Genomic DNA, 56737 nt, shown 5'->3' with positions numbered 1-56737 from the left:
CTTGTCCAGGCCGGCCCGCGCGATGTTGCGGGAGGCGACCTCGGCGTACTTGGCGCTGTACTCCAGCGAGATCAGGCGACCGTCGGCGGGCAGGGCGCGGGCCATCCAGATGGTGCTGTAGCCGCCGAGGGTGCCGATCTCCAGGATGTTGCGGGCGCCCTGGATCTGAGCGAGGAGGTGAAGCAGCTTGCCCTGTGTCGCGGTGACGCTGATGGCCGGCAGTCCGGCGGCCTCACTGTCACGCAGGGCCGCCCGGAGGATCTCGTCGTCGGGTGAGAGCTGGGCGGAGAAGTACTCGTCGACGTCGTCCCAGACCTGCGACTCGCTCATCGCCTTGCCTTTCGTATGGCCGGTTGGAAAGCACTGAGTGGCACTACCGACGATCTCTCCCCGGTGCGGAGTCCGGAATTCCAGGATGGTGGATTCAGCCGGTCGGCGCAGATGGCCGTGACACGTCGGGGAGGCGGGGCCGGGTGTGTCGTACGGCGAACACGGCCGCCGTCGCGAGCGCCGCGGCGAGGGCAGTGGTCACCGTCAGCGGCCACAGGGGGATGCCGGCCGGCGTGCGCCGCCGGTCCTCGTGGATCGCTTGCCGGACGCCGTCGGCCGCCGCCCGGCGCAGCACGTGGTCGCCGGAGATGCGCTCGGGGGACGGGAACTCCTGCCCGATCGCCGTCAGGAACGGCATACCCGCCGCCGGCTCCCTGGCGGCCCGGTCCGTGCCGTCACCCGTCCGGCGTACGTGACCCGGGGGCGTTCGCCGCCGATCCGGGCGGCCGGTTCCCTGCGGTGCCCGGCGAGCACGTACAGGCCCAGGGACCGCGGAGTGGCGGCCGGCCGCGACAGGCGCATCGGGGAGACCGGCTCGTCGGTGCGGAAGGCCAGGTGCAGCGGGTCCAGAGCGCCGGTGAGGGCCCTCCCGCCGGTCCGCGGGGCCGGCTTCACGGCGACGTACTCCCAGCGCCGGTCGACGTACGGCCGAAGGGCGCCGGCCAGGCGGGGCGGCAGGGCGAAGCCGTTGGTGTCGAGCCGGCCGTCCAGCGCGGCCGGGTCGGTGGCCGTCAGCCGGGCCACCTCGAAGGGGCCGAGCCGCTGCCGGCCCACCACGCCCACCGGCGGTCCGGCGCCGGGGGGTGGCGGGGCGCCCGCGGTGTCGTCGCCGGCCACCAGGGGCCAGTCGCCGTCCTGCGGCCAGAAGTGGTACCGCGTGCGGTGCACGGGGGCGGTGACGCCGTGCGGCTCGTCGAACAGCTCCGGGTCGCCGAGGCGGACCGTCGCCCGTCCCGGCACCGGCATGATCCACGCGACGCGCTCGGCGTCCCCGTCGACGGTCAGGCGCATCACGACCTGCTCCCGTGCCCCGTCCCAGCGGACCAAGGACTCCTCCCGGCCGCGACGGCCACCCGGCGAGCGTCGCCGGGCACCATGGCGCCGCAGCCGCAGCCGCAGCCGCAGCCGCAGCCGCAGCCGCAGCCGCACGCCCACGCGGGCGCCACGAGCCGGCCGAGCCGGCGGGCCGGCAGCGTCAGGACGACGGCCAGAGCCCGCCTTCGTGCCCCTCGCCGCAGTGATTCCGCCATCGCGTCCAGCCCCCTCGGTACCGGCCGGCCCCTGAAGCCCCGCCGGCGGCAGGGCTTCAGACGGTACGGCGGACGATCCGGCTGCGCGGCCGGGCCCGCCCGGTGTGAGCCACGCCGCGCCCAGCGGAGGCATCCGAATCCCGCTCCGACTATCGTCATCCGGACAAAAGGAGAGCGGACGTCAGGTGAATCGGGGGTTGCCTGCGTCTCTCCCCGGGGTGGTGCGAGCCCCACTGGGTTCGTAAGGATCTTGACGCATGGGACGCGTGGGACGAATCGGGGCGGGAGGCCGACGAGGCGTGGCGAATGCGGATCATGGTGGGCGACCGGAGGCCATCGGAGCGACGGCCGTCGGCGCGGTCCAGGCGCGCGTACGCGTGGCGCGGCTCGGCCTGTGGCTGATCGTCGCGATCCTCGCCGTACGGGAGGTCGCCGTCGTCCTCGGCACGCCGCGCGGGGAGCGGCTGACGGATCTGGAGACCTGGGTCGGACCGGACGGCGTCCTGCACGTGAAGGGTTCGCTCTACGACTCGACGCAGTTCACCGGTACCCCGTTCGGCGGACTTGTCCTGAAACCGCTCACCCGCGCCGCCGAGCAGGCCCTCGGCTGGGGCTGGACCTTCGGCACCCTGCTGCTCGTCGTCGCCCTCGGCCTGGTCGCCGCCCGCGCCCTGCCGCAGCCGGTCAGCCGGCGCACCTCCCTGCTCGCCGCGCCCGTCGCGATCAGCCTGCTGATGCTGTCGCTGCCGGTGCGCAACACGCTCTACCTCGGCCAGACCAGCATCATGCCGGTCCTGCTGGTCCTGCTCGGCTGCTTCGCCGTGCGCGGCGAGCGGGCCGGCGGCGTGCTCATCGGCGTCGCCGCCGCCCTCCAGCCGACCCTGCTGCTGTTCACCCCGCTGCTGTGGTTCACCGGCCGTCGCCGTGCCGCGCTCTCCGCGGGCGCCACGTTCGCCGCGTGCACGGCGATCGCCTGGGTGGCGCTGCCGAGCGACTCGTACACGTACTGGGTGCACCACATGGCGGGCGTGGGCCTCGGCGGCCGTGCCGACGACCTCGGCAACCAGTCCCTGCACGGCGCCCTGCTGCGGCTCGGGCCGGCCGGGCCCCTGGAGATCGTCCTCTTCCTGCTGCTGGGCGCCGCCGTCGCCGCCCTCGCGGTACGCCGTGCCGTGCGCTACGCCCGCGACGGGCAGCTCCTGCTCGCCGTGGCCGTCACCGGCTGCGCGGCGATCGTCGTGTCGCCCACCGCCTGGCAGCACCAGCTGCTGTGGGTGCTGCTGGCGGTCGTCGGCCAGGTCGGCAGACGGGCCTCCGACCGGTACGTCTGGCCGGTCGCCATCGTGCTGGTGATGACCCTGCCGGCGAAGATGATGGTGCCGGACAAGCTGATCCTGCATCCGCTGCGCGCCGACCTCGTGCTGCTCGCCGCCATCGCGACGGCGGCCGTCGTGCCGTTCCTGTCGCGCACCTCGCCGTACTGGCAGACCCCGATCCCGACCCGGTACGCGGACAAGGTCCCCTCCCGTTTCCGGCACATCCCGCTGGTGCCGTTCCTGCGCCGGGTGATCAGCCGCCCGAACCTGCTCTTCGAGCTGCTGCTGATCCGGGTCACCTACTACGCCTACGCCCAGATCCGGCTGGCCGCGGCCGGTGGCTCCAACGCGGCCGGCCGGGTCACCGCCGAGGAGCACGGCGAGGAGATCCACTCCGTCGAACGCGCCCTGGGCATCGACATCGAGCACTGGGCCAACCACGCGGTCGTGCAGGTCGACTGGCTGCGAAGCTTCTTCGACTTCTACTACGAGTCGTTCCACTTCGGCGTCCCGCTGGCGATCCTCGCCGTCCTGTACTGGCGCCGCCCCGTCGACTACCGCTGGGCCCGCACCGCGATCGGCTTCGCCACCGTCTTCGCCCTGATCGGCTTCTGGCTCTACCCGCTCGCCCCGCCGCGTCTGATGCCCGGCCTCGGCTTCATCGACACCGTCCACGGCCCGCAGGACTTCACCCAGCCCGACTACGGCACCCTGACCGAGCTCACCAACCAGTACGCGGCGATGCCCTCGCTGCACTTCGGCTGGTCCCTGTGGTGCGGCCTGGTCGTCCTGATCCTCGCCCCGCGCTGGTGGATGAAGGCCCTCGGCCTGCTGCACCCGCTGTTCACGGTCACCGCGATCGTCGTCACCGGCAACCACTGGGTGCTGGACGCGGTCGGCGGCGCGGCCGTGGTGGGCGCCGGCTTCGCGGTGACGTACCTGTTCCAGGGCCCGCGAGCCAAGGCGGTGACGGCGCGGGCCGAGCAGGTCAGCAGCGACTCCCGGGCTCCGGTGAAGGACCGTACTCCGAGCTGATCCGGTACGCGCCGGGCGCGGACACGGTGAGCCGGGTGAACTCGCCCTGCGGTTTCAGACACCCGCCGCCGTCGGTGCGCAGCCACTGCGAGTAGGCGATGCGCACGATGGCGCTGCCCGCCCGGGACATGCGGACGACGACGTCGGCGCTGGACGTCGACTCCACGGTCGCCGGCCCGCTCACCAGCGGCTGCGCGTCGCGCACCTTGAACACCTTCCAGTGGGCGTCCTGCCACACCGGCTCCAGCCACTCGGGCCGGTTCTCGCGCACGAGCTGTGCCTCGGCCTCGGCGTACCCGTCGGGCTTGCCCAGCGGCAGCACCACGAACCCGACGGCCCAGCGGTCCAGCCATGCCCGGTAGGTGGCGGCCGAGAAGGACCCGTCGTAGAACAGCCGGGCCCGCTCCATGTCCAGCTGGCGGTTCCAGCCGCGGGCCATGTTCACGTGCGGGGCGAGTCCGCTGGCCTCGCGGTGGTTGCGGGCGGGGACGACCTCGACGCGGGTGCGGTCGGCGCCGAGGCGGTCCAGGGCGCGGACCACGCCGTGGGTCTCGGCGGCCCAGGCCGGCACGGTGGTGGAGACGTACAGGTCGTCGGCGGTCTTCTTGCCCACCCAGGCGACGGACAGGACCAGGGCGGTGACCAGCAGGTTCCGGCGGACCTTCGCGAGCTGCGGCTGGGCGAGCAGGACGGCGAGGAGCGCGGCGGGCGCGAACAGCTCGGCGAAGCGCTCGACGTTGGTGCCTATGGGGGAGGCGATGAGATACGTCAGGACGGTCCCCGCCGCGTACACGGCACCGCTGATGCGGGCGACGCGCCAGGAGCGCGGGGCGAGGAAGGTGACGGCCAGGCCGAGGAGGAACGGCGGCCATATGCGTCCGGCGAACATCAGCTGCTCGCCCTTGAAGGGGAACAGCAGGGTGGTCAGGCCGACGGTGAGGGCGGGCGGCAGGAGCAGGGCGAGGGCGCGGGGCCAGTCGCGGGTGACGAGGAAGGCGGCGCCGACGACGACCAGGAACAGCCCGGCCACGGGGCTGGCCATGGTCGAGAGGGCGGCGTAGGCGGCGGCGAGGACGATCCGCCGGTCGTGGGTGAGCATCAGGCACGCGGCGAGCCCGAAGGCGACGCCGAGGGCGAAGGTGGTGCGGCCGGAGGCCACGTTGCACCACAGGGCGAACGACGCGAGCAGGGCCGGGCCCAGGGGTCTTCGCAGGCCCGCGCGCTCCATGAGGACGGCCGCGAGCCAGGTGGCTGCGATGCCGGAGACGACGGTGAGGGCCCGCACACCGAGGGCGGCCATCAAGTAGGGGGATATGAGACTGTAGTTGGCGGTGTGAGTGCCTCCGTACCAGAAAAGGTTGTAAGCGGAATCACCGTGCCGGGCCGCGAAGCCGGCCCAGGCGTACTGCGCCGCGAGGTCTCCGCCGCCGGTGGCGAGGAACGCCCACCAGAGCGCGTACAGGGGGAGCGCCGGGAGCGTGGCGAGCAACGGCACCCTGTGGCGGTGCCACAGGGTGCCCGGGAGCGACTGCCCGGCTTCGGACGCCGGGGGCGCGGGTCTGGTACGGGTGAGTTCGGCAGGGACCATGTGAGCCAAGACGCGGTTTCGGATCGGTTCGTTCATCGGCGCCATCGGCCGCGGATGACCAGAGGCGACAGGCGAGTACACAGATTCTTCATCTCAGGACACCCGAATCTCCGCCAACTGACGGCATTGACCAGGTATCTGACGAAGCGTCAGTCAACTCCGGTGATATGCTCCCTGCACTTGCCAGGCAGGCCACCGGCACCGGGGCGAAACGTCTCGGCGGCAAGGGCGGGCCCCTGTCGGCAAGCCCGTGTGTACTGCCGCCCCCCGGGCCGACCGGGCGGGTTTCCAGCAACGGGGCTTCTGTCGCTCGAAGAGAGTCTTATGACGCAATACGTGATGGATCCGGCGATCTGGGGGCTCGTTGTCGGCGCCCCTGCAGCGGCCACGATCATTGTTCGCCAGCAGAAGGCGATACGAAAGTTACGCAAGCGGAACGACGAGCTCAAGTCCTCGTACGTCGATCTCGAGGGCGGATACGACGCGATCGTCCGGCAGGCCGAGGAACGGGCCGGCGAAGAGACCAAAACCGTACTGAAGTCCGCGATGCGGACACTTCAGGGCCTTGCGGCCGAACAGCAGCTGGTCATCTCCAAGTTGCAGAGCAAATACGGAGATTCACCGATTCTCCGGGATCTGCTGGAGATCGACCACATGAACTCGCAGTTCGGCCGGCGGGCGCAGTCCATCGCCGTTCTGTGCCAGGGCTGGCTCGGCCGGCAGCGTGATCCCGCCTCGGTCTACGACGTGATCCGCAGCGCGCAGGGAAGGATCCGCCACTACCAGCGGGTCGAGATCCTGTCGCAGGTGGACTACGGCGTCACCAGCCGGGCGGTCGAATCGATCGCGCTCGCGGTCGCGGAGCTGCTCGACAACGCCACCAGCTACTCGGCGCCCGAGACCGTGGTCGAGATCAACGTCCGGTCCGTGCCCAAGGGCATCTGCATCGTGGTCGACGACGCGGGTGTCGGCATGAACGAGGAGGAGAAGGCCAGGGCGGCGGAGCTGCTGTCCGGGGAACGCGCGGCGAGCGTGTCCGACCTGGGCAACCCTCCGCAGTTCGGGTTCGCGGTGATCGGCGCGCTCTGCGAGCGCTACGGCTTCACTGTCTCCGTCGACTCCACCTCTCCCTACGGAGGTGTCCGTGCGGTCGTACTCGTTCCGGAGGAGCTGTTGACCAGCATGCCGGAGCCCAAGATTCCGAACGCGGCTGTCGACGCCGGGGCCCGGGCGGACGAAGTCGGCGGCGACGCCCCGGCGACGACCTCCGACGGGCTGCCCAAGCGCCGGCGCAAGCAGCGTCCGATGGCCGTCGTCCCGAGCAGTCCCGGCACCGCGCGATCACCGGGTCGCTCCACCGAGGAGACGGCGTCGATCATGAGCGCCTTTCAACGGGGGACCCAGACCGGCCGCGCCGCGCCCCTGGACGCGATGCGCGGGAGCCACGCTGACGGACGCAAGGGACCGGAGACCACCTCGTGAAGAACGACCTGTCTTGGATGCTGGACAGTGCCCTGGAGATTCCCGGGGCGCTGCACGCGGTCCTGGTCTCGGCCGACGGTCTGCTGATGGCCCGCACCAAGGACCTCGGGCGGGACTCGGCGGACACGGTGGCGGCCGCGATGAGCGGTGTGCAGTCGCTCAGCCGGTCCCTGGGCTTCTTCGCCGACGGCGAGCACATGCAGTGGCGCCAGACGCTGGTGGAGTTCGACGGCGGCTGGGTCTTCCTGATCTCCGCAGGCGAGGGCGCCTACCTCGCGGTCTCGGCCGCCCCCGACATCGACATGGCGGACATCACCTTCCGAATGCAGCAACTGGTCGGCCAGTTGGGCAAGGAACTGGCCACATCACCCCGTGAGGACATCGGCCACCGCTCATGACTGACAACACCCCCGAAGAGTCAGAAGCCGCAGAGTTAGTACGGCCGTACGTCATCACACGCGGGCGCGAGCTGCCCGCCGAGGACAAGTTCTCCCTGATCACCCTTGTGACGACGGTCAGCGACGAGCGGCAGCGTCCCACCCGGCTCTCCCCCGAGGAGCAGCACGTCCTGGACATGTGCTCCGGCGGCTACCTCTCGGTCGCCGAGCTCGCCGGGCACACCCAACTCCCCCTGGGTGTGCTCAAGATCCTGCTCAGCTCGCTGGCAGAGGGGGGATACCTGATCACCCGAGCGCCCGTGCCGCGGGCGCGTCTCGTCGACCAACAACTTCTCCAGGAGGTGCTGGATGGACTCCAGGCGCGTTTTGGATGAGGACGCCTACGTCCGGGGCGGCGAGGCTCAGACGGCGGTGAAGATCCTTGTCGTCGGGCACTTCGCCGTCGGCAAGACCACCTTCATCGGCACCATCTCCGAGATCCCCCCGCTGTCCACCGAGGAGGACATGACGCGGGTGGCGGAGGCGGTCGACGACCTCAAGGGCGTGCGGAGCAAGACCACCACCACGGTCGCCATGGACTTCGGGCGGCTGACGATCAGCGACCAGGTGGTGCTCTATCTGTTCGGCACGCCCGGTCAGCAGCGGTTCATCCAGATCTGGGAGGACATGGCCCGCGGCGCCCTCGGCGCCCTGGTCCTGGTGGACCCCGAACGGCTGGCGGACTCCTTCGCCGTGATCGACCTGATCGAGCAGTACGGCCTGTCCTACGCCATCGCCGTCAACCGTTTCGACCACACGCCCGAACGCACCGAAGCGGCCCTGCGGGAAGCGCTCGACCTGCTGCCGGACACCCCCGTCGTCGTAATGGACGCACGTGACGAGAACTCATCGGCGCAGGCGCTGATCACTCTCGTTCGCTACCTACAGGAACGCGCCGCTCTGGAGCACGCATGACCAGCGAAGACTTCCCCGCACCGCCGCCCGGCTGCCCGGCGCACGGCAGCGGGCAACGGATACCCATGTACACGGCGGAGTTCGCCGCCGACCCCCAGGCCTACTACGACTACATGCGCCACCACGGCCCGACGGCCCCCGTCGAGCTGGCCCCGGGCGTGCCGGCCACCCTCGTCACGGACTACGCGGCGGCGCTGGACCTGCTCCAGAACCCGGGGGACTTCCGCAAGGACCCCCGCCGCTGGCGCGACCTCAACGAGGGCCGCATCAGCCCGGACAGCCCGGTCCTTCCCCTGCTCGGCCCCCGGCCCACCTGCATGTTCACCGACGGTGCCGAGCACCTGCGGCTGCGTCAGGCCGTCACCGAGAGCTTCGCCCGGGTCGACAGCCACCGGCTGAGCGTGAACGTCGACCGGATCGCGCACTACCTCCTGGCCCAGTTCAGCACCCGCGGCTCCGCGGACCTGCTCAACGACTACGCCAAGCAGCTCCCGCTGTTCGTCTTCAACGAACTGTTCGGCTGCCCGGCGGAGATCGGCGACCGGGTCATGTTCGGCGTCTCCGGCATCTTCGACGGCATCAACGCCGAGCGTGCCAACGAGGTCCTCATCCAGGCGGTCGCCGAACTGGTCGCGCTGAAGCGGGCGCGCCCCGGTGACGACGTCACCTCCTGGCTGATGCAGCACCCGGCCAAGCTGGACGACGCGGAGATGATCCATCAGCTGGTGCTGCTGATCGGCGCCGGCGCGGAACCGCTGCGCAACCTCATCGCCAACACCGTGCACCTGCTGCTGACCGACGACCGGTTCGCACAGAACGGTCTGCTGGAGGAGGCGCTCGACGACACCCTGTGGCACAACCCGCCCATCTCCAACTACGCGCCCCACTACCCGGCCAGGGACATGGAGTTCGCCGGCGGCAAGCTCAGCACCGGCGATCTGGTGCTGGTCGGCTTCCAGGCCGCCAACGCCGCCTCGGCGCGCTCCGCCTCGGGGCAGTCCAGCAACCGGGCCCATCTCGCCTGGAGCGCGGGCCCGCACGCCTGTCCCTCCAAGGAGCCGGCCCGCCTCATCACCCTGGCGGCGATCGAGCACCTCTTCAACGAACTGCCCGACGTCGAACTCGCCGTCCCGGAGGAGAGCCTGACCTGGCGGCCCGGCCCGTTCAACCGCGCCCTGGCGCAGCTGCCGGCCCGCTTCACCCCGACCACCCCGCGACGCGCGGTGCAGCCCCAGCCGTCCCAGACGGCACAGGGATCGGCCGCCGACACGGACGCCAACAAGGAGCGTGGAGGGCTCTGGAGTTCCTTCCTGAAGTGGGTCAGGGCGTAACCCCTGGTTCCGGATCGTGACACAGGTAACAGGCAACTGCCCCTGGCAACTGCATGAACGTTAAAGCGCCGGGGTATGACTGCGCAGGGTATCTGAGTCGTCACATGATGAAGGAGGGGCTGTGGAGTTCAACCCCGCTGCCACTCGTGCCCTGCGCCCCGTCACCCGGTCCCACACGTTCATTCAGGAGAAGGACTTCCTCATAGGCCTCATAGGCGTCCAAGCAGAATGGCCCTACGGCCGGATACCCGCCTTCACCGGCGGGTATCTTTTTGCGCCGGCCGGGGAGGTCCGGTGAGTACGGCAAGCACGGCGCCGGTCACCGACGCACCGGTCACCTACGAGTACACCCCCACTCTCGCCGATCACGTCGTCGGCCAACTGCTGCGTCTGGGCTCGGTCGTGGGCTCCTCGGCAGCGGAGTCGGCGCTGTACGCGCACATCGTCCTGGAGTCCCTCGGGGACGCGTGCGGCCGCTCGCTCTCCGAGCCCCCGGCCACACCCAGTTTCATTTCCGACGATCACACACCGGTCGAGTTCTCCCTGGCCTTCCGCCCGGGCAAGGCCCCCGGCCTGCGCGTCCTGGTCGAACCCGGCTGCACGGCCGGCGACTTGGCGGACAACGGCCGCCAAGGGCTCGCCGCCATCCGGGAGATGGCCCGTCGCTGGGACTTCTCCACCGCCCAGCTCGACCGCCTCGAAGACCTGTTCCTGCCCTCGAACCCAGAAGGCCAACTGGCCCTCTGGTACGCGCTGGAATTACGTCCCGGCGGCGTACCCGGCGTCAAGGTCTACCTCAACCCCTCCGCCACCGGACCCGAACGGGCCACGGCCACCGTCCGGGAGGCACTGCACCGGCTCGGTCACCGGCAGGCTTTCGAGAACCTGCCCGACACGACCGGGTATCCCTTCGTCGCACTGGACCTCGGCACCTGGGACACCCCCCGGGTCAAGGTCTACACCGCGCATCCGAGCCTCGCGGCAACCGAGGCGTACGCACTGAACCGCGCGCAGCCCGGCCCGGCACGCGAGGACGTGGAAGCCTTCTTCCACCTCGCCGCCGAAGGGCGCCCGCCCACCGGGGCGGGAGGCGGGCCGGAGCCACGACTGGACCGGCGGCCCGCGCTGACCTGCCACTCCTTCACCGACACCGCGTCCGGCCGGCCCAGCGGGTTCACCCTGCACGTCCCGGTCCGTGACTACGTCAGGGACGACGAGGAGGCGCTCGCCCGCGCCACCGCCGTGCTGACCCACTTCGGCATGGACCCCTCGATGCTCCGCCGCGCCCTCGCCGCCCTCAGTACGCGGCAACTCTCCGACGGCGTCGGCCTGATCGCGTACCTGGCACTGGCGCACGAGCGCGACCGCAGCCCCCGCATCACCGCGTACGTCTCCTCGGAGGCCTATGCGGTGCGTCCCCCCGCGCAGTGATCCGCGCGTCGTAGAAGAGCCCGCGCAGCGTCACAAGGCCGCCCGCGCAGTATCGGAATGCCCCGAGCAACATCAGAAAGAAGGAGCCGTGGAGCCCTACCGGATCAAGGTCGTCGAGCCCATCCCCCTCACCACCCCACAGCAGCGTGAGGAAGCCCTGCGACGGGTCTCCTACAACCTGTTCGACCTGCGTGCCGACGAGGTCACCATCGACCTGCTGAGCGACTCCGGCACCGGCGCGATCTCCGCCGCCCAGCTCTCGGCCGGAATGAACGGCGACGAGTCGTACGCAGGCTCCCGGTCGTTCTACCGCTGGCACGAGACCGTCAGCGAACTCACCGGCTATCCGCATCTCCTGCCCGCCCACCAGGGACGCGCGGCCGAACGCATCCTGTTCACCTCGCTGCTCACCCCGGGCAGCACCGTGGTGTCCAACACGCACTTCGACACCACCCGCGCCAATGTGGAACTCGTCGGCTGCCAGGCCCGGGACATTCCCTGCCCCGAGGCCAAGGACCTGGACAGCCCGCACCGCTTCAAGGGCAACATCGACCTCAACGCGCTGGAGCAGATCCTCCAGAACCAGCAGGAGTCCCCGGTGGCCGCCGTGGTGATGACCATCACCAACAACGGCGGCGGCGGACAGCCGGTCTCCATGGACAACCTGCGCCGCACCGCCGACCTGTGCCGACGCCACAGCGTCCCCATGATCCTCGACGCCGCACGATTCGCCGAGAACGCCTGGCTGGTGACCCGTCACGAGCCCGGCTACCAGGACCGCACCCCGCGTCAGGTCGCCGAGGAGGCCTTCCGCCTCGCGGACGGCTGCATCATGAGCGCCAAGAAGGACGGCATCGTCCACATCGGCGGCTTCATCGGCCTGAAGGACCCCGAGCTCGCCCAGAAGTGCGAGCGCCTCCTCATCGCGACCGAGGGGTTCGCCACCTACGGCGGTCTCGCCGGGCGCGACCTGGACATGATGGCCCAGGGCCTGGTGGAGGTCACCGAGCCCTCCTACCTGGCCGAGCGCGCCGACATCGCCGCCCACCTCGCCCAGCGCATCCGGGACGCGGGCGTCGACATCGTCGAGCCGGCCGGCCTGCACGCCCTGTACCTCAACGCCGGGCGGCTGCTGCCGCACATCCCGCCCCACCAGTACCCCGGCCACTCGCTGGCCTGCCAGCTCTACCTGCGCGGCGGCATCCGCTCCGCCGAGCTGGGATCCCTCTACCTCGGCGAGGAGGACGAGCACGGCAACCCGGTCAAGTCGGCGCCCTACGAACTCGTACGGCTGGCCCTGCCCCGCCGGGTCTACACCCGCAGCCACTACGACCACGTCGCCCAGACCCTGGCCGACATAGCCAAGGACCCCAGCTCGGTGCACGGCTACCGCATCACCGAGCAGTCACCGATCCTCCGCCACTTCAGCATCAAGCTGGAGCCCGCCAAGGCCTGACGGCAAGCCGGTGACTCCCGACCGTGTGGTTCCGCACTCGAACCACACGGTCTTCCCTCCCCGTCGCCCGGCGGCGTCCACGCCCCACTTGTCGGCCACGGCGTCCAGCAGCACGAGCCCCCGCCCGTTCTCGGAGTCCAGGTCCAACTCCGCCGTGGTGGCCGGTAGTCGGGGGCACCCGTCCGACACCTCGATCCGCACACTGTCCCGCTGCCGCAGCACCAGTACCTCGCAGCGCCGGTCCGGAACATGCCGTACGACGTTGGCGACCAGCTCGGTCACGCCCAGTTCCACGGCGTCGGTCAGTTCACGCATCTCCCACTCGCCGAGCAGCGAGCGCACGATCGCGCGGATGTGCCGGGCCGAGTGGTCACCGGCGGTCAGGCGCATGCGGTACTGGTGGCGGAGGGGCGCCAGGTGGGTGGGGGGAATGTATCCGTTCACGGTACGAGCCTGACCTCGCACGACTACTTTGGGCTACGGAACGGATACAACGGGTCCCGGAGTGGGCCCAGTTGCGTGAGAGGGAGCTCTGCGTGACCCACATCAACACCCTCGACCCGGGCGCCTCGCCACTCGACTACTACGGCTTCGAACTGCGCCGGTACCGCGAGGAGGCCGGGCTGACGCAGAAGAAGCTGGGGGACATCGTCTACTGCACCGGCTCCCTGGTCGGCCAGATCGAAACGGCGAGAAAGTTGCCGACGCTGCCGTTCAGCGAGCGGGCGGACATCGCACTGGGCACGGGCGGACTGCTGTCCCGCCTGCACGAGCTGGTGATGCGCAGTCAACTTCCGGCCTGGTTTCAGCAGGTGGCGGAGCTGCAGGCGCGGGCCATCGAGATCTGCTCGTTCGAGACGCACATGGTGCACGGGCTGCTCCAGACCAGGGCGTACGCGAGCGCTGTGCTCGGGGTCTTCGACAAGGTCGACCTCGACGACCGCACGGCCGTGAGGCTCGCTCGTCAGCGCATCTTCGAGAAGGAGGAGCCCCCGGTCTTCTGGGCGATCCTCAGCGAGGCCGCGCTGTGCCAGGAGATGGGCGGTCGGGAAACCATGCGGGAGCAACTGGCCCATCTGCTGTCCCTCGAGGGTAACCCCCGGATCAACATCCAGGTGCTGCCGTTCTCGGCCGGTGCGCATGCGGGACTACAAGGCTCGTTCGACGTCTACCGCTTTGAGAGCGATCCGACCATCGTCTACACGGAGGGCTACGGCAGCGGGCATCCGACCGCCAACCCGGACACCGTCAAGGACTGCTCGCTCCGTTACGATCATCTGCAAGCCGCCGCCCTGTCCATCAAGGACTCGGCGGATCTGATTCGGCGCGTGATGGAGGAACGTTATGGGGAGCACCGAGATGCCGACGGCGATCCAGTGGCGTAAGTCCAGCTACAGCGGTGACCAGGGCGGCAATTGCGTCGAGATCGCCGAATCGACCGCGTCCGTCGCCGTTCGCGACTCCAAGAACCCGGCGGGGCCGATCCTCACCCTCGACCCCACCGCGTTCACCGCGTTCCTGGACTGGACTACAGCCGCTGAATGATCGTGCCGGTGGCCAGTCCGCCGCCCGCGCACATCGTGATCAGCGCGAACTCCTTGTCCGCGCGCTCCAGTTCGTGAAGTGCGGTCGTGATCAGCCGGGCCCCGGTGGCTCCCACCGGGTGCCCGAGGGCGATCGCGCCGCCGTTGACGTTGACCTTCTCCAGGTCCTGCTCGAAGACCTGCGCCCAGCTCAACACCACGGACGCGAAGGCCTCGTTGATCTCGACCAGGTCGATGTCCTTCAGGGACATCCCGGCCTTGCCCAGCACGGCCTTGGTCGCGTCGATCGGTCCGTCGAGGTGGAAGTGCGGGTCGGCACCCACGAGGGCCTGCGCCACGATGCGGGCCCTCGGCCGCAGCTTCAGCGCGCGGGCCATCCGCTTAGACGCCCACATGATCGCCGACGCGCCGTCGCTGATCTGTGAGGAGTTGCCCGCCGTGTGAACGGCCGTCGGCATCACGGACTTGAGGCCCGCCAGCGCCTCCATGGACGTGTCGCGCAGACCCTCGTCCCTGTCGACCAGGCGCCACATGCCCTGCCCGGCGCGCTGCTCCTCCTCGGTCGTCGGCACCTGGACGGCGAACGTCTCCCGCTTGAACCGCTCCTCCGCCCAGGCGGCGGCGGCCCGCTCCTGCGAGACGAGCCCGAGGGAGTCGACGTTCTCGCGGGTCAGCCCCCGGTGGCGGGCGATGCGCTCGGCGGCCTCGAACTGGTTGGGCAGGTCGACGTTCCACTCGTCGGGGAACGGCTTGCCGGGCCCGTGCTTGGAACCGGACCCCAGCGGCACCCGGGACATGGCCTCGACGCCGCAGCTGATGCCGACGTCGATGACGCCCGTGGCGATCATGTTGGCCGTCATGTGCGAGGCCTGCTGGGAGGAGCCGCACTGGCAGTCGACGGTCGTCGCCGCCGTCTCGTAGGGCAGGCCCATGGTCAGCCAGGCCGTGCGCGCGGGGTTCATGGACTGTTCGCCGGCGTGGGTCACCGTGCCGCCGACGATCTGCTCGACGCAGTCGGCGGGGATGCCCGTACGGCCCAGGAGTTCGCGGTAGGTCTCGCCCAGGAGATAGGCGGGGTGGAGGTTGGCGAGCGCGCCGCCGCGCTTGCCGATGGGGGTGCGCACTGCTTCGACGATCACGGGTTCGGCAGCCATGGGTGCGGGGTCCTCTCGGCTCTCCTCGGCTTTCCGCCAAGAACTAGTACGTGTTCTAGTTCCCCTTGCAGTCTGCTGACGTGATGTCGGTCACCGCAAGGGTCGTGCACGCTCCGGAGTCTTGATCTGCGGAGATCTGCACGAATTCCGCACCGGATTGGGGGTGTCGCGCCTCTTGCCACTTGTAGAACCCGTTACTACCTTCGCGGGAACCCTGTTCTGATGGACCGTCAGATGGCTGGAGCCGCCGATGTCCTGTCCAGCGCTTCCCGACGGGTTCGACTTCACCGACCCCGATGTGCTGCACCACCGCGTACCCCTCCCGGAGTTCGCCGAGCTGCGCCAGGCGGAACCGGTCCGCTGGATCCCGCAGGCGGCCAACGTGGCCGGATTCCAGGACGAGGGCTACTGGGCTGTGACCCGGCACGCGGACGTCAAGTACGTGTCGACGCACCCGGAGTTGTTCTCGTCGACCCTCAACACCGCGATCATCCGTTTCAACGAGCACATCGAGCGCGACGCCATCGACGCGCAACGCCTGATCCTGTTGAACATGGACCCGCCCGAGCACACCCGGGTCCGCCAGATCGTCCAGCGCGTGTTCACCCCGCGTGCCATCCGCGCCCTGGAGGAACGCCTGCGCACACGGGCGCTCGACATCGCCGCGAACGCCCGTGAGCACGCCGGACCCTTCGACTTCGTCACCGAGGTCGCCTGCGAACTGCCTCTGCAGGCGATCGCCGAGCTGATCGGCGTCCCGCAGGACGACCGGGCCAAGATCTTCGACTGGTCCAACAAGATGATCTCGTACGACGACCCCGAGTACGCCATCACCGAGGAGGTGGGCGCGGAGTCGGCCACCGAGCTGATCGCCTACGCGATGAACATGGCCGCCGACCGCAAGGCGTGCCCGGCGAAGGACATCGTCACCACGCTGGTGGCGGCCGAGGACGAAGGCAACCTGGGCTCGGACGAGTTCGGCTTCTTCGTGCTGATGCTGGCCGTGGCGGGCAACGAGACCACCCGCAACGCCATCACCCACGGCATGCACGCCTTCCTCACCCACCCCGAACAGTGGGAGCTGTACAAGAGGGAGCGCCCCGGGACGGCCGCGGAGGAGATCGTCCGCTGGGCGACGCCGGTGGTGTCCTTCCAGCGCACGGCGACCCAGGACACGGATCTGGGCGGGAAGCGCATAAGGAAGGGTGACCGGGTAGGAATCTTCTATGCCTCGGCGAACCACGACCCCGAGGTCTTCGAGAATCCGGACGCCTTCGACATCACCCGCGACCCCAACCCCCACCTCGGCTTCGGCGGCGGGGGCCCGCACTACTGCCTGGGCAAGTCCCTGGCGGTGCTGGAGATCGACCTGATCTTCAACGCCGTGGCCGACGCGATGCCCGACCTGCGCCTGGTCGGGGACCCCCGCCGCCTTCGCTCCGCGTGGATCAACGGAGTGAAGGAACTCCGGGTCAGCAGCGGCTGACCCGTCCCGAGGGAGGCAGGAGCACCCCTTGTCCCTACGCCCCGTTCCTGCCTCCCCCGCGACGGGGTCAGGCCGTGGGCGGACATGACGAAGGCGGCGACCCCGGGGATCGGGGGTCGCCGCCTTCGGTTCATGTCGGCCGGGCTGCTCAGTACCAGCCGTTGGACTGCCAGAAGCCCCAGGCGCCGCACGCGCTGCCGTAGCGGTCCTTCATGTAGTCCATGCCCCACTTGATCTGGGTGGCCGGGTTGGTCTTCCAGTCGGAGCCGGCGGAGGCCATCTTGTTGCCCGGCAGGGCCTGGACCAGGCCGTAGGCGCCGGACGAGGAGTTCGTGGCGTTGACGTTCCAGTCGCTCTCGTGGTCGACGATCTTGGAGAAGCACTGGTACTCGGTCGAGTCGCCGATCATCTTCTTCGCTATCGCCTGCGCCGAGGAGGACCCGTTCGTCGCGGCCTGCGAGGGCGCGGCGGCGAACAGCGTGCCGGCGGCGGCAGCGGCCAGCGTGACACCGGCGAGGGCCTTCTTCGGGGCGGAGGCGCGGCGGAGGAGAGAAACAGCGGACACGGGGGGCCTTTCTTCGGGGACAGGGCGTCGGGTGCGTGCCGGAGCCGGGCGATGCGATGCACGGCGGTGGCATGCGTCGGCGCCGCGGCCCTGAGGGCACGTCGGCGCCGTGCGACGTCATCCAGAGAAACAGGCCGGGAGTGTGTCCGCAATGAGCCCTTTTGCTAGTTGTGGTCGTATGCGGGGGTCGGGTGGCCTGTGTGACGTGGCTCTCTATGTGCAGGTCAGAGGTGTCGCGGGCGCGTACATGACATCCGATTTGTCCGACTAAGGCGGATCGTAGGTGACGTGGGTCATGTGGGGTGGTTCACCGCGTGTGTGACGGTCCGCACGGGGGCCCTCACCGTGCGGGTGCGTCGAACGTGACGGGGCTCTCGAAAGCGGCCCGCCGAGTGGCCCGGCGCAGGGCCCGGAGGATCACCGGCCCGAGGAGCAGGGTCAGTACGACGGTGGTGACGGCCCGGCCCAGGTCCCAGCCCAGGGAGGTGGCCAGGCAGTACGCGACGAAGCGGGCCAGGTTGAGGGACACGGAGGCGTCCGGGGAGAACGCGATGGACGAGGCCTGCCCCTTCATGAAGGTCCAGCCCGCCAGATTCGTGACGGTGCCATAGGCGAAGGCCGCCGGGAGGCCGTACGCGCACAGGAGCAGCAGTTCGCTCCGGCCGCGCAGCCGGTCGCGGTCCGGCAGCAGCCCGGCCCCCATGGTGAACCAGCCCATCGCGAGCATCTGGAACGGCATCCACGGGCCCACCCCGCCCGTGAGCAGCGCCGAGGCGAACATCGTGACCGAGCCCAGCACGAACCCGAAGCCGGGGCCGAGGACGCGGCCGCTCAGCACCATGAGGAAGAACATCGGCTCCAGACCGGCGGTGCCGGCGCCGATCGGCCGCAGCGCGGCTCCCGTCGCGGCCAGCACCCCGAGCATCGCGACCGCCTTCGGCCCGAGCCCCGACTCCGAGATCGTCGCCCCCACCACCGCGACGAGCAGCACGAGCAGGCAGGCGAAGAACCAGGGGGCGTCCTCGCTGTGCGCGATGACGGCCGACTCGGGCGGTGCGAGGAAGGGCCACATCAGGGCGGCGACACCCACCGCGCTGACGAGGGCGAGGGCGGCGACGGAGCGGGGGCCGAGGTGAACAGGGCGCGTCCGGCGCCGGGCGCTCTTCGTGTCGGTCATGCCAGGGCCTCCCGTACCTGTGTGACCGTGAGCCACTCCTGAGGGGCGAGGATCTTGGTGACCTGCGGTGCGAAGGAGGGGGAGGAGACGACGACGTCCGCGGTCGGGCCGTCGGCGATCACCTCGCCCTCGGCCAGCAGGACGACCCGGTCCGCGAGCTCGGCGGCGAGCTCCACGTCGTGGGTGGCCAGCACGATCGCGTGGCCCTGGTCGGCGAGGTCGCGCAGCAGGGACACCAGGCGGGCCTTCGCCGCGTAGTCCAGGCCGCGGGTCGGCTCGTCGAGGAGGAGCAGCGGAGGGCGGGCGGTCAGGACGACGGCCAGGGCGAGCGTCAGGCGCTGGCCCTCGGAGAGGTCGCGGGGGTGGGTGTCGTCTGTGATGCCCGGGAGGAGCTCCGAGACGAGGATGCGGCAGGTGCCGGGGCTGGCGCCGGCGTCGGCGTCGGCGGCCGCGCACTCGGCGGCGACCGTGTCGGCGTAGAGGAGGTCGCGGGGTTCCTGCGGGACGAGTCCGACGCGGCGGACCAGGTCTCGGGGTGGGGTGCGGTGGGGGACGGAGCCGCCTACGGAGACCGAGCCGGTGGTGGGTTCCACCAGGCCGACGAGGGTGTTGAGCAGGGTGGATTTACCGGCGCCGTTGCGGCCCATGAGGGCGACGGTCTCTCCGCGGGTGACGGTGAGGTCGACGTGGCGCAGGGCGCGGATCCGGTCGCGGGTCACGGCGAGTGCCTGTACCTCGGCGGCATGGGGAGATGGAGATGCCGGGGCGGTGGGGGTCTGTTTGCGGCGGAACCAGCGGTGGGGGGTGGGGGCGGCCGATGGGATGGGGGGTGCGGGTCGTCGGCGGCTGCGGGTCTGGTGTGGCTGGTCGCGCAGTTCCCCGCGCCCCTGAGCGGCGTTGGTGTGCCGTTCCTCGACCGGTTTCCGGCGGTCTTGAGCGGCGTTGGTGTGCCGTTCCTCGACCGGTTCCCAGCGGTCTTGAGCGGCGTTGGTGTGCCGTTGCTCGAGCTGTTGCCGTAGGTCTGCTGCCCTTCTGCGGGCGTCTCGGACCGTCAGGGGAAGCGGGCTCCAGCCGGCCAGGCGGCCCAGGGCGACGACCGGCGGGTAGACGGGGGAGACGGCCATGATCTCCGGCGGGGTGCCCAGAACCGGGGGCGTGCCGGGGGAGGGCAGGAGGGCGATCTGGTCGGCGTACTGCACGACGCGTTCCAGGCGGTGCTCGGCCATCAGGACCGTCGTGCCGAGGTCGTGGACCAGGCGTTGGAGGACTGCCAGGACCTCTTCCGCGGCGGCCGGGTCCAGGGCCGACGTCGGCTCGTCCAGGACCAGGACGCTCGGGTGCGGGGTGAGGACCGAGCCGATCGCCACGCGCTGCTGCTGGCCGCCGGAGAGGGTGGCGATGGAACGGTCGCGCAGATCGGCGAGGCCGAGCAGGTCCAGGGTCTCCTCGACGCGGCGGCGCATCACGGCCGGGGCCAGGCCGAGTGACTCCATGCCGTAGGCGAGCTCGTCCTCGACCGTGTCCGTGACGAAGTGGGACAGGGGATCCTGGCCCACCGTGCCGACCACGTCGGCGAGTTCACGCGGCTTGTGCGTACGGGTGTCGCGGCCGGCCACGGTCACGCGGCCGCGCAGGGTGCCGCCGGTGAAATGCGGCACGAGCCCGCTCACCGCGCCGAGCACGGTGGACTTGCCGACCCCGGACGGGCCGGCGAGCAGCACCAGTTCGCCCTCCGGGACCGCGAAGTCCACGCCACGGACGGTGGGTTCGGCGGCGCCGTCGTACGTCACGGAGACGTTCTCGAAGCGGATCACGACGGCTCCTTGGGGGCGGCGGGAGTGCGGGGCGTGGGGCTGACGAAGGCCGGGAGGAGGCCGAGGAGGACCGCTGCCGCGGGCCACAGGGGGAGGGCGGGGGCGACGAGGGGGATCACGCCGGGATTCAGGGCTTCCGGGGCACGGTGTGCGGCCAGGGTCAGCAGGGCGGCGACCGCCGCGCCGGAACCGGCGACCAGCCAGGCGTGGGTGTCCCAGCGGTCGGGGCGGTAACGGGTGCGCGGGGAACGCCGACTGCCCAGGCGCAGGCCCGCGAGGGCGGCGACGACTCCGGCGAGGAGGACCGGGAGGCCGTAGGTGCCGCCTTCGGCGGTGAGGAGCCCGTACGTCCCGGCGCAGACGCCCAGCAGGCCGCCGAGGGTGAGCGCGGTCGTCGTACGGCGGACGCGGGGCGGGACGTCGGCGGTACGGCCGTAGCCGCGCGCGTCCATCGCGGCGGCGAGCGCGACCGACCGCTCCAACGCCCCCTCCAGGACAGGCAGCGCCACCTGGAGGAGGCCCCGGACACCGCTGTCGGGCCGGCCGCGCAGCCGGCGGGCGGCGCGCAGCCGCTGGACGTCGGCGATGAGGTTGGGGGCGTAGGTGAGGGCGACGACGACCGCCACGCCGATCTCGTAGAGCGCGCCGGGCAGGGACTTGAGCAGGCGGGTGGGGTTGGCGAGGGAGTTCGCCGCGCCCACGCAGATGAGGAGCGTCGCCAGGCGCAGGCCGTCGTAGAGGGCGATGAGCACGGTCTCGACGGTGACCTTGCCGCCCAGGCGGATCCCCTGCGCCCAGTCGGGGAGGGGGATCTCGGGGAGGGCGACGATCACGTGGGTGCCGGGGAGCGGGGAGCCGAGGGCCACGGCGAAGACGAGGCGGATGAGGAGGACGGCCAGGGCCAGCTTGAAGAAGACGGAGTAGGAGCGGGCCCAGGGGGCGTTCGGGCGGCAGGTCGCCACGACGTAGGCGGAGGTCGCGATGAGGAGGGCGAGCAGGAGGGGGTTGGTGGTGCGGGTGGCGGCGGTACCGAGGGCGAGGGCCCAGAGCCACCAGGCGCCGGGGTGGAGAGGGGCGCGGTGGTTCGGGCGAAGGGCGGCGGCGGACGGCACCGGCCGGGCCGCCCGCCGCGTCTGCGCACCCCTGGGCGGCTCCGCACGGCTAGGCATCGCGAAGCTCCGCTCGGCTAGCCATCCCCGCGCCGCCGTGCCTGCCAGACCGCCGCCGCCCCCAGCACCACGACCACGGCGGCGCCCGCGACCAGGCCCAGCGAGAGCCCGCCGTCCGAGTCGTCCTCGGCCGCGGTGGCGGTCTGCCCGGCCGCGGTCGGCTTCCCGGTCTCCCGGCCGCCGCCCGACACCTGATCGCCGCAGCCCTTCCGCGGATACCCGGTGATCGCGCACAGCAGGGCGTTGGTGTCGTAGCGCAGGGGCTTGGCGACGGCCGCCAGGGCCTCGGCGGTCGTCGCGTCGGGAGCCACCCGGGCGCACGCGGTGCGGCGGGCAGGGGGCGTCTCGCCGGACGGGGCGTCGGCCGCCGTACCGAAGTCGATGATCAGGGCGACCCGCTTCCTGCCGTCCTCGGCGGGCGTCCTGGCGCAGATCACCGCGAACTCGGCCGCACCCCTGGGCTGCGTCGCGTCCTTCGAGTCCTCGCTCACGGCGAATCGGAAGCCCTGGACGTCACCGTCGGAGGGGCGGGCGAGGGAGGGGCCCTGGGTGGCGTAGATCCAGGTGTCGCCCTGGCGCTCCCAGAAGGACCAGTAGCGGTAGCCGGCCGCCTGCGCGCCCTGGGCCGCGCCGGTCAGCAGGACCAGCGCGGCCAGGAGCGGGGCGAGCAAGCGGCGGATCACGCCTGGGGGCCCTTCTTGCGGCCGCTCAGCAGGAAGCCGATGCCGACGCCGACGACGAGGAAGATGCCGACGTACCACCAGACACCGAAGGGACTGTCGCCCTTCTCGTCCTTCTCGGCGTCCTTGTCCGCGGCCTTTGTGGCGGCCTGCGGCGCGGGGCCCGTGGCGTTGAGCTGCTTCACCAGGTCGGCGCCGCCGAAGTCGCGGGGGTCGGTGCCGGTGGCGTGGGCGGCGAGGATCAGCTGGGCGTAGGCAGCCGGGCCGCTCTGCTTCGCCCACTTCGCGGAGTTCCGCTCCAGCCAGCGCAGCGGCTTCTCGGCGGCATCGGCACCGGAAAGGGCGGCCAGCGCCACGACCGCGTCGGCGGTGTTGCCGTAGTCGGGCTGGTCCTCGGCGCCCGGGAGGGCGGACGTGAGGTGGCCGTCCTTGGCGAGGGCGTCGGTGAGGTAGGCGGCGCCGTTGACGGCGGCCTGCTGCGAGGCCGGGAGACCGTCGCTCACGCATCGCGTGGCCGGCGCGTCCTTGCCGGGGCTCACGACGAGGCCCTTGCCGAGGGAGCCGAGGACGCCGGCCGCGGTGGCGTCGGCGTTGGCGAGCAGCTTGCCGTTCTTGTCGGGCTGGAAGGCGAAGGCGCCTGCGCCGTCGCCCTTGCACGGCAGGACGAGCTTGTCGAGCGCGTCGTAGGCCGTCTTCCCGTCCTTGCGGACGTCCGCCGGCTTCTCACCGGCGGCCGCGAGCGCGCCGATCACCACGGACGTCGAGTTGGTGTCGCTGGCCCCGCCCGGCAGGTAACCCCAGCCGCCGTCCTTGTTCTGGACGGACTTCAGCCAGGTCACGGCCTTGGAGGCGGCGGCGTCGTGCCCGCCGAGCGCGACGAGCGCCTGGACGGCGGCGGCCGTGTTGTTGGTGTCGACGAGGGTCTTGGCATCGCAGTCGGCGGCGGCGTCGGCACGGTAGGGCGCGAAGGCCCCGTTCGCGCACTGCTGCGTGAGCAGCCAGTCCACGGCCCCCTCGGCGGGCTGCACCCCGACGGTGTCCTGCGCGAGCATCGCGAGGGACTGCCGCCAGACGCCGTCGTAGGTGGGGTCGGTGGTGCCGTACAGCTCGGCGGGGTACGTCGGCTTCGCGGGCGCGGAGGGGGACGGCGAGCCGGCGGGGGACGGTGACGCGGACGGGGAGGAGTCGGCGGCTATGGCCGGCGCGGCCGCGCCGATCACGACGGCGGCGGCCAGGACCGCGGCGCTGCGACGGACGTACATGATCGGCGGGTGCCCTTCCCTAAGGGGAACCGGGCAGCGCAGGGGAGACCCCCGGCGGCTCGGCTCCGTATACCTCGACGGTGCCGCACTCCGGCGGACTGCCGGGGCGCGTGAGCCGGTCACTTCCCGTACGCGGCGATCCGGCTCACCGGCCTTCGACGACGACCGGTTCACGGTTGCGGGTCAGCGCCGGATTTGCACCGGCTTTCCCACGTACGGGTGTGATGACGACGGCGACACTCTACCCGGGGGTAGGCCGGGGCTGAGAGGGGGCTGTGGGCGGCGGAGGCGGGCCGGTGTCGAGGGAGGACGGGGGTGGCCGGTTCGGCTGGATTTCGCCCATGGATGTTGCAGGGGGTTGCCGAGCTTCGTGATGGGCGTGTGCATGATCCCGGCCGCGGCGTCGGCCCTTCCTCGCGGACAGTTCGGTATCGGCCGACGTCAGGATGCGAGACGGGTCGGGTGGCCCCATCATGTGGGTACTGCCCTCGGGTCGCGTGATCGCCGCCCTGGGGCGTTGCGATCACAGAAGTGTCAAACCAAACATGGATTTTGCGCCGAATGGCTATCGGTGTGGCTGGAATGACCTGCCGGAGGGTGGGAATCCTCTACCGTTTGGTCGGTGCGAGCGGCCCTTCGGGACGCGCAACCGTCACCCCGTGGCATTGCGTCTTACGGAAAACCCTTGGTCCGTCGCGAATGACGGCTGGTTTGTGTGTCGACTGGCGCTCTGACGGGCGGGATGCTGATTCTCCGGGTCCTGCTCCGGGCGGCCGCGGCGCTGGCGACGGGAGGCACACCTGGTGTTGGGAAGTGTCGAGAGCGGCGACGGCAAGAGGCTGCTCTTCTTCGAGACGTCGGGGGACCCGAAGGGCCACCCGGTGTTCTTGCTGCATGGCACTCCGGGCAGCAGGGTGGGGCCGCGTCCACGGACCAGCGTTCTCTACAAACTCGGCATCCGGCTCATCTCCTATGACCGGCCGGGGTACGGGGAGTCGCAGCGGTTAAAAGGCCGCGCCGTGCGTCACGCCGCCGCGGATGTGGCGGCCATCGCAGACCAGCTGAATCTTGGACCGTTCTCCGTGCTCGGCCGTTCCGGCGGCGGGCCGCATGCGTTGGCGTGTGCGGCGCTGCTTCCGGACAGGGTCGCCAGTGCTGCCGTTCTGGTCAGCATCGCTCCCCCCGATGCAGATGGGCTCGACTGGTTCGAGGGGATGGCCCCGTCCAACGTCATCGCCTACAAGGCCGCCCGGGCGGCTCTCCGCGATGGTTCCGAGGAGTGCTTGGAAAGGCTCAAGGCCAACCTGGCCAGCAATGCGGATGCCATTCGTGACAAGCCGGAATCACTGCTGGGGTTACTCACTCCGGAGATGCCCACGGCAGACAAGGCCGTGGTGGGACATGGTGGGATCCGAGGCCTACTCCTCGCCAACTACGAGACCAGTGTGGTGCGTTCCTCGTTCGGGTGGCTCGACGACGTGCTGTCCTTCCGGCTGGACTGGGGCTTCGAGCCAGGCAAGATCGTCGAAGTCCCGCTGCTGCTGTGGCACGGTGAGCACGACACCTTCTCGCCCGTCGGCCACTTCCGATGGCTTGCCGAACGCATTCCCTCAGCGACTGCCGTGCTGAAGCCGGGGGCGGCTCACTTCGCCGCGCTGCCGGCCGTACCGGAAATACTCGCTTGGCTACGTGACCGTGCTCGCGAGCGCTTCGGGGCCGCCGTGTAGCGGGTGCCGGCAGCCCGTCCGCGCCCGCGAAAGTGGTTCGTTGCGATGTGCTCGCCGACGTGGGCGAGCACATCGCAGATCAGATCGGGTGCGGGTCGAACTCCCAGCCCGACCGACTCCAATCGCGCAGGGCCAGAGCGCGGGGATGATCGGCCCCGAGTCGCGCAGTGATCGCGCCCAGCACTTCCTCACGCAGCCGGTCGGCCGCCTCGCTCTCTCCCAACTCGTTCAGGACCACCGCGAGGTTGGCCGCGCAGACCAGTGGGGCGGGGTGCTGGTCGTCGTTGAGGACATCGCGAAGCCGGTCCAGTACCTCCTCGTAGGTAGCGCGGGCCCGTCCACGCTGCCCCAGTGCGGCCTGGGCATTGGCCAGGTTCACCCGGCACATCAGGGTGAACGGGTGGTCGTCGTCGAAGATTGCCGCGAAAACCCTTGCGGCTTGCTCGGCGTGTGCCAGTGAGGAAGCCGCCTCGTTGGCCGTGTAGAGCAGCACGGCCAGGTTCGCGTAGCAGGCTGCTGTGTAGGGGTGTTGGTCTTGGAAGAACCGACGGCAGTCGTCCAGGACCCGGCGGGCCAGCTCGACGGCCTCTTCGGTACGACCCTGCGCGCCCAGGATCCCGGCCAGGCCCAGGTGGAGCAGCAACCGGTTGGGCGAGGCCGACCCTTCCTCGGAGGGAAGGTTGGACAGCACCGTGCGTGTCAGGTCTTCCGCTTCCTGGGCCCGGCCCATCTGGTGCAGGGCACCCGACAGCGCTTTGCCCGCGTTGATGGTGGTGGGAGCGGACGGGCCGAACTGCTGATGGGAGAGGCATTGGTCGTAGGTGCGCCGCAACGGAAGCTCGGATCCGGCGTAGTCGCCGCAGTCGAGCAGATCGCGGGCGTAACTGATGGTTGATGCCCGGGTGTAGGCATGTTCCGGGCCGAGGATCTTGTTGCGAGTCTCCATAGTCTTGCGGTCCAGCCGCAGAGCGTCCGTGTACTGCCCCAACACCCGTAGGCATACCGCGTAATTGTTGGCGGCCATGAGGCTGCGCGGATGGTCTTCGCCGAACAACTCCAGGAACTGCTCGTGGTTGAGCCGGTCGCGTTCCAGTGCCTCGCTGTAGCGGCCCAGACCGCGCAGGTCGGCAGCCACACCGCCGGACGTCATGAGGATGTGGAGGTCGTGCGGGCTGTCCAAGGCCGCTTCCTGGCGGTGCAGTACGTCCATGTCCAGCTCCAGGGCCTCTTGGTATCTGCCCTGGGCACGAAGGATGTTGGCGATCTGGAAGCCCATGTGCAGCACCCAGCGTTCGTCGGGTCCGCTGTGTTCGAGCCAGCCCTGATGCACGCGCGTGCTCAGGTCGTACGCCTGCTTCAGCTCGCCGCGGCGGCGCAACTGGCGAACTCGGTCCACGATCAGCTTCCGGATGCCGTAGTCGGGTGCTGTCAGGGCCCAAGAAGTTCCCAGGTGAGGCCAGATGATGCGGTAGCGCTCCCAGGTGTTGTGGTCCTCGGGGTCGTCCTGTTCGGGACGGGCGGCCACCAAGGTGCGGAAGACGACGTCCCGCGTGGCCTCCTGATCTTCCTCCGTCATGTTCAGGCGCACCGACATCTGCACCAGGCGGTGCACGCGGAGACTGCGTGACTTGCGGTCCACCGTCGCGAGCGAGAGTCGACTCAGCTCCTGGAACGCGCGCGCGATCATTTCCGTGCTGTCGAAGGCGCGCGGCCGGAACTCCTGATCGCGTGGGCTGTCCTGACCGGTGAGGGACTGTGCGATCTGCGTGCTCTGCAGCAGATCCATGGAGATCGGCTCGGGGCTGAACCAGGCGGCCAGTTTGAGGAGTTGAACCGCCGGCGGGAAGTTCTTGTTGAGCTGCCCGATGGCCACGCTCCAGGTCTTGGAGACGTCGAGGAGCCGGTCGTCAGGGCTCAGACCGGCCGTGTCGGCGGCGGGCTGGCGCTCGAGCAGTTTGACGTACTCCTGGGTCTGAAGGCCGCTCTCCTTGAGCACTGCGGCCGCGTGCTCGACGGCCAGCGGCAGATCGCCGAGGGCCGAAGCCACTTCGTCGGCCTCCTCGGTGCTGCACTCGGTGAGCCTGCGCTTGAGGTGCGCGACGCTCTCCTCGCGCTCGAACACACCGACATCGGCGATCTCCGCGTACCGTTCCCAGCCCTCGGAGCGCTGACTGGTGATCAGGACGTGGCCTGCCTTGCTGCTCACCAGCAGATCGGACAGATCGTTCACGTGCTCGACATTGTCGAGGATCAGTAGCCAGCGGCTGTAGGGCCGACCCAGACGCAGCGCATCCTTGACCGCGGCCGCCGTCGCCGTCGGGTTCTTGCGCTCGGAAACCTCCAGATGGCCTGCCAGCCCCGCGAACTGCTCCACTGCGAGGTTTCGCTGATCGGCCTGGATGTGCCAGACGACGTCGTAGTCGCTCTTGAAGCGGTGGGCGAACTCCAGGGCCAGCATCGTCTTGCCCACGCCACCCATGCCGCGCAGAAGCACCGTGCCGTTACCGGCCCGCAGCCGATCGCGCAGGTGTCCGAGCAACTCCTCGCGTCCGGTGAAGGACGGGTTGCGGATCGGCAAGGAGAACACGAAGGGCTCGGCCCCGGGGAAACGCGGGCCTCTGTCGCTTGCGGCGGCCGGGCTGAACAGCGGCTGTGTCGGGGCCTCCACGGCATTCAGCAGCGCCTGTCTCGCCGCCTCCTCATGGGGACCGCAACGGGCCAGATCGGCGGCGGCGCGATCGGAGAACGGAGGGCTCATCCGTACGTCGTCCACGCGCACGGTCACCAGGGTGCGCCGATTGCCCAGACCGTCGACGGCGTCGGTCGTCTCCCATGCCGCTCGTGCTTCCGCGGAGTCCCGGTAGGCGTGGGACAGGACCGCGAGAGTTCGGGTGGCCGACTTCCCTGTCGGACCAGGGGCGGAGCGTTCGGACGGATGAGTCGTACCGTTGGACACCAGATGCACCTGGAAACCCACGGACTTGAGCGTGAACTCGATCCAGTCGGCCCAGGTGCGATCCTCTGGTACAAAGCTGACATGGATGTCGGTGTTCTGCAGTGGCCTGGGCCGCTTGTACAGCGCGAGGACCCGCTTGCGCTCCGCGTCGTCCAAACGGGGGAACGCAGTGACGTCGCCGCCGGAGATGACTTCCGTCAGCCGCTCGCACGCGGCGAGCATGGAGGTAGGGCTGCCGGGAGCGTCCCTGAAGGGGGCCAGTAGTTCCTCGTAGGCATAGAAGGGCCGGTACGGGATCTCGACCTTGCCCCAGTACTCCTGGGCGTCCCAGGCACAGTGGCGGCGCACGATGTCGGCGAATTTCGCCCGCATCTGCTCCCGCGCCGCCTCCAGCCGGTCGGCCTCGCCGTTCGCGTCCTCCACGCGCATGGGGACCGGGATGATACGGATCCCGCGATATCCGTAGAGGCTGTCGATCTTCTGCGCCACGGCCTGTGCGCCGTCCATTCCCTGGCTGCTTGGGGTGAAGGCGACGACCAGGGCGTCCGGCAGCAGCACCGTGCACACGTCGGAGACGTCGCTCAGGCCGGTGCGGCTGTCGATCAGGACGTAGTCGTAGTTCTGGGTGAGTTCCTGCTTCAGGGCTTCGACGAAGACGGGTCCGTGCCAGGTGTGGTCCAGGAAGCGCATCCAGTCGAACTGCGAGTACGCCGACAGGTACTCCTTGTTCTGCGTGCCGGGCGAGACGTAATCCAGCCGGCCGCCGTTGGGGAATGCCCAGTCGATCGGGATGACGCAGTGATTGAAGTGGGCCTGTGTGGCCACCCAGGCCGCTTCGGCGGTCTCCCACTCGTCCTGTGCGTGTGTCTCAGGCTGCCTGCGCTGTTCCATCACCGTCTGGTTGAAGTGCAGGAAGAGGTCGATGATGCCTTGCGCGGTCCGTAACCGGTCCTGGTCGAGGAAGGGGTGCAGAAAGCGGTCGAGGCCGGGTGCGTCCAGGTCCCAGTCGACGACCAGTACCCGCTTGCCCCCCGATGCCAGGATCCAGGCGGTGTTGGCGAGGGACATGGTGCGGCCGGTGCCGCCCTTGTACGAATAGAAGGTGATGACCTTTCCTCGGGTCGTTTCCTCCGGACCCGAAGTACGCATCCCCGCCACTTCACCTGCGCCGTTCTCGTCAGTCACTGGTTGGCCTCCGAACCCCGTGACTCCGCGCCGGATCGGACGACTGGCGCGGGGAAACATCCTGGATGGAATCGAGATACCGCAAATAGCAGCTTTTCGCCAACTCCGCGAATAGCCCGCCGAAGGCATCGGCCTTCCGGATGCCTCGTGCGGCGGTACCGCGAGCGGTGCGGGGCATCTCCCGTAGATGCCGGTGCCGGGACAGAGTCGTCTCCAGCAGTGACTGCAGCCGCGCCTCGTCGCGCTGGGTCTGTGGGTCGTCCTCGGCCAGCACTGCCATCACCGCCAGCCAGGGCCGGTTGGCCCGGACGATGTGCTGTACCTGCTCAGCGATCCGGAGATCGCCCAACACCCACGCGTCGACCACGAGGACTGAGGGAGCGATGGGCCTGGCGGGTTCTCGCGCGGAGCCTTCGTGGGCAATGCTCTCGTAGGCCTTCTCGATGGGGACCAGCTCCGGCTCGAATCCGAGATTGCGGGCGAGAGCGAAGGCCTGCTGGGTCAGCGTTCCGTGCGCTGTGCGATAGGGCCGCCATGACTCGGTATCCGGTCCGTAGGGGGCTGCCTCACGCCCCGGCGGGAGTCGGCTGGCGGTCGGCGCGACGACCGTGATCTGCAGGGTTGGCTTCGACGGTTGGGCCGCGAACGCGTCCACCAGGCCACGCCGATCAGTCAGCCGCTCGATGCTGACGGGTCGCGGAGGAGTGTCCTCCCACGCCCGCGTGATGCGCTGCGCCAGCCGTCCCAGGACCGCGCGGTAGGCGCGCTGGTCGTCTTCCTCCATCTCCATGAGCTGGAAGAGGCCGGACTCGGCGTAGCGGTCCTGGGCGTGCTGTTCCTCGGCCCCGCCCTCGCGCGGCAGATGGGGAGGGATGTCCAGGACGGCCATCGGCAGCGTGGTGCCCTGCCGGTGCGGGATCCACAGGACGGGGACCACGGCCCGGCCGTAGTCGGGGCCGACGCGTCGCTTGAAAGCCGTCCATTGGCGCCCGCAGAGCGGATCGGTGAAGTAGCGCGGCGCGTACAGCGGGACGAAGACACTGCTGGCTGTCAGCTTCGAGAGCCATCCATGGGACGCGGTGTCGGGACGGTCCACGTGACCGGCCTGCTCCGCGGGCACGCCGGTAAGGCGGGCCACCTGCTCACCGAGTTCCTCGAAGAAGGAGAAGACCGGCTGGTCGGCGGCGGCCCCCTGAGGACCCGGCGTGCGGGCGTAGCTGAGGAAGAAGACCGGAGTCGAGTCCGTCATGAGTCCCCCTGAGTACGTGGCGCGAAAACGTTGCTCAGATCGTCGAACAGCTTGACGTCGCAGGATTTGAGCCGGGCCGCCGTGGCGACGTCGACGATCCGCTCGGCGAGCCGCCACACGGTTCGCCGGTAGACGCGCCACTTGCCCGCCTCCATCAGACCCAGCAGCCCCATGCGCCGGTAGTCGTCTCCGAGATCGAGGTTGTACCACTGGAACGCCTCGACGACCTCGGGCATCACGATCCTGCCGGGAGACGTCCACAGCACCGGGAGGATCGCGCTGACGGTGTAGCGCTCACTGCGGTGGTGCTCGGCCTGCCGTCGGAGGAAGCCGTCGAACTCGACCCCGCACCAGTCACTGGCGAAATAGCGAGGCGAATACACCGGCATGAAGACCCGGCAGGTCGCCAGCGCCTCCTTCAGGTGCTTCTCCCACTCGCCGCCCAGGGGCATGCGCTTGTCGAGGAAGCCGATCGGAGTTTCTCCGTCGTGCGTGGTCAGTTGCAGGACGAACTGGCACAGCAGTTGATGGAATGCCTCCTGCCGCTCGTCCGGCGCACGCAGGCCGGCGGCGCCGGGCACCTGCGCGTAGCTATGGAAAAAGTACAGATCCTGGCTGTCAGCCGGGCGGCCCGATAAGTGGGATTCGGTCACCTGCGCTGCCCCCTCCAGCCGTGCGGTGTTCCTTGAACCATTCCACAGCCAAGTCCACCGAATGAGCCATAGGGAGGAGCCGGGCAATTCCTCCGCCCACTCGACCGCACCGCACGATGTGCGCCCCAGTGTCCGAGCGTCGGTGCTCCAGCCAGGCCCCAAGGTATGCGAAGTCCCCGTCGTCCAAGGCCACATCCTCGAAGGACAGCCATTGCCGCCCTGGTTCCCCGCCCGCCTGCCGTCCGTGGGCGACCACACAGTCGTAGCGCCGCAGGGGAGGGTCGGGCAATCGGTATTCGCCGAGGTGAAAGGCCGTGCACGACTCGAAGCCCACGCCCAGCAACAAGATGCGGGCGTCGAGCCTATAGAGGCGTCCCAGCGGAGAGGACTCCCCGAGGTGACAGGTGAGCGGGTGGTCCCGAGTCAGGGCAGCGGCAAGTGGGCCCGACGCGGCCAGCGACGTCTGGGGGTGAGTACTGCGCCGCGCCCCCGGCGTACGGCGCACCCACTCGGCGACCGCTCCCATGCCATCGCTGGGCGTGGTGGCCGCGTCGAACCCGGGCATCGTGTCCCGGAACGCGGCGATCTCCGACTGAGTCATGCCCTGGATTTGTCTGCGGTAGGTGGAGGAGGACAGCGAGTTGGCCGCCGTGAACGTCGGCACGACGACGGTGCCCGCAGGGCCGATGACGGCTCGCAAGCCTTCGACGACCGTCGCCGCTCCGTGTTCGGTACGGCCGATGCGGCGCAGCGAGGAATGCACCAGGACGATGTCGCCCGACCGCAGTCCGAGTGCCTGTAGGTCGTCGGCCAGCCCGGGACCCGTGTACGGCGTCGTCATGGGCCGGTCATCAGCGAGTGAGCGGCTGTCCTGATGTCTGTTGCCATGCGGAGGCCGGCTGAGGTGGGGGCGTCCGTCTCTGCCGCGAAGGCGTCCAGCGCGGCGAGGGTCTGCTTCCCCCAGAGTTCCGTCTCGGCCCGGGCGGCCCGTCCCTGACGGGCGTGCCATGCTCGGGCCACGGCCAGTCGGGCGTATGCCCGTCGCAGTGCCGCCTCCTGGCCTGTGCCGCCCAGGTCGAGCAGGTCGCGGAGGGCTGCGAACTTCGCGTATTGCCACTCTCGGAGCATGGCCGCGACGAGGTCCTGCTCGGTGTCGGTCGGCGCCAGCGCCAGAGCGCCGAAAGGCGGGCGGGAGGCGTCCTCCGACGGAGCGCTGTCGAGCAGCACCAGCGTGTTCACCCCGGCCGCCAGCGCGGCGGCTTGGTGTGGGTGCCGACGGGCAAGAGCGCCCCAAGCAGCTGCCAGAGACCCTCGCCAAGTCGCTGTGAGGCCGGCCGGAGTGCCGGTGTCCGTCGTGCGGGAATCGTTTCGCTGCAGTCTCACCTCCAACCCCTCGCTCGACAGGCGTTGCACGGGTTCCCAGCTCGCCGTGCCGCCGTCGGCCCGCCACACGCGCCCGCTGTTCGTGCCCAACCGGACTCTGTCTCCGGCCACGAGGGACCCGCGGGCGGGTAGCAGACGCAGTCGGCCGACCGACGGCAGAGGCACGACGCCATCCGCGCCGACTCGAACCGTGAGCTCCAGACGACACCGTGCGCGGACGGCTGTCGCCAGAGCCAGCCCTTCGAGGAGTTGGGTGTCCGGTACCGCCTGTCCGTGTGCGTCGGAGGAGCATGCCGCCACCGCCCAGGCATGAACCGCGGGGTCCGCGAGTACGACGTCCAGGTCTGGGCCGTCCAACTCCAGCAAGGCTTGCCAGGTGTCCTCCGAGCCGACGCCGGCGCGGAGAAGATAGGCCAGCATCGCGCGGCGCAAGTCCAGCTGTGCTTCCGACAGCCGCAGTACGGCCGCGTGCTCCAGCGCACCGCCGCCGGTGAGCGCGCCGATGTCGGCCGAGGGCACGGAGTGTCGTTGTGTCTTGGGGGCGGTCGACTGTATGTGCTGGATGAGCTTGAGCAAGTCGGCGCAATACACGGAGGGGTTGACGAATCCGGCACCGGTTCTGAACCGGTGCCCGTAGAGACCGCCGCCGCAGATGTTCACCACCGGGCATGCCCGGCACTGCGCGGACAGCCCGTCCAGGCCCAGGCTCCGGGCCTGGAAGCCGGTGTGTCGAGCGGCCTCGTCGAAGCTGTTGACCAGGACGTGATAGCCGGTCTCCGGGGCGCCCTCGGCCACCGTCTTGAGCCAGTCGGCCTGTTCGATCGCCCCGTCCGTCTCTATCACCAGGAGGTCGGGACTCCCGAGCCCGAGGGCCTCGGTGAAGCCGGGTTCGCCCGCCGCCGCGGCCTCCACCGACTCGAACAGGCGGACGCTGAACGGCCGGCCGTCCGCGTTCCACCGCTCGTACGAGGTGATCAGCCAGTCCGCATAGTCCGTGCCGCCGCGCGGTCGGGCCGGCGGGTGGTCCCATGTTGCATGGGGAAGGAGGAAGTCCACGCGCGGAGGCCGTACTTCGGCCAACGCGTCATAGACGTCGTCCGGGTCGTTGTTCACGTCCACGGTGCACAACAGGCCCGCGAACGCCGGACGGTGGGCGGGCTGTCCGAGCAGTCGAAGTGCCCGCACCGTGTCGTCGTAGCTCCCGGACCCGTCGGCCCGCACCCGGTGACGGTCGTGGGAGACCCTGTCTCCGTCCAGGGAGACGCCCGCGTGGATGCGCTCACGTACCAGGAGCGCGCAGAATTCGTCGTCGAGGAGCAGTCCGTTGGTCTGCATACGGAGGTCGAGCACCGTGATGCCGTCCAGCGAACGGCGCAGTTCGCGTGCCAGGGCAGCCAGTCGTTCGGGACCGGCGAGCAATGGTTCCCCGCCGTGCAACACGACGGTGACCCGCTTGAGCCGGTGCGCCCGGGCGTGCTCGGCGATGCGCTCGGCGGTGGCCCTGACGACGTGCGGCGCCATTACCCGGGGACGGCGGCGCCAGCTCTGATCTGCGTGTTTGTAGACATAACAGTGGTCACAGGCCAGGTCGCACCGACTGTGAACCTTCACTACGAACTGCCGGAAGGGCCGTGCTGCCATTGGCGCCGGCACGTCGTTCCGCTCCGTTTCAGATGTGGGAGTTGAATCCTGCGGAGGCGTTGTCGCCGATCGACGTGGCGCGCATGACGACCGACTCACTTCGGAGACTCAGTTTCGTGAGCTGCTCGCGACTGGGGTGGTCTGCCTTGCCCGCGGCATGAGGGGCTTCACCCACTGCGCGTGCGGCGGCGCGGTTCTCTACGTCGCTGTGCATGACAGTTCCCCTCGGGTGATGCGCCCCGGAGCACCTAGAACCCGCAATTGTGTCGCGTCCCGTACTGGGTATTCCGGCAGCGGCGTCGGCAACTCGACACCTTCATGCTGCATTCGCGCAAGGCCCATGACAAGACGACCTCCGGCCAACCCCGTTCGAGGAGAACGGCCTTGTGAGCGCAGGTAAGAGCACTGCTGTGCGACATGAGCACAGCGGTCCTGGTACCCGGCAGACCTTCTGTTCTCACACCGCCACATAAGCCACCGGCTTACTCCCCGCCACCGCCTCCGCCCTCCCCAGCTTCACCAGCCGCCTCAGATGCGCCTCGGCCTCCGCGATCGCGATGTTGCGGGAGGGGTACGGGATCTGGGCCCAGGGGCGGTTCCACTCCATGCGTTCGGCGAGTTGCCAGGGGGTGAGGGGAGTGGCGAGGAGGGTCAGGAGGCCGGTGAGGCGGTCCTCGTGGTGGGTGAGCAACTCGCCGACACGGGCGGGTGCGTCGGTGAAGGTGTGCTGGTGGGCCGGGAGTACCTCCGCCGGGGTCAGGGCGGCGACGCGTTCCAGGGAGGCCAGGTAGTCGCCCAGCGGGTCCGTGACGTCCGCCACGCTCGAATGCCCTCGCGCGGGGGGACCCCCATGGTCGTCGGGGTCCTCGTACAGGCCGATGTGCGGGGTGATCCCGGGGAGCAGGTGGTCGCCGGAGAAGAGGCGGCCGTGGCCGCGGAGTCGGGCGGGGTGGTCCTCCTCCAGGTGGAGGCAGACGTGGCCGGGGGTGTGGCCCGGCGTCCAGATCGCGCGCAGGCGGCGGCCGGGAAGGTCGAGGAGTTCGCCGGGGACGATCTCGCGGTCGGGGTCGGCCGGGGTGAAGCCGGGCATCGTGCCGGGGCGGCGGGCCGTGCGCAGCGGGGCCACGTGGTCCTCGGGGGCGCCGACCGCCGTGAGTTTGGCCGCCATGTAGGTGAACCAGCGGTCGGGGCGGGTCGTGCGGGTGCGCCGTACGATCGCCGCGTCCGCCGCGTGCATCGCGATCCAGGCGCCCGAGGCCTCGCGCACCCTGCCCGACAGGCCGTGGTGGTCGGGGTGGTGATGGGTGATCACCACACCGTGGATCGCGCCGGGCGCGGTGCCGCACGCCCGGAGGCCCTCGGTGAGGGTGTCCCAGGACGTCGGGTCGTCCCAGCCGGTGTCGACGAGCACCGGGCCCCGGTCGGTGTCGACGACGTACACCAGGGTGTGGCCGAGAGGGTTGTCGGGGATGGGGACCCGGATCGACTTCACGCCGCCGCCGTGGTCGTACATCTGCGCCATGGGTTCCCCAATCGCCGCGACACGTTCCGGCCGACCGGATCACTATAACTAGAACAGGTTCCGATGGGAGCCCGAGTCATCTACGTGCGGTCCGTGGACTACTCCGGACGGAACTGGTATCAGTGCGTAGATCTGATGGATCGTCAGAGTCGCGCTCCGGAGAGGCAGTCGGCCATGACCGAGCTCGTGGAACACGGACAGCTGTTCATCGGCGGGGAGTTGACCGACCCCCTGGGCAAGGACGTCATCGAGGTGATCTCGCCGCACACGGAGGAGGTCATCGGACGCGTGCCGCACGCCTCCCCGGCCGACGTCGACCGGGCCGTCGCCGTGGCCCGCAAGGCGTTCGACGAGGGGCCCTGGCCACGGATGAGCCTCGACGAGCGGATCGAGGTCGTCACCCGCATCAAGGACGGGATCGCCGTTCGGCACGAGGAGATCGCGCGGGTCATCTCCTCCGAGAACGGCTCCCCGTACTCCTGGAGCGTCCTCGCCCAGGCGCTTGGCGCGATGATGGTCTGGGACGCGGCGATCACGGTCGCGCGGAACTTCACCTACGAGGAGACGCGCGACGGGGTGCTCGGCAAGATCCTCGTGCGACGCGAGCCGGTCGGGGTCGTGGCGGCCGTGGTCCCCTGGAACGTCCCGCAGTTCGTCGCCGCCGCCAAGCTCGCACCGGCGCTGCTCACCGGCTGCACGGTCGTCCTCAAGCCGTCGCCCGAGTCGCCGCTCGACGCCTGTCTCCTCGCCGAGATCGCGAAGGACGCCGGGCTGCCGGAGGGGGTTCTGTCGATCCTGCCTGCGGACCGTGAGGTGAGTGAGTATCTCGTCGGGCACCCCTCGATCGACAAGGTCTCCTTCACCGGCTCGGTGGCCGCCGGCAAGCGCGTCATGGAGGTCGCGGCCCGCAATCTCACCCGTGTGACGCTGGAGCTGGGCGGCAAGTCGGCGGCCGTCGTCCTGCCGGACGCGGACGTCGAGGCGACCGTCGCCGGTGTCGTGCCGGCGGCCTGGATGAACAACGGCCAGGCGTGCGTCGCCCAGACCCGCATCCTGCTCCCGCGCTCCCGCTACGACGAGTTCGCCGAGGCCTTCGCCGCGGCGGCCGGCGCGCTGGTGGTCGGCGACCCGCTCGACCCGGCGACCCAGGTGGGCCCGCTGGTCGCTCAGCGGCAGCAGCGCCGCAACCTCGACTACATCCGCATCGGGCAGGAGGAAGGCGCGAAGATCCTGGTCGGCGGCGGGCGCCCGGCGGGGCGGGACAAGGGCTGGTACGTCGAGCCGACGCTCTTCGGGGACGTCGAGAACTCCATGCGGATCGCCCGTGAGGAGATCTTCGGGCCGGTGATCTGCCTCCTTCCCTACGGCGACGAGTCCGAGGCCGTGAAGATCGCCAACGACTCCGACTACGGCCTCAGCGGCAGCGTCTGGACCGCCGACACCGGGCACGGGATCGAGATCGCGCGGCAGGTCCGTACCGGGACGTACTCGGTGAACACCTTCAGCCTGGACATGCTGGGCCCGTTCGGCGGCTACAAGAACTCCGGACTGGGGCGGGAGTTCGGGCCCGAGGGCTTCGGCGAGTACCTGGAGCACAAGATGATCCACCTCCCGGCCGGCTGGGAGGCGTAGGGGATGGGTGACCGCTGGCACGTCGAGGTCGACCGGTCGGTGTGCATCGGCTCGGCCCAGTGCGTCCACCACGCCCCCGACGCCTTCCGCCTCGACACCGGCCGCCAGTCCCACCCGGCCGACCCGGAGACCGACGCGCACGAGCAGATCCTGGCGGCGGCGGAGAGCTGCCCCGTCGAGGCGATCGTGATCACGCTGCTCGGGAGCGGCGAGCCGGTGTTCCCGCCCGAGGAATAGCGCCAGAAATTTTCCCTTTCGGGGGGTTCATTTCCGGGCATTCGTTCTATTCTGGAAGTCGGCCTACGAGGCGAGTGAGGGAGTCCGACCGGAGTAGCCGACTCTGGCGAGAGACACAGGGTTTCCGCCGGTGCCGACGTCGACGGTCGGGCTGAGAGGCCGGAAGGCCGTACGCGGCGTACGGCCGGAAGGCGACCCCCATCACCTGATCCGGACCATGCCGGCGAAGGGAACCCGTCTCGTAGGTCCTTCTCGCGCCGCGGCGGGGCCCCGCCCTCGCGCAGGTCCTGCTCGTGCCACCGGGGCTCGTCAGCGCCCTTCCGGGCTCGTCAGGTCGATCAAGCGGCACACCGTCTCGATGTCGATCTTCACCTGGGCGATCGAGGCGCGGCCGGACAGCCAGGTGATCAGGGCCGAGTGCCAGGTGTGCTCGATGACCCGGACGGCGGAGAGCTGCTCGGGCGTCGGGTTCTCCAGACCCATCGCGTCCAGGATGATCACCGTCGTCTGGCGGGAGACCTGGTCGACCTCGGGCGAGACGCTGCGGTCGGCGAAGGTCAGCGCACGGACCATCGCGTCGGCCAGATGCGGCTCGCGCTGCAGGGCGCGGAACGCCCGCATCAGGGTCTCCGCGACCCGCTCGGCGGCGGTCGCGCCCTGCGGCGGCTTCTTCCGGAGCGTGCCGTGCATGTGCTCCAACTGGTCCTGCATCGTGGCGACCAGCAGATGCACCTTGGACGGGAAGTAGCGGTACAGCGTGCCGAGCGCCACCTGCGAGGACTCCGCGACCTCGCGCATCTGGACGGCGTCGAAGCCGCCCCGGCTGGCGAGCTGCGCGCTGGCGTGCAGGATGCGTCGGCGACGGGCCTCCTGCCGCTCGGTGAGAGGCGGTGAGGAGGGGCTCGCGCTACTGGCTTCCGCAGGCATGGATCCCGTTCCGTGACAGTCGGTGAGGGTGAGTGACCGGACAGAGCATGCCAGGGCCTCGGCCGTGGCGTGAATCACCTGATCCATCGCTCACAGCGGCGCTACCTGCCGGTAGATTCAGAGCCTCTTGAACGATCAAGTCTGAAACTTGTTCTAGATTAGCGTCCCGGCGTAATCTCGCGGGACAGTGCAGGGAGAAGGGGGTCCGGAGTGACCGCTGGGGCCAGGGAGGCCGGGTCCCCCGAGGACCTTGCCGCCGACGGCGAGCGACCGCTCGGCATCGCGCTTCTCACCTATAAAGGGAACCCGTTCTGCGGCGGCCAGGGCGTCTACGTACGTCACCTCTCCCGCGAGCTGGCCCGCCTCGGCCACCGCGTCGAGGTCATCGGCTCCCAGCCCTACCCCGTCCTCGACGAGGGCGCGGAGTACGCCGGCCGGCTGACCCTCACCGAGCTCCCCAGCCTCGACCTCTACCGCCAGCCCGACCCCTTCCGCACACCCGGACGCGACGAGTACCGCGACTGGATCGACGCGCTGGAAGTGGGGACGATGTGGACCGGCGGCTTCCCCGAGCCGCTCACCTTCTCGCTCCGTGCCCGCCGCCTGCTGCGCGCCCGCAGCGGTGACTTCGACGTCGTGCACGACAACCAGACCCTGGGATACGGCCTGTTGGGCGACGTCGGCGCGCCCCTCGTCACCACCATCCACCACCCCATCACCGTGGACCGCCAGTTGGAGCTGGACGCGGCGGACGGGTGGCGCCGGCGGATGTCGGTGCGGCGCTGGTACGCCTTCACCCGGATGCAGAAGCGCGTGGCGCGCCGCCTGCCGTCCGTCCTCACCGTCTCCGGCACGTCGCGCCAGGAGATCGTCGACCACCTCGGCGTCGCCCAGGACCGCGTCCACGTGGTGCACATCGGCGCCGACACCGACCTTTTCTCGCCGGATCCCTCGGTCCGGCGGATCCCCGGCCGCATCGTCACGACCTCCAGCGCCGACGTCCCGCTCAAGGGCCTGGTCTTCCTCGTCGAGGCGCTCGCCAAGGTCCGCACCGAGCACCCCGACGCCCACCTCGTCGTCGTCGGCAAACGGCCCACCGAGGGACCGGTCGCGCAGGCCGTCGAGCGCTACGGCCTCGAAGGCGCCGTCGAGTTCGTCAAGGGCATCTCCGACGCCGAACTCGTCGACCTGGTCCGCTCGGCCGAGGTCGCCTGCGTGCCCTCGCTGTACGAGGGCTTCTCCCTGCCCGCCGCCGAGGCCATGGCCACCGGGACGCCGCTCGTCGCCACGACCGGCGGGGCGATTCCCGAGGTCGCCGGACGCGACGGCGAGACCTGTCTGGCGGTGCCGCCGGGCGACGCCGGTGCACTGGCCGCCGGGTTGAGCCGACTGCTGGGCGAGTCGGAACTGCGGGCCCGACTCGGCTCCGCCGGACGTGAGCGGGTGCTGCGCCACTTCACCTGGGCGCGGGCCGCCGAGGGGACGGTGGCCCGGTACCGCGAGGCGATCGCCGGCTCCCGGAAGCGGCCGGACGGCGGGACACCCACCGCGAGCACGACACCGGGCCGCTCCACGGCCCCGCAGGACTTCGCCACCAAGCAACTCGCCGCATCCAACCCCGAAGGCAGGGCCTCGTGCTGACCGTCGACTTCTCCCGGTTCCCGCTCGCCCCGGGCGACCGCGTCCTGGACCTCGGCTGCGGGGCGGGGCGGCACGCGTTCGAGTGCTACCGGCGCGGCGCCCAGGTCGTGGCCCTGGACCAGAACGGTGAGGAGATCCGCGAGGTCGCGAAGTGGTTCGCGGCGATGAAGGAGGCGGGGGAGGCCCCCGAGGGCGCCACCGCCACGGCGATGGAGGGCGACGCGCTCGCGCTGCCCTTCCCCGACGAGTCCTTCGACGTCGTGATCATCTCCGAGGTCATGGAGCACATCCCCGACGACAAGGGCGTCCTCGCCGAGATGGTGCGGGTGCTCAAGCCGGGCGGCCGGATCGCCATCACCGTCCCGCGCTACGGCCCCGAGAAGGTGTGCTGGGCGCTGTCCGACGAGTACCACGAGGTCGAGGGCGGCCACATCCGCATCTACAAGGCGGACGAACTGCTCGCGAAGATACGCGGGGCGGGCCTCAAGCCGTACGGCACCCACCACGCCCACGCGCTGCACTCGCCGTACTGGTGGCTGAAGTGCGCGTTCGGCGTCGACAACGACAAGGCCCTGCCGGTGCGGGCGTACCACAAGCTGCTGGTCTGGGACATCATGAAGAAGCCGCTGGCCACCCGGGTCGCCGAGCAGGCGCTGAACCCGTTGATCGGCAAGAGCTTCGTGGCGTACGCGACCAAGCCGCACCTGCCGCGGCTGTCCGAGACCTCCGAGGCGGCCGCCCAGTGACCACCCCCCGGACAGAACACCTCGTCCTGCCCGGGGTCCTCACCGCCGAGGAGGCCGCGGCGACCGTGGCCGGCATCCTCGCGGTACAGCGGGAGGACGGGGCGATCCCGTGGTTCCGCGGGCACCACCTCGACCCCTGGGACCACGTCGAGGCCGCGATGGCGCTGGACACCGCCGGCGAACACACGGCGGCCGAGCGGGCGTACACCTGGCTGGCGACCCATCAGAACGACGACGGGTCCTGGTACGCGGCCTACGCGGACGGCGCCTTCGACGACGTCACCGACACCGGGCGCGAGACCAACTTCGTCGCCTACATCGCGGTGGGCGTGTGGCATCACTACCTCTCCACCGGCGACGACACCTTCCTCGACCGCATGTGGCCGTCCGTCTACGCCGCCGTCGAGTTCGTCCTGCAACTCCAGCAGCCCGGCGGGCAGATCGGCTGGCGGCGCGACGAGGACGGCACGGCGAACCCGGACGCGCTGCTCACCGGTTCCTCCTCGATCCACCACGCCCTGCGGTGCGCCCTGGCCATCGCCGAGCAGCGTGAAGAGCCGCAACCGGACTGGGAGTTGGCCGCGGGCGCGCTGCGGCACGCGATACGCCGGCACCCGGAGCGGTTCCTGGACAAGGACCGCTACTCCATGGACTGGTACTACCCCGTGCTGGGCGGCGCGCTGACGGGCACCGAGGCCAAGTCCCGTGTGGAGGAGGGCTGGGAGCGTTTCGTCGTGCCCGGACTCGGGGTCCGGTGCGTCGTACCGAACCCGTGGGTGACGGGCGGCGAGTCGGCCGAACTCGCCCTGGCCCTGTGGGCGATGGGCGAGTCCGACCGGGCGCTGGACATCCTGCAGTCGATCCAGCATCTGCGGGATGCCGAGAGCGGGCTGTACTGGACCGGGTACGTCTTCGAGGACGCGGCCGTCTGGCCCCGCGAACTCACGACCTGGACCGCCGGTTCCCTGCTGCTGGCCGTCGCGGCGCTCGGCGGGCACGAGGCGACCTGCGCCGTGTTCGGCGGGGACCGTCTGCCCGCGGGGCTGGACCCGGACTGCTGCGGCTGAGAACCCGGTCGCCTCAGTGACGGTGCACTCGACCGGCGATGGCGTGACCCACGAACAGGTACACGACCGCGGCCAGCCCGTAACCGGCGACCACCCTCGCCCACTCCTCGTCGAACGTGAACAGGTCGTGCGACCAGCCGGCCAGCCAGCGGGCCGCGTCATGGACGAACTGGACGAAGTCGTTCGCCGGGTTCGCGTCCAGCAGGTACATCAGAATCCACAGGCCCAGAATGAGGGCCATGACATCGGCGACGATCGCGATGACCCGGCCGGCCTGGTTGGCGCCATATCGAGGGGACATGCCCTGCGGGTTGCCCTTGATGCGTGAACGAAACCTGTCGGCCGTCGTGATCACCGACGATCCTCCTCCCGGCAAGGGCGGGAGAGCCGGCGTCCGAAGCGGACGGACCTGCCGTGGTGGCGCGGTACGTGGTGGCCCGCCGGGCGGACTCACCCTGGGCCCGGTCTCGGTCTTCCGGTGAACTTCCGTTGACCGTCTATGAGTTGAGCTCGGCGAGCAGACGCAGCGTGGGCCGGTCGGGCGAGAGGACCAGCAGATCGGTCACCGGCCCCTTGCGCCACGACTCCAGCCGCTCGGCGATGCGTTCACGCGGCCCGACGAGCGAGATCTCGTCGGCGAACGCGTCCGGCACAGCCAGCACGGCCTCCTGCCTACGGCCGCCGAGGAACAGCTCCTGGATCCGCCGCGCCTCCTCCTCGTACCCCATGCGTGCCATGAGGTCGGCGTGGAAGTTGCGGGCCGCGTGGCCCATGCCGCCGATGTAGAAGCCGAGCATGGCCTTGACGGGCAGCAGCCCTTCGGAGACGTCGTCGCAGACCTGGACCCGGGCCATCGGCGCGACGACAAACCCCTCCGGCAACTCGCTCACGGCCTCCCCGTACACATCGGGCCGGCTCGGCGACCAGTACAACGGCAGCCAGCCGTCGGCGATCCGGATCGTCTGGGCGACGTTCCTGGGCCCCTCGGCACCCAGCAGAACGGGAAGGTCCGCCCGCAGCGGATGGGTGATCGGCTTCAGCGCCTTCCCGATGCCCGTCCCGTCCGGCCCGCTGTACGGGTGGGAGTGGAAACGCCCGTCCAGCGCCACCGGCGCCTCGCGCCGCAGCACTTGGCGTACGACGTCGACGTACTCCCTCGTCGCGGTGAGCGGCGACTTCGGGAACGGCCGCCCGTACCACCCCTCCACCACCTGCGGCCCGGACAGCCCGAGCCCCAGCATCATGCGCCCGCCGGAGAGGTGGTCGAGGGTGAGGGCGTGCATGGCGGTGGTCGTGGGGGAGCGGGCGGCCATCTGCGCGACGGCGGTCCCCAGCCTGATCGTCGACGTCTTCGCGGCGATCCAGGTCAGCGCGGTGAACGCGTCCGAGCCCCAGGACTCGGCGGTCCACACGGAGTCGTAGCCGAGCCGCTCGGCCTCCTGGGCGAGCGGTACGTGGTCCGGGGAGGGGCCGCGCCCCCAGTACCCGAGTGCGAGCCCGAGCCGCATAAGCCTGCCTCCTGCTGACAGTACGTCAGATATTTGGGCCGGAGGGCGACTGTACGACAACGGCCCCTCACCGGGAAGGGTGAGGGGCCGCGGCCCGGCTTGCTGTGCGACTCAGCCGCGCTGAATACCCGAGGTGTCCTGAAGCACACCGCGACGACCGTCCTGCGTCTGCGCGACCAGCGAGGCGCCACGCTGCTCGACGGCCAGGTACCAGGTGCCCGGCGCCAGTTCGGCGATCGGCGTCGGCGAGCCGTCCTCCGCGAACAGCGGCCGCGGCACGGGCACGGCGAACCAGAATGGCGAGAAGTCCCCGCCGGCGGTCGGCGCGGGAGCCTGCGGCTGCCCACCCCCGAACGGCTGCCCGGCCTGCGGCTGCCCACCGTAGGGCTGCGGCTGCTGGGCCCCGGGGTAGCCGTAACCACCCTGCGGCTGCCCGCCGTAGGGCTGGGGGGCGGAGGGGCTGGGGGCCGGGAGAAGGGCGGCCTGAAGGGCCGGGACGAGGGGGGTGGCGATGGCGGCGGCGGCGAGGACGAGGGCGGCGATGAAGCCCAGGATCAGGCCGGCGGCGGCGCTGCCGCCCTCCGGGACATCCACCAGGGTCCAGAACATGCTCCACGCGGCCAGGATCGTGAATGACACACCGACCGTCCCGAGGTCCAGCCCGGCGACCTTGCGCGGCTGGGGCAGGATGCGGTTGACGACGATCAGGGCAGCACCGATGACCCCGCCCAGGTAGGTGCCGAAACCGACTCCGAGGTTTTCCCACCCGTTGATGTCAACGTTGAAGCCGGAGGCGGAGTAGAGCTGGAGGAACGACGCGATGAACAGCAATACCGCTGCTCCGATCACCACGCCGTCGCCTCGAGTGAGGGAGCGGATATTCACTTCAGGTCCTTCGTCAGTCGTCTCAACATCGGCATCGCTGGAGGCGTCGCTGTCACCATGTCGCCGTCAGGCCCCGGTGTGAAGCGCGGGGGTGGCCCCTCATCGTACGGACGACCTTATCGTCCGACCGACGAGGCTGTCCGCCGGGATCAGCCCGTGGACCACTACCCCCGCAGGAAACTCACGATTCCCTCAGAGATCCCTCGCGCCGCCTTCTGCCGCCAGGCTCCGCTGGTGAGCTGTGCCGCGTCCTTGCTATCGCGCATGTTGCCGCACTCGATGAACACCTTGGGAACCGTTGACAGATTGAGACCGCCGAGGTCCTTACGCGTGACGAGACCGGTGCCGCCGCCGATGTAGTTGGAGGGGGCGTCGCCCGTGACGCGGACGAAGGAGCCCGCGATGCGTTCGCCGAGGGCACGGGAAGGGGCGACGATGGGGCCGGTGTTCGCGGCGCCCTCGTGCACCTTGCCGGGAAGGATGACGTGGAAGCCCCGTTGGCCGGAGCCCGCGCCGTCGGCGTGGAGGGAGACGGCCGCGTCGGCGTTCGCCCTGTTGCCGATCTCGGCCCGCTCGTCGACGCACGGCCCCCAGGAACGGTCGCCGTCCTGCGTGAACTTGACCGTGGCGCCTTGCTTCTCCAGCAGCGTGCGCATGCGATGGGCGAGGTCGAGCGTGAACTCGGCTTCGGAGTAGCCGTCGTTCGTCGACGTACCCGTCGTGTCGCACTCCTTCCAGTTCGTGCCGATGTTCACCTTGCGGTTGATCTCGGACGTGTGCCGGAAGTTGTCCGGGTTGTGGCCCGGGTCGATGACGACGACCTTGCCCTCCAGGGAGCCGGAGGCGGCAGGCGCGGAGGTGGAGTCCGTCGTCGGCGTGGGGCCCGGCGGCTTGTCGTCGCTCGTGGTGGAGTCCGTCGGCGTCGTGTCCGAGGGCGCCTGCGACGGCCGTACGGCCGCGTTGCCGGAGCCGCCTCCGCCGCCGCCCACCGCCTCGTACATCACCCAGCCGAGGAGGGCCCCGGGCACCAGCGCGGCGAGGCCCACGGTGAGGACACGGCGGCGGCCGCGGCGGGGCTGGGGAGGATCGAAGTCCGGACCTGCGTACGACACGTCTGACACCTTACGGGCCGACCGCGGCCCGCGCGGGCAGGCCACGGCCGAGCCGCGCCGCCGTTCAGATTCCCGTGCCCGTCCGCTTCAGCACGCGCAGCGAGTCCGTCACCGACACCTCCGTGAACGCGCCGGACTGAAGCGCCCGGAGGTAGACCCGGTACGGGGCCTGCCCCGTGAACTCGTCCTCCGGCTCGGGGAACACGTCGTGGATGACCAGCAGCCCGCCCTCGGCGACATGCGGGGCCCACCCCTCGTAGTCGGCGTTCGCGTGCTCGTCGGTGTGGCCGCCGTCGATGAAGACCAGGCCGAGCGGCGTGCCCCAGACCTTCGCGACCTGCGGGGAACGGCCGACCAGGGCGATCACGTGCTCCTCCAGGCCCGCCGCGTGCAGCGTGCGGCGGAAGGCCGGCAGCGTGTCCATGAGGCCGATCGCCGGGTCGACGGTCGCCGGGTCGTGGTACTCCCAGCCCGGCTGCTGCTCCTCGCTGCCGCGGTGGTGGTCGACCGTGAGAGCTGTCACACCGGCCCCGCGGGCGGCGTCGGCGAGCAGGATCGTGGAGCGGCCGCAGTAGGTGCCGACCTCCAGGAGAGGCATCCCGAGACGGCCGGCCTCGACCGCCGCCGAATGGAGCGCGAGCCCCTCGCCCGTGGGCATGAAGCCCTTCGCCGCCTCGAACGCGGCCAGGATCTCGGGCTCGGGGGCCGGGGCCATGGGGGTCCTTCCGGTTGCACACGGGGGCGGTGGGTCCGGTCGTGCGACGGCGGTGGGTCCGGTCGTACGACTTTCCGGGCGCCCATCGTGCACCACGCCCCCGTCATGTGGACGACGGGGGGCGTGGGCGGGCGGCCGGTGCGTCAGGCGGTGACCGTTTCTCCCGGCAGCGACAGGTCCAGGTCGACCGGACTGTCGTCGCCCGTGTGGGTGGCCGACGAGGCGAGCGGGGCGTGGCCGTCGGCCCGCGCGGCCAGGACGTAGGCGCCCTGGGCGGGGACGGCGAGCGCGTAGCTGCCGTCGTCGGCGGAGAGGGTGGCGCCGGCCTGGCGGCCCCGCCGGTCGATCAGGGTGACCCTGGCGCGGGCGACCGGGATGCCCCCGGCGTCCAGGACCCGGCCGCGGAAGCCTCCCCCAAGCTCTCGGCTTCGCTCGTCGAGCAGGCGGGACCCCCCTCGTGCTTCCTCGGCGAGCTCCAGGTTGGCGTCCTCCTCGCTGCTGGCGCGCAGCTGCGTGTGGGCGGCCGGGCGCTGCTTGGGCAGGAAGAGGGCGAGGAGGAGGCCGACGGCGACGGCGGCGGTCGCGATCAGGAAGGAGACGCGGAAGCCGTGCATGGTCGGGATCGCCACGCCGCCCACGTTGTTCGCGGTGTTGGCCAGGACCATGCCGATGACGGCGCTGGAGACCGACGTACCGATGGAACGCATCAGGGTGTTGAGGCCGTTCGCCGCGCCCGTCTCCGAGGCGGGGACCGCGCCGATGATCAGGGCGGGCAGGGAGGAGTAGGCGAGGCCGATGCCCGCGCCGAGGACGACGGCGATGACCAGGCTCTGCCAGGGCGCGCTCATCAGGCCGAGGCCGGCGCCGTAGCCGATCGCGATGATCAGCATGCCGAGGATCAGGGTGGTCTTGGGGCCGTACTTCGCCGAGAGGCGGGCGTAGACGGGGGCGGTGAACATCATCGTCAGGCCGAGCGGGGCGACGAGCAGGCCCGCGACGACCATCGACTGGCCGAGGCCGTAGCCGGTCTCCTTGGGCAGCTGGAGCAGCTGGGGCAGGACCAGGGAGACGACGTAGAAGCTGACGCCGACCATGATCGACGCGAGGTTGGTGAAGAGGACGGCGGGGCGGGCGGTGGTGCGCAGGTCGACCAGCGGGGCCTTCGCGCGCAGCTCGTAGACGCCCCAGAGGAGCAGGACGATCGCCGAGCCGGCGAACATGCCGAGCGTGGTGGCCGACGTCCAGCCCCAGTCGCTGCCCTTGGTGATCGGCAGGAGGAAGAGGACGAGGCCGGCGGAGAGGCCGAGCGCGCCGAGGCCGTCGAAGGTGCCTTCCGCGCGGACCTTGGACTCCGGTACGACGAGGAGGGTGAGGGCGATGGACAGGATGCCGAGGCCGGCGGCGCCGTAGAAGAGGGCGTGCCAGTCGCTGTGCTGGGCGACCAGGGCCGCGGCGGGCAGTGCGAGGCCGCCGCCGACGCCGATCGAGGAGCTCATCAGCGCCATCGCCGAGCCGAGCTTCTCGCGGGGCAGCATGTCGCGCATCAGGCCGATGCCGAGCGGGATCGCGCCCATGGCGAAGCCCTGGAGGGTACGGCCGACGATCATGGGCAGGAGCGTGCTGGTGAACGCGCTGATCAGGGCGCCGACCACCATCACCGACAGGCTGGCTGTCAGCATGCGCCGCTTGCCGTACAGGTCACCGAGGCGGCCCATGATCGGGGTGGCCACGGCGCCGGAGAGCAGGGTGGAGGTCAGGACCCAGGTGGCGTTGCTGGGCGCGGTGCTCAGCAGCTGCGGCAGGTCCTTGATGACCGGGACGAGCAGGGTCTGCATCACCGCGACAACGATGCCCGCGAAGGCGAGGACCGGGACGAGGGCGCCGGAGGGGCCCGGGGTGCCGGTGTCCGCTCTGCCGGTGGGCTGTTCGTTCGTCGTTCGTGTCATGTGTACATCGAACTCCGTCTGCCTGGGCAACTATTCCGATGCTTTGGGTCACTAACGAATTCTTGACCTTCTCTTGGGGGAGAGGGCTGCATGAGTGCCGGGATCCGAGCCCGGCCGGGCCGCTCCCCTTTGCGTGGTCCTAGGTCCACCCCGGGGGGACCTAGGCCGAATTCCTGATGCCAGGAGCGTCGGTCGTTGAGAGCATGACACCCATGCTCGAAGCCGCCGACGTCACCCGTGCCCCTCGCCGATCCGCGCCTCCCACCTGGCTGGTGGTGACGCTGGCGTGCGCCGGACAGTTCCTCGTCGTGCTCGACGTGGCCGTCGTGAACGTGGCGCTGCCGTCGATGCGGGCCGATCTGGGACTGAACGCGCAGGGCCTGCAGTGGGTGGTGAACGCCTACGCCATCGCCTTCGCCGGGTTCATGCTGCTGGGCGGGCGGGCCGGGGACCTGTACGGCCGCAAGCGGATGTTCCTCGTCGGGCTCGGCCTGTTCACCCTGGCCTCGCTGGCCGGCGGGCTGGCCCAGCAGGACTGGCAACTGCTGGCCGCGCGGGGCGTGCAGGGCCTGGGCGCCGCGGTGCTGGCGCCCTCGACGCTGACGATCCTGACGGCGGCGGTGCCGGAGGGGGCGGCCCGGGCGCGGGCGATAGGGACGTGGACCGCCGTCGGCGCGGGCGGCGGCGCCGCGGGCGGACTGGTCGGCGGGGTCCTGGTGGACCTGCTGTCCTGGCGCTGGGTCCTGCTGATCAATGTGCCGGTGGGCGCGGTGGTGCTGGCAGGCGCGGTGCTCTGGCTGGCCGAGAGCCGCGCGGGGGAGGGGCGGCGGCTGGACCTCCCGGGAGCCGTGCTGGTGACGGCCGGGCTCGCGACCCTGGCGTTCGGCATCTCACAGACGGAGGCCGCGGGCTGGACGGCCCCGGACACGGTCGTGCCGCTGGTCGCCGGTCTCGCGCTGATCGGCGCCTTCCTCGCCGTCGAGGCACGTACGGCGGCCCCGCTGATGCCGCTCGCGCTGCTCAGGGTGCGGGCGGTGGCGTCGGCGAACGCGGCGATGTTCCTGTGCGGGTCGGCGATGTTCTGCATGTGGTTCTTCATGACGCTGTACGCCCAGAACGTGCTCCACTACACCCCGCTGGAGGCCGGCCTGGCGCTGGTGCCGAGCTCGCTCGCGGTGATCCTCGGATCCAAGCTCGCGCCGCGGCTCATGCGAGGGGCCGGGCCGCGCACCGTGGCGGTGGCGGGGACGCTGGTGGCGGCCGTCGGCTTCGGCGGGCAGTCGATGCTGGGCGTCCACGGCGGATACGTCACCTCGATCATGGTGCCGGGGATCCTGATGATGCTGGGCGCGGGCCTGGCGGCGACCCCGCTCGCGTCCCTGGCCACGTCCGGGGCACGGCCCGAGGAGGCGGGACTGGTGTCGGGGCTGGTCAACACCTCGCGCACGATGGGCGGTTCCCTCGGGCTCGCGGTCATGTCGACGATCGCGGCGGCCCGTTCGCAGGGGAGCGGGGCGCCCGGGGCGCTGACCGAGGGGTACGCGCTGGTGTTCCGTACGTCCACCGTGGTGCTGCTGGTGGGGGCGGTGCTGATGCTGGTGTGGCTGCCGAGGAAGAGCGCCGCGGCCTCGCCCAGTACCTCTTCCGTGACTTCCTCCACCTCCTCCGCGAACTGAGGCGGCATCCGAGGCAACGATCCGGGCGCTCCATGGACTCCTTTGAATATCTAGGGAGGTGCCCATGGGGGATCGCAAGGCGGCTCGGGACTCGGAGTTCCAGAGCTTTGTCATCGGCCGCTGGCCACGCCTGCTGCGGACGGCATTTCTCCTCACGGGGGAACAGCACGCCGCGGAGGACCTGGTCCAGTCGACGCTGGAGCAGGTCTATGTGGCCTGGCGCAGGGTCGGCTCGGCCGACGACCCGGAGGCTTATGTACGGCGCGTGATGATCAACGCGCACGCGCGCAAGCACCGCAGAAGGCTCAGGGAGTTCCTGGCGCCCAAGGACGACTCGGGACTGGCGCGCGAGGTCGCGGACACCGGCGACCGCATCGCCCAGGCCGAGGACCGCGACGCGCTGCTCTCGGCGCTGGCCCAACTGCCGCCACGGCAGCGGGAGGCGGTGGTCCTTCGCTACTGGGAGGACCTGACCGAGACACAGACGGCGGAGGCGATGGGCTGTTCCGTCGGCGCGGTCAAGAGCAACGCGGCCAAGGGGATCGCGAAACTCCGTGCCATACCGGGACTGGCCGAGACGGTGACGCAGAAAGGACGCAGCCGATGAGCGCGGACCGGGAGACGAACCACGGCATGACCAGCCACGACATGACCCACACGGACATCGCCCTGCTGCTGGCCGACGCCGCGGACGAGGTCGAGATCGGTATAGCCCCCTACGACGCGGTCCTTCGGGGCGGCCGCCGCCGCAGGGCCCGCCGCTGGGCCGTGGCCACGGCGACGGCCCTGGTGCTGGTGGGCTCGGCGGGCACCCTGGCGGTGGCGGGCATGCCGGGCGGGCACGGCGACCGGGGCTCCTCGGTGGCGACCAGCCCGCCCACCGAACCGGCGCCGGACGTGCGCACGCCCGCGCGGACCCTGCTGGCGGTGGGCACCGACGCCGGCAAGGACTGGCGGGTGTACCTCGACGTCTGGGAGGCGCCGCGCAACGAGCGCGAGGCGCGGGCCGAGCGGGGTGCGATGGCCGAGTTCGGGCACATCCCCTCGGACCTGCGCGAGGCGTCCGACCTGATCGGCAGGAGCTCGTACTTCGTGCGGCGCGAATACGACGACTCGACGAGCGACCAGGTGCTGATCGAGGACACGTTCACCGCCGAGGACAACATGTCCGGCAAGGACATCGAGGCCGTCGCGGTACCCCTGGAGGCGGGTTCCGGGAGCGGCCCGGAGCGTCTGGTCGTCGGCCGGGTCGCCGTGACCGCCCGCAGCGTCACCTGCACCTGGCAGGACGGCTCGAAGACCGAGGTCCCCGTCGTGTCCGAGGCGGGTGACCACAACAGCGACGACTTCGTGATCCGCCCGGCGGACGGCTCCCCGGTGAACTGGTTCGTGTGCCTGGCCCCCCAGGGGTCGGCGTACAAGTCGGTGGCGGTGACGAAATAGACGACGGCGACGAGCCGGGGGTGATGAGTCTGGGCGGTGACGAGCTCGTGGGCCCGGCTCGACTCGGCCCGCTCGCGGTGGACCCCGGTCAGAGCCACCCCTGCCGGCGGGCCTCCCGCAGTGCCTCCATCCGGTTGCGGGTGCCCGTCTTGCCGATGGCGGAGGAGAGGTAGTTGCGGACGGTGGACTCGGACAGATGGAGCTTGCCGGCGATGTCGGCGACCGTCGCGCCCTCCGTCGAGGCGTTGAGGACGTCGCGTTCACGGGCGGTGAGCGGATTGGGGCCGGCGCTCAGGGCGGCCGCGGCGAGGGCGGGGTCGATCACCGTCTCACCGGTGAGCACCCGGCGTACGGCGACGGCGAGTTCCTCGACCGGGCCGTCCTTGACCAGGAATCCGGCGGCGCCCGCCTCCATGGCCCGGCGCAGATAGCCGGGGCGGCCGAACGTCGTCAGGATCAGCACCCGGCAGTCGGGGACCTGGTCGCGCAGCTCGGTGGCCGCGTCGAGGCCGCTGAGACCGGGGAGTTCGATGTCGAGGAGGGCGACGTCGGGGCGGTGGGCGAGAGCGGCGTCCACGATGGTGTCACCGGCCGATACCTGCGCCACCACCTCGATGTCCGGCTCCATGCCGAGCAGTAAGGCGAGTGCTCCGCGCATCATCCCCTGGTCCTCGGCCAGCAGAACCCGAATGGACTTGGTGGGCCGATGGTCCCGCGGCATCTCGTTCACGGGGCAAGCGTAGGGCGTATGGGACTTTTGCGGACCGCCCGGTCACGGCACAAAGCGGCTGCTCGCCCCGAATGAAATGGGGGTGCACACCGAGGTGACCGGCTGCCCGGTCGGGCCGCTTCGTCCCGTGGTGGAGCGGGGCGGTCCGGCCGGTGGACGGGTCGCTGTACGGGCCAGGGAACTCGGGAGCGGCGGATGCGGGTCGTGGGGCCGGTCGCGCAGTTCCCCGTGCTCCTCGGGCCGGCTCCCGCGTCGCCTGCTCGCCCCGCGAGGCTTTCATACGCAACCTCGGCCGCCCGCTCAGCCCACCGGCCCTGCCACACCCACCTCGATCCGCTCCTCCACCAACCCCCGTGCCTCCACCGGCAGTTCCGCCGTCACCACGAACCCCTGACGCGGCCCCGGCCCCGCAGTCAGCGTGCCCCCGGCCGTCGTCAGGCGCTCCGTCAGGCCCTTCAGCCCCGTACCGGCCCCGGCGCCCGGCTGCCCACCGCCGCCCCCGTCGTCCGTCACGGTCAGCCGAACCCGCTCCCCGCCACTGCCCGCCACGACGATCTCGCACTGCCGCGCACCACTGTGCCGAACGACATTCGTCACCGCCTCCCGCACCACCCACCCCAGCAGGGCCTCGGTCTGCGGTACGAGGGGCGGGCCCGAGCGGCCTACGACGGGCTCGACGCCGGCGGCCCGCAGGGCCGACACCGCGCGGTCCAGCTCGTCGCGCAAGGTGCCCTGCCGGTACCCCGTGACGGCCTCGCGGATCTCGGTCAGGGCCTGACGGCCGACCGCCTCGATGTCGTTGAGCTGGGCCTGAGCCGCCGCCACGTCCCCCGCGGCGAGCCGCCGCGCCGCCTCCGACTTCACCACGATCACCGACAGTGTGTGGCCGAGCAGGTCGTGCAGATCCCGGGAGAACCGCAGCCGCTCCTCCTCCACGGCACGCCGGGCCAGCTCCTCACGGGCCGTGCGCAGCTGCCGTACCGCCTCCGACAGGGACAGGATCGCCGCCGTCACCATCGTCGAGATCCAGGTGGCGTAGGCGATGTCGAGGCCGCCCCAGCCGTCGTGGAACACGGAGACCGCCCCGGCCAGCACCCCGACGACCAGACCGACCGGACGCAGCCGCGGCATCCGCACGGCCGCGCCCGTGGCCAGCCCCAGCAGCGGGAAGAACAGCAGCCAGTTGCCGCCGTACGCCAGCGCCAGCGCGCAGGTGACCAGGCCCAGCAGCACCAGTGCCACCCGGGTCGAGGTCGTCTCCCGCGTCTCCTTCAGGAAGGAGCGGAACGACACGTAGACGTAGAGCGAGTTGAAGGTCAGCAGCCCGAGCCCGCCGATCCACGGCTCCGGGGTCTCGCCCTGGAACAGGTTGGAGAAGGCGCCCATGCCCATCAGCAGCCAGGGCAGCAGGCTGAAGCCGTTGGGGCTCCGCTCGTCCCTGAACGTCTCGCACGAGGTCCCGTGGGTCCTGCGCAACCAGGCCATGCCCCTGCCCCCTGTCGGATGGGAACCGATCCGGGTGAGAACCGATGGCATCGACGGTACGGACCCGGGGCCCCGCGCGGCAGTGGCGGCCGTACGCGATACGGCAGGACAAATGTCACCGCGCGCCGATCCGGCGAACCCGATCTGATGCCGCGTCAGGAGCCTTCACAACTGCGGTGCGCTCGGCTATACAGAGGTCGCCGGACTGGAACGCGTTCTAGAACGGCCCGCGACGACCTCGGTGCGGCCGACGGTGCGGACGGCCGTACCGAGGTCTTGCTCCGCCACTCGCCGGAACTCTGCCCATGTCAGGAGCCGTATGCCCATCGACGCAGCCAAGGCCCTCGCCGCCGAACCCCGGAGCGGCGAGATCTCCTGGAACTCCAAGGACGTCCAGCTCTACCACCTCGGCATCGGCGCCGGCCTGCCCGCCACCGACCCCGACGAACTGCGCTACACCCTGGAGTCCCGGCTGCACGTCCTGCCGAGCTTCGCCACCGTCGCGGGCTCCGGGGCGCCCGGCGTGATCAGCGGCCTGTCCATGCCCGGCATCGAGGTCGACCTCGCCCGTGTCCTGCACGGCGGCCAGAGCATCGTGCTGCACCGGCCCATCCCCGCGACGGGCACCGCCACCGCGACCAACCGGATCGCCGCCGTCCACGACAAGGGCAAGGCGGCCGTCCTGGTGCTGCGCACCGAAGTGTCCGACGGCGACGGCCCGCTGTGGACGAACGACTCCCAGATCTTCATCAAGGGCGAGGGCGGCTGGGGCGGCGACCGGGGCCCCTCGGCCCGCCTCGACCCGCCGGCCGGCGAACCCGAGCGGACCGTCGAGCGCTCCGTGCGCGAGGACCAGGCCCTGCTCTACCGCCTCTCCGGCGACTGGAACCCGCTGCACGCCGACCCGGAGTTCGCCAAGGTCGCCGGCTTCGAGCGGCCCATCCTGCACGGTCTGTGCACCTACGGCATGACGCTCAAGGCGGTCGTCGACACGCTGCTCGGCGGCGATGTGACCCGGGTGCGCTCGTACGTCACCCGGTTCGCCGGGGTCGTCTACCCGGGGGAGACCCTGCGGATCCGCATGTGGCCCGGCGAGGGCTCCGTGCGGGTGGCCGTGAGCGCGGTCGAAAGGGACGACGCGCCCGTCCTCGTCGACACCGTGGTCGAACACACCTGAGTCCGTACGCCCTGGAGGGGAGCCGCACCATGCGCGCAGCCGTACTGCACGAGATCGGCCAGGACAAGCTGGAGGTCCTCGACGACGTCGAGGCGGTGGGCTTCGGCCCCGGGAAGGTCAGGGTCCGGGTGCGGGCCACCGGGCTGTGTCACTCCGACCTGTCCGCGATGAACGGCGTCCTGCCGCAGCCCGCGCCCTTCGTCCCCGGACACGAGGGCGCGGGCGAGATCCTCGACGTCGGGGAGGGCGTACGGAACCTCAAGCCCGGCGACCGGGTCGTGCTGTGCTGGCTGCCCGCCTGCGGTGCCTGTCCCGCGTGCAGGCGCGGCCAGACCGAGCTGTGCCTGGCCGGGTTCATGAACGCCGGCACCCCCAACTTCAAGCGCCCCGGCGGTGACCTGTTCGGCTTCGCCGGCACCGGCACCTTCACCGAGGAGGTCGTCGTCGACGCGGGCTGCGCGGTGCCGATCCCCGACGACGTGCCCTTCGACATCGCGGCCCTGATCGGCTGCGGCGTCACCACCGGGCTCGGCGCGGCCCTCAACACCGCCGATCTGGAGGCCGGTTCGTCGGTCGCCGTCATCGGCTGCGGGGGCGTCGGCATCTCGGTGATCCAGGGCGCCAGGCTCAGGGGCGCCGCCGAGATCGTCGCCGTCGACCCGGTCGCCTCCCGCCGCGAGGCCGCGCTGAAGTTCGGCGCCACCAGGGCCGTCTCCCCGGACGAGCTGGCCGACGCCAAGCAGCAGGTCACCGCGGGCGAGGGCTTCGACTACGTCTTCGAGGTCGTCGGCAGGTCCGCCACCGCCCGCACGGCCTACGAGAACACCCGGCGCGGCGGCACCCTCGTCGTCGTGGGCGCCGGCGCCATGGACGACTTCCTCCAGCTCAACATGTTCGAGCTGTTCTTCGACGAGAAGCGCATCCTGCCGTCCATGTACGGCGGCGGCGACGTGCTGCGCTCCTACGAGCGGACGATCGCGCTCTGGCGCGCGGGCCGTATCGACCTGGACGGCCTGATCACCCACCGGGTGCCGCTGACCGAGATCAACGAGGCTCTGGACCAGATGCGCACGGGCACCGCGCTGCGTACCTGCATCGAGATCTGACGGGGGTATTCGTGTCGCTGCCACTGGAAGGACTGTCCGCCGTCGTCACCGGTGCCGGCCGGGGCCTGGGCCGGGCCGAGGCGCTCGAACTCGCCCGGCTCGGCGCCGCCGTGGTCGTCAACGACTTCGGGCAGCCGGGCCGGGACGGTTCCGGCGAGGCATCCGCGGGACCCGCCGAAGAGGTCGCCGCCGAGATCCGCGCGGCGGGCGGGAAGGCGCTGTCGCACACCGGCGACGTGGCGGACTTCCGGCAGGCCGGGGAACTGGTCCGGCTGGCCATCGCCGAGTTCGGCAAGCTGGACGTCCTCGTCAACAACGCGGGCATCCTGCGCGACCGCATGGTCTTCTCCATGACCGAGGAGGAGTGGGACTCGGTGATCCGGGTCCACCTCAAGGGCCACTTCAACACGACCCACTTCGCCGCCGCGCACTGGCGCGAGCGCTCCAAAGCTGCGGGAGGGCCGGTGTACGGGCGGATCGTGAACACCTCCTCGGAGGCGTTCCTCGCCGGATCGGCCGGGCAGCCCAACTACGCGGCGGCCAAGGGCGGCATCGTCGGCCTCACCACCTCCACCGCCCTCGCGCTCGCCAAGTACGGCGTCACCGCCAACGCCATCTGCCCGCGCGCCCGCACCCGGATGACCGAGGACGTCTTCGCGGGCCTGGAACAGCCCGAGAGCGGGCTCGATCCGCTCGCCCCCGAGCATGTCGCCCCGCTCGTCGGCTACCTGGCCTCCCCGGCCGCCGCCCGCGTCAACGGGCAGCTGCTCGTCGTGCACGGCGGCATGGTCGCCGTCGTCGAACGGCCTCGGGTGGCCGCCAAGTTCGACAGCAAGCAGGACACCTTCACCCACGACGAACTCGACGCGCTGCTGACCGCGCACTTCGCGCAGCGGCCGGCGGGCGAGACGTTCGCGGCGGCCGAGGTGCTCGGCCTGAAACGGGGCTAGTGCCGCGGCAGGCAAG

At 70.6% G+C, this 56737-nt stretch carries 51 protein-coding genes and 1 riboswitch (1 of these 52 cut by a window edge); of the genes, 24 read left to right on the top strand and 27 right to left on the bottom strand.

The features are described 5' to 3' along the window. From AC3ETA_RS37975 to AC3ETA_RS37965, 3 genes are all read right to left on the bottom strand, one after another. A protein-coding gene (locus AC3ETA_RS37975; RefSeq protein ID WP_432197450.1) for an O-methyltransferase crosses the window boundary here: on the bottom strand, positions 1-330 show its beginning. It extends 342 nt beyond the left edge of the window; 330 of the gene's 672 nt are visible here — the first part of the coding sequence; it begins with the start codon at positions 328-330; the stop codon falls past the left edge of the window. Between the two features lie 94 nt (positions 331-424). Continuing rightward, complete coding sequence (locus AC3ETA_RS37970) at positions 425-688, bottom strand: hypothetical protein (RefSeq protein WP_432197449.1); 264 nt, start codon at positions 686-688, stop codon at positions 425-427. After that, complete coding sequence (locus tag AC3ETA_RS37965; RefSeq protein ID WP_432197448.1) at positions 676-1485, bottom strand: DUF2330 domain-containing protein; 810 nt, start codon at positions 1483-1485, stop codon at positions 676-678. The genes AC3ETA_RS37970 and AC3ETA_RS37965 overlap by 13 nt, the downstream gene beginning before the upstream one ends. Before the next feature lie 394 nt (positions 1486-1879). Here AC3ETA_RS37965 and AC3ETA_RS37960 point away from each other — a divergent pair, with 394 nt between their 5' ends. Next, the gene (locus AC3ETA_RS37960; RefSeq protein ID WP_432197447.1) at positions 1880-3931 is read left to right on the top strand and encodes a bifunctional glycosyltransferase 87/phosphatase PAP2 family protein; all 2052 of its coding nucleotides are present in this window, start codon (positions 1880-1882) and stop codon (positions 3929-3931) included. Here AC3ETA_RS37960 and AC3ETA_RS37955 read toward each other — a convergent pair. After that, positions 3885-5519, bottom strand: coding sequence for a hypothetical protein (locus tag AC3ETA_RS37955; RefSeq protein WP_432197446.1), 1635 nt, complete (start codon positions 5517-5519; stop codon positions 3885-3887). The genes AC3ETA_RS37960 and AC3ETA_RS37955 overlap by 47 nt on opposite strands. Before the next feature lie 324 nt (positions 5520-5843). Between AC3ETA_RS37955 and AC3ETA_RS37950 the strand changes: the two genes are divergently transcribed. The 8 genes from AC3ETA_RS37950 to AC3ETA_RS37915 all read left to right on the top strand — a co-directional run bounded on the left by AC3ETA_RS37950 (position 5844) and on the right by AC3ETA_RS37915 (position 12571). Then, entirely contained in the window at positions 5844-7001 is a 1158-nt protein-coding gene (locus tag AC3ETA_RS37950) for an ATP-binding protein (RefSeq protein ID WP_432197445.1), read from the top strand. After that, positions 6998-7399: a roadblock/LC7 domain-containing protein gene (locus tag AC3ETA_RS37945; RefSeq protein WP_432197444.1), complete on the top strand. Its 402-nt coding sequence runs from the start codon at positions 6998-7000 to the stop codon at positions 7397-7399. The genes AC3ETA_RS37950 and AC3ETA_RS37945 overlap by 4 nt, the downstream gene beginning before the upstream one ends. Next, complete coding sequence (locus AC3ETA_RS37940) at positions 7396-7773, top strand: DUF742 domain-containing protein (protein WP_030949424.1); 378 nt, start codon at positions 7396-7398, stop codon at positions 7771-7773. Before AC3ETA_RS37945 ends, AC3ETA_RS37940 begins: the two co-directional genes overlap by 4 nt. Next, the gene (locus tag AC3ETA_RS37935) at positions 7748-8353 is read left to right on the top strand and encodes a GTP-binding protein (RefSeq protein ID WP_432197443.1); all 606 of its coding nucleotides are present in this window, start codon (positions 7748-7750) and stop codon (positions 8351-8353) included. The genes AC3ETA_RS37940 and AC3ETA_RS37935 overlap by 26 nt, the downstream gene beginning before the upstream one ends. Continuing rightward, positions 8350-9684 (top strand): cytochrome P450, encoded by a 1335-nt coding sequence (locus AC3ETA_RS37930; RefSeq protein WP_432197442.1) that lies wholly within the window; start codon positions 8350-8352, stop codon positions 9682-9684. The genes AC3ETA_RS37935 and AC3ETA_RS37930 overlap by 4 nt, the downstream gene beginning before the upstream one ends. Before the next feature lie 121 nt (positions 9685-9805). Further along, positions 9806-9982, top strand: a complete 177-nt coding sequence (locus AC3ETA_RS37925) for a hypothetical protein (RefSeq protein WP_432197441.1) — start codon at positions 9806-9808, stop codon at positions 9980-9982. Next, positions 9979-11115 carry a tryptophan dimethylallyltransferase family protein gene (locus AC3ETA_RS37920; protein ID WP_432197440.1) on the top strand — a complete coding sequence of 379 codons (1137 nt, stop codon included), beginning with the start codon at positions 9979-9981 and terminating at the stop codon, positions 11113-11115. The genes AC3ETA_RS37925 and AC3ETA_RS37920 overlap by 4 nt, the downstream gene beginning before the upstream one ends. 88 nt (positions 11116-11203) lie before the next feature. Further along, positions 11204-12571, top strand: coding sequence for a tryptophanase (locus AC3ETA_RS37915; RefSeq protein ID WP_432197439.1), 1368 nt, complete (start codon positions 11204-11206; stop codon positions 12569-12571). On the opposite strand, the gene AC3ETA_RS37910 is transcribed toward AC3ETA_RS37915, so the two are convergent. Further along, positions 12521-13015: an ATP-binding protein gene (locus tag AC3ETA_RS37910; RefSeq protein WP_432197438.1), complete on the bottom strand. Its 495-nt coding sequence runs from the start codon at positions 13013-13015 to the stop codon at positions 12521-12523. The two genes, AC3ETA_RS37915 and AC3ETA_RS37910, sit on opposite strands and share 51 nt — an antisense overlap. A 92-nt stretch (positions 13016-13107) precedes the next feature. Here AC3ETA_RS37910 and AC3ETA_RS37905 point away from each other — a divergent pair, with 92 nt between their 5' ends. Beyond that, positions 13108-13956, top strand: coding sequence for a helix-turn-helix domain-containing protein (locus AC3ETA_RS37905; protein ID WP_432197437.1), 849 nt, complete (start codon positions 13108-13110; stop codon positions 13954-13956). Next, positions 13931-14116, top strand: coding sequence for a DUF397 domain-containing protein (locus tag AC3ETA_RS37900; RefSeq protein ID WP_432197436.1), 186 nt, complete (start codon positions 13931-13933; stop codon positions 14114-14116). Before AC3ETA_RS37905 ends, AC3ETA_RS37900 begins: the two co-directional genes overlap by 26 nt. Here the strand turns inward: AC3ETA_RS37900 and AC3ETA_RS37895 are convergent. After that, on the bottom strand, positions 14100-15269 hold the full coding sequence (locus AC3ETA_RS37895; RefSeq protein WP_432197435.1) for a steroid 3-ketoacyl-CoA thiolase: 1170 nt from the start codon (positions 15267-15269) through the stop codon (positions 14100-14102). The two genes, AC3ETA_RS37900 and AC3ETA_RS37895, sit on opposite strands and share 17 nt — an antisense overlap. A 250-nt stretch (positions 15270-15519) precedes the next feature. Here AC3ETA_RS37895 and AC3ETA_RS37890 point away from each other — a divergent pair, with 250 nt between their 5' ends. Continuing rightward, positions 15520-16755 carry a cytochrome P450 gene (locus AC3ETA_RS37890; RefSeq protein ID WP_432197434.1) on the top strand — a complete coding sequence of 412 codons (1236 nt, stop codon included), beginning with the start codon at positions 15520-15522 and terminating at the stop codon, positions 16753-16755. A gap of 148 nt (positions 16756-16903) precedes the next feature. Here AC3ETA_RS37890 and AC3ETA_RS37885 read toward each other — a convergent pair whose 3' ends face one another. The 6 genes from AC3ETA_RS37885 to AC3ETA_RS37860 all read right to left on the bottom strand — a co-directional run bounded on the left by AC3ETA_RS37885 (position 16904) and on the right by AC3ETA_RS37860 (position 23422). Then, positions 16904-17320: an aggregation-promoting factor C-terminal-like domain-containing protein gene (locus tag AC3ETA_RS37885; protein ID WP_432197433.1), complete on the bottom strand. Its 417-nt coding sequence runs from the start codon at positions 17318-17320 to the stop codon at positions 16904-16906. A 340-nt stretch (positions 17321-17660) separates the two neighbouring features. Continuing rightward, a complete protein-coding gene (locus AC3ETA_RS37880; RefSeq protein WP_432197432.1) occupies positions 17661-18497 on the bottom strand; it encodes an ECF transporter S component in 837 nt (278 codons plus the stop codon). Further along, positions 18494-20311 carry an ABC transporter ATP-binding protein gene (locus AC3ETA_RS37875; RefSeq protein ID WP_432197431.1) on the bottom strand — a complete coding sequence of 606 codons (1818 nt, stop codon included), beginning with the start codon at positions 20309-20311 and terminating at the stop codon, positions 18494-18496. Before AC3ETA_RS37875 ends, AC3ETA_RS37880 begins: the two co-directional genes overlap by 4 nt. Beyond that, complete coding sequence (locus AC3ETA_RS37870; protein ID WP_432197430.1) at positions 20308-21480, bottom strand: energy-coupling factor transporter transmembrane component T; 1173 nt, start codon at positions 21478-21480, stop codon at positions 20308-20310. Before AC3ETA_RS37870 ends, AC3ETA_RS37875 begins: the two co-directional genes overlap by 4 nt. A gap of 17 nt (positions 21481-21497) precedes the next feature. After that, entirely contained in the window at positions 21498-22163 is a 666-nt protein-coding gene (locus AC3ETA_RS37865) for an SCO2322 family protein (protein WP_432197429.1), read from the bottom strand. After that, positions 22160-23422 (bottom strand): SCO2321 family membrane protein, encoded by a 1263-nt coding sequence (locus tag AC3ETA_RS37860; RefSeq protein ID WP_432197428.1) that lies wholly within the window; start codon positions 23420-23422, stop codon positions 22160-22162. The genes AC3ETA_RS37865 and AC3ETA_RS37860 overlap by 4 nt, the downstream gene beginning before the upstream one ends. Positions 23423-23547: 125 nt before the next feature. Further along, positions 23548-23642: riboswitch (adenosylcobalamin-variant (AdoCbl-variant) riboswitch) on the bottom strand. A gap of 583 nt (positions 23643-24225) precedes the next feature. On the opposite strand from AC3ETA_RS37860, the gene AC3ETA_RS37855 reads away from it, so the two are divergent. Continuing rightward, complete coding sequence (locus tag AC3ETA_RS37855; RefSeq protein ID WP_432197427.1) at positions 24226-25149, top strand: alpha/beta fold hydrolase; 924 nt, start codon at positions 24226-24228, stop codon at positions 25147-25149. A 79-nt stretch (positions 25150-25228) separates the two neighbouring features. Here the strand turns inward: AC3ETA_RS37855 and fxsT are convergent, their stop codons facing one another. The 6 genes from fxsT to AC3ETA_RS37825 all read right to left on the bottom strand — a co-directional run bounded on the left by fxsT (position 25229) and on the right by AC3ETA_RS37825 (position 35738). Further along, positions 25229-29254, bottom strand: a complete 4026-nt coding sequence (gene fxsT / locus AC3ETA_RS37850) for an FxSxx-COOH system tetratricopeptide repeat protein (RefSeq protein ID WP_432197426.1) — start codon at positions 29252-29254, stop codon at positions 25229-25231. Between the two features lie 28 nt (positions 29255-29282). Next, positions 29283-30539 (bottom strand): TIR-like protein FxsC, encoded by a 1257-nt coding sequence (locus AC3ETA_RS37845; protein WP_432197425.1) that lies wholly within the window; start codon positions 30537-30539, stop codon positions 29283-29285. Further along, positions 30536-31192, bottom strand: a complete 657-nt coding sequence (locus AC3ETA_RS37840; RefSeq protein ID WP_432197424.1) for a TIR-like protein FxsC — start codon at positions 31190-31192, stop codon at positions 30536-30538. Before AC3ETA_RS37840 ends, AC3ETA_RS37845 begins: the two co-directional genes overlap by 4 nt. Then, positions 31158-32033 (bottom strand): AAC(3) family N-acetyltransferase, encoded by an 876-nt coding sequence (locus AC3ETA_RS37835; RefSeq protein ID WP_432197423.1) that lies wholly within the window; start codon positions 32031-32033, stop codon positions 31158-31160. The genes AC3ETA_RS37840 and AC3ETA_RS37835 overlap by 35 nt, the downstream gene beginning before the upstream one ends. Further along, positions 32030-34216: an FxsB family cyclophane-forming radical SAM/SPASM peptide maturase gene (locus AC3ETA_RS37830; RefSeq protein WP_432197422.1), complete on the bottom strand. Its 2187-nt coding sequence runs from the start codon at positions 34214-34216 to the stop codon at positions 32030-32032. Before AC3ETA_RS37830 ends, AC3ETA_RS37835 begins: the two co-directional genes overlap by 4 nt. 457 nt (positions 34217-34673) lie before the next feature. Beyond that, positions 34674-35738 (bottom strand): Strvi_7410 family MBL fold metallo-hydrolase, encoded by a 1065-nt coding sequence (locus AC3ETA_RS37825; protein ID WP_432197421.1) that lies wholly within the window; start codon positions 35736-35738, stop codon positions 34674-34676. A 174-nt stretch (positions 35739-35912) separates the two neighbouring features. On the opposite strand from AC3ETA_RS37825, the gene AC3ETA_RS37820 reads away from it, so the two are divergent. Beyond that, positions 35913-37370, top strand: coding sequence for an aldehyde dehydrogenase (locus AC3ETA_RS37820; protein WP_432197420.1), 1458 nt, complete (start codon positions 35913-35915; stop codon positions 37368-37370). Positions 37371-37373: 3 nt separating this feature from the next. Continuing rightward, positions 37374-37607 carry a ferredoxin gene (locus tag AC3ETA_RS37815; RefSeq protein ID WP_432197419.1) on the top strand — a complete coding sequence of 78 codons (234 nt, stop codon included), beginning with the start codon at positions 37374-37376 and terminating at the stop codon, positions 37605-37607. Positions 37608-37916: 309 nt separating this feature from the next. On the opposite strand, the gene AC3ETA_RS37810 is transcribed toward AC3ETA_RS37815, so the two are convergent. Beyond that, complete coding sequence (locus tag AC3ETA_RS37810; RefSeq protein ID WP_432197418.1) at positions 37917-38534, bottom strand: TetR family transcriptional regulator; 618 nt, start codon at positions 38532-38534, stop codon at positions 37917-37919. 210 nt (positions 38535-38744) lie between these two features. Between AC3ETA_RS37810 and AC3ETA_RS37805 the strand changes: the two genes are divergently transcribed. Genes AC3ETA_RS37805 through AC3ETA_RS37795 form a run of 3 tightly spaced genes read left to right on the top strand, consistent with a single transcriptional unit; the run spans position 38745 to position 41988 of the window. Then, positions 38745-40175 carry a glycosyltransferase family 4 protein gene (locus AC3ETA_RS37805; protein WP_432197417.1) on the top strand — a complete coding sequence of 477 codons (1431 nt, stop codon included), beginning with the start codon at positions 38745-38747 and terminating at the stop codon, positions 40173-40175. Further along, positions 40169-40921, top strand: a complete 753-nt coding sequence (locus AC3ETA_RS37800) for a class I SAM-dependent methyltransferase (RefSeq protein ID WP_432197416.1) — start codon at positions 40169-40171, stop codon at positions 40919-40921. The genes AC3ETA_RS37805 and AC3ETA_RS37800 overlap by 7 nt, the downstream gene beginning before the upstream one ends. Then, complete coding sequence (locus AC3ETA_RS37795) at positions 40918-41988, top strand: prenyltransferase/squalene oxidase repeat-containing protein (RefSeq protein ID WP_432197415.1); 1071 nt, start codon at positions 40918-40920, stop codon at positions 41986-41988. Before AC3ETA_RS37800 ends, AC3ETA_RS37795 begins: the two co-directional genes overlap by 4 nt. A 13-nt stretch (positions 41989-42001) precedes the next feature. Here the strand turns inward: AC3ETA_RS37795 and AC3ETA_RS37790 are convergent, their stop codons facing one another. The 6 genes from AC3ETA_RS37790 to AC3ETA_RS37765 all read right to left on the bottom strand — a co-directional run bounded on the left by AC3ETA_RS37790 (position 42002) and on the right by AC3ETA_RS37765 (position 48154). Then, positions 42002-42289, bottom strand: coding sequence for a hypothetical protein (locus AC3ETA_RS37790; RefSeq protein WP_432197466.1), 288 nt, complete (start codon positions 42287-42289; stop codon positions 42002-42004). A gap of 196 nt (positions 42290-42485) precedes the next feature. Then, a complete protein-coding gene (locus tag AC3ETA_RS37785) occupies positions 42486-43496 on the bottom strand; it encodes an LLM class F420-dependent oxidoreductase (protein WP_432197414.1) in 1011 nt (336 codons plus the stop codon). 111 nt (positions 43497-43607) lie between these two features. Next, the gene (locus AC3ETA_RS37780; protein WP_432197413.1) at positions 43608-44381 is read right to left on the bottom strand and encodes a DUF5336 domain-containing protein; all 774 of its coding nucleotides are present in this window, start codon (positions 44379-44381) and stop codon (positions 43608-43610) included. 164 nt (positions 44382-44545) lie between these two features. After that, a complete protein-coding gene (locus AC3ETA_RS37775; RefSeq protein ID WP_432197412.1) occupies positions 44546-45493 on the bottom strand; it encodes an N-acetylmuramoyl-L-alanine amidase in 948 nt (315 codons plus the stop codon). Between the two features lie 64 nt (positions 45494-45557). Next, positions 45558-46208: a class I SAM-dependent methyltransferase gene (locus AC3ETA_RS37770; protein WP_432197411.1), complete on the bottom strand. Its 651-nt coding sequence runs from the start codon at positions 46206-46208 to the stop codon at positions 45558-45560. A 143-nt stretch (positions 46209-46351) separates the two neighbouring features. Next, positions 46352-48154, bottom strand: coding sequence for an MFS transporter (locus tag AC3ETA_RS37765; protein WP_432197410.1), 1803 nt, complete (start codon positions 48152-48154; stop codon positions 46352-46354). A 212-nt stretch (positions 48155-48366) separates the two neighbouring features. Between AC3ETA_RS37765 and AC3ETA_RS37760 the strand changes: the two genes are divergently transcribed. The 3 genes from AC3ETA_RS37760 to AC3ETA_RS37750 all read left to right on the top strand — a co-directional run bounded on the left by AC3ETA_RS37760 (position 48367) and on the right by AC3ETA_RS37750 (position 51273). Then, complete coding sequence (locus tag AC3ETA_RS37760; protein ID WP_432197409.1) at positions 48367-49830, top strand: MFS transporter; 1464 nt, start codon at positions 48367-48369, stop codon at positions 49828-49830. A 64-nt stretch (positions 49831-49894) separates the two neighbouring features. Beyond that, positions 49895-50437 carry a SigE family RNA polymerase sigma factor gene (locus AC3ETA_RS37755; RefSeq protein ID WP_432197408.1) on the top strand — a complete coding sequence of 181 codons (543 nt, stop codon included), beginning with the start codon at positions 49895-49897 and terminating at the stop codon, positions 50435-50437. Continuing rightward, positions 50434-51273 carry a hypothetical protein gene (locus AC3ETA_RS37750; protein ID WP_432197407.1) on the top strand — a complete coding sequence of 280 codons (840 nt, stop codon included), beginning with the start codon at positions 50434-50436 and terminating at the stop codon, positions 51271-51273. The genes AC3ETA_RS37755 and AC3ETA_RS37750 overlap by 4 nt, the downstream gene beginning before the upstream one ends. Before the next feature lie 88 nt (positions 51274-51361). Here AC3ETA_RS37750 and AC3ETA_RS37745 read toward each other — a convergent pair whose 3' ends face one another. Both AC3ETA_RS37745 and AC3ETA_RS37740 read right to left on the bottom strand, forming a co-directional pair. Continuing rightward, positions 51362-51994, bottom strand: a complete 633-nt coding sequence (locus AC3ETA_RS37745; RefSeq protein WP_432197465.1) for a response regulator — start codon at positions 51992-51994, stop codon at positions 51362-51364. A 309-nt stretch (positions 51995-52303) separates the two neighbouring features. Next, the gene (locus AC3ETA_RS37740; protein ID WP_432197406.1) at positions 52304-53488 is read right to left on the bottom strand and encodes a sensor histidine kinase; all 1185 of its coding nucleotides are present in this window, start codon (positions 53486-53488) and stop codon (positions 52304-52306) included. Between the two features lie 319 nt (positions 53489-53807). On the opposite strand from AC3ETA_RS37740, the gene AC3ETA_RS37735 reads away from it, so the two are divergent. Genes AC3ETA_RS37735 through AC3ETA_RS37725 form a run of 3 tightly spaced genes read left to right on the top strand, consistent with a single transcriptional unit; the run spans position 53808 to position 56721 of the window. Further along, on the top strand, positions 53808-54665 hold the full coding sequence (locus AC3ETA_RS37735; protein WP_432197405.1) for a MaoC/PaaZ C-terminal domain-containing protein: 858 nt from the start codon (positions 53808-53810) through the stop codon (positions 54663-54665). 29 nt (positions 54666-54694) lie between these two features. Then, positions 54695-55771: a Zn-dependent alcohol dehydrogenase gene (locus AC3ETA_RS37730; RefSeq protein ID WP_432197404.1), complete on the top strand. Its 1077-nt coding sequence runs from the start codon at positions 54695-54697 to the stop codon at positions 55769-55771. Between the two features lie 11 nt (positions 55772-55782). Then, the gene (locus AC3ETA_RS37725) at positions 55783-56721 is read left to right on the top strand and encodes a 3-oxoacyl-ACP reductase (RefSeq protein WP_432197403.1); all 939 of its coding nucleotides are present in this window, start codon (positions 55783-55785) and stop codon (positions 56719-56721) included. The last annotated feature ends 16 nt before the right edge of the window (positions 56722-56737 follow it).

It is taken from the genome of Streptomyces sp. bgisy027 (assembly GCF_057710365.1).
Note: the sequence above shows the minus strand (reverse complement) of the source record. Positions and strands in the feature narration are given on the sequence as shown.

Bases quoted from the DNA above. Each gene is read 5' to 3' on its own strand.
- AC3ETA_RS37970 (WP_432197449.1), bottom strand. From the start codon at position 688: ATGCCGTTCCTGACGGCGATCGGGCAGGAGTTCCCGTCCCCCGAGCGC.
- AC3ETA_RS37955 (WP_432197446.1), bottom strand. From the start codon at position 5,519: ATGGTCCCTGCCGAACTCACCCGTACCAGACCCGCGCCCCCGGCGTCC.
- AC3ETA_RS37950 (WP_432197445.1), top strand. From the start codon at position 5,844: ATGACGCAATACGTGATGGATCCGGCGATCTGGGGGCTCGTTGTCGGC.
- AC3ETA_RS37940 (WP_030949424.1), top strand. From the start codon at position 7,396: ATGACTGACAACACCCCCGAAGAGTCAGAAGCCGCAGAGTTAGTACGG.
- AC3ETA_RS37935 (WP_432197443.1), top strand. From the start codon at position 7,748: ATGGACTCCAGGCGCGTTTTGGATGAGGACGCCTACGTCCGGGGCGGC.
- AC3ETA_RS37930 (WP_432197442.1), top strand. From the start codon at position 8,350: ATGACCAGCGAAGACTTCCCCGCACCGCCGCCCGGCTGCCCGGCGCAC.
- AC3ETA_RS37900 (WP_432197436.1), top strand. From the start codon at position 13,931: ATGCCGACGGCGATCCAGTGGCGTAAGTCCAGCTACAGCGGTGACCAG.
- AC3ETA_RS37895 (WP_432197435.1), bottom strand. From the start codon at position 15,269: ATGGCTGCCGAACCCGTGATCGTCGAAGCAGTGCGCACCCCCATCGGC.
- AC3ETA_RS37890 (WP_432197434.1), top strand. From the start codon at position 15,520: ATGTCCTGTCCAGCGCTTCCCGACGGGTTCGACTTCACCGACCCCGAT.
- AC3ETA_RS37880 (WP_432197432.1), bottom strand. From the start codon at position 18,497: ATGACCGACACGAAGAGCGCCCGGCGCCGGACGCGCCCTGTTCACCTC.
- AC3ETA_RS37870 (WP_432197430.1), bottom strand. From the start codon at position 21,480: ATGCCTAGCCGTGCGGAGCCGCCCAGGGGTGCGCAGACGCGGCGGGCG.
- AC3ETA_RS37860 (WP_432197428.1), bottom strand. From the start codon at position 23,422: ATGTACGTCCGTCGCAGCGCCGCGGTCCTGGCCGCCGCCGTCGTGATC.
- fxsT (WP_432197426.1), bottom strand. From the start codon at position 29,254: ATGCGTACTTCGGGTCCGGAGGAAACGACCCGAGGAAAGGTCATCACC.
- AC3ETA_RS37845 (WP_432197425.1), bottom strand. From the start codon at position 30,539: ATGACGGACTCGACTCCGGTCTTCTTCCTCAGCTACGCCCGCACGCCG.
- AC3ETA_RS37835 (WP_432197423.1), bottom strand. From the start codon at position 32,033: ATGACGACGCCGTACACGGGTCCCGGGCTGGCCGACGACCTACAGGCA.
- AC3ETA_RS37830 (WP_432197422.1), bottom strand. From the start codon at position 34,216: ATGGCAGCACGGCCCTTCCGGCAGTTCGTAGTGAAGGTTCACAGTCGG.
- AC3ETA_RS37825 (WP_432197421.1), bottom strand. From the start codon at position 35,738: ATGGCGCAGATGTACGACCACGGCGGCGGCGTGAAGTCGATCCGGGTC.
- AC3ETA_RS37820 (WP_432197420.1), top strand. From the start codon at position 35,913: ATGACCGAGCTCGTGGAACACGGACAGCTGTTCATCGGCGGGGAGTTG.
- AC3ETA_RS37815 (WP_432197419.1), top strand. From the start codon at position 37,374: ATGGGTGACCGCTGGCACGTCGAGGTCGACCGGTCGGTGTGCATCGGC.
- AC3ETA_RS37810 (WP_432197418.1), bottom strand. From the start codon at position 38,534: ATGCCTGCGGAAGCCAGTAGCGCGAGCCCCTCCTCACCGCCTCTCACC.
- AC3ETA_RS37790 (WP_432197466.1), bottom strand. From the start codon at position 42,289: ATGTCCCCTCGATATGGCGCCAACCAGGCCGGCCGGGTCATCGCGATC.
- AC3ETA_RS37785 (WP_432197414.1), bottom strand. From the start codon at position 43,496: ATGCGGCTCGGGCTCGCACTCGGGTACTGGGGGCGCGGCCCCTCCCCG.
- AC3ETA_RS37770 (WP_432197411.1), bottom strand. From the start codon at position 46,208: ATGGCCCCGGCCCCCGAGCCCGAGATCCTGGCCGCGTTCGAGGCGGCG.
- AC3ETA_RS37765 (WP_432197410.1), bottom strand. From the start codon at position 48,154: ATGACACGAACGACGAACGAACAGCCCACCGGCAGAGCGGACACCGGC.
- AC3ETA_RS37760 (WP_432197409.1), top strand. From the start codon at position 48,367: ATGCTCGAAGCCGCCGACGTCACCCGTGCCCCTCGCCGATCCGCGCCT.
- AC3ETA_RS37755 (WP_432197408.1), top strand. From the start codon at position 49,895: ATGGGGGATCGCAAGGCGGCTCGGGACTCGGAGTTCCAGAGCTTTGTC.
- AC3ETA_RS37750 (WP_432197407.1), top strand. From the start codon at position 50,434: ATGAGCGCGGACCGGGAGACGAACCACGGCATGACCAGCCACGACATG.
- AC3ETA_RS37745 (WP_432197465.1), bottom strand. From the start codon at position 51,994: ATGCCGCGGGACCATCGGCCCACCAAGTCCATTCGGGTTCTGCTGGCC.
- AC3ETA_RS37740 (WP_432197406.1), bottom strand. From the start codon at position 53,488: ATGGCCTGGTTGCGCAGGACCCACGGGACCTCGTGCGAGACGTTCAGG.
- AC3ETA_RS37735 (WP_432197405.1), top strand. From the start codon at position 53,808: ATGCCCATCGACGCAGCCAAGGCCCTCGCCGCCGAACCCCGGAGCGGC.
- AC3ETA_RS37730 (WP_432197404.1), top strand. From the start codon at position 54,695: ATGCGCGCAGCCGTACTGCACGAGATCGGCCAGGACAAGCTGGAGGTC.